Here is a 56,169-nt window from a genome sequence, read left to right on the forward strand (position 1 = left end):
TGCTCGCCGCCACCGTCATCTTCTGGTTATGATCGGGAATGAGTCCTGACCCTAGGGAGAAGAACACGTGAAACGCATTCTCATGACATCGGCGGCAATGATAGCGCTGACAGGAATGGCCGCGCAGGCCGATATGAAGTTTGCGCCGGGCGAGGACGACACCTTCAACTGGGCCAGCCTGGACGAGTTCAAGGCCGCCCATGGCGACCTCTCCGGGCAGGAGCTGAACATCCTCGGGCCCTGGCTCGGCGGTGACAAGGATCTGTTCGAATCGGTCATTCCCTATTTCGAGGAAGCGACCGGGGTCGATGTGAAATACAGCGGTTCCGACAGTTTCGAACAGCAGATCGTGATCGACGCCGAGGCCGGCTCTCCCCCCGATGTCGCGGTCTTCCCGCAGCCGGGTCTGGCCGCCGGGCTTGCCGCCAAGGGCAAGCTGATGCCGCTGTCCGACGATGTCGGTGCCTGGATCTCTGAAAACTACGCCGCCGGCGACAGCTGGGCCAAGCTGGTCACCTATCCCGGCCCGGATGGGGCCAATCACGTCTATGCCTTCCCCTACAAGGCGGATGTGAAATCGCTGGTCTGGTATGTGCCGGAAAACCTGGAAGATGCCGGCTATGAGGTGCCGACGACGCTCGAAGACCTCAAGGCCCTGACCGAACAGATCGTCGCCGATGGCGAAACCCCCTGGTGCATCGGGCTGGGTTCGGGCGGTGCGACCGGCTGGCCGGCGACCGACTGGGTCGAGGATCTGATGCTGCGCACCAACGCGCCCGAGGATTACGACGCCTGGGTCACCAACGAGTTGAAGTTCAACGATCCCAAGGTGGTCAAGGCCATCGACGATTTCGGCTGGTTCGCGAAGAATGACGATTTCGTCGCCGGCGGCACCGGCTCGGTCGCGGCGACCGATTTCCGCGACAGCCCCAAGGGCCTCTTTGAAAGCCCGCCGGCCTGCTATTTCCACCGTCAGGCCAGCTTCATCACCACCTTCTTCCCGGAAGGCACCGTGGTGGGCGAGGATGCCGATTTCTTCTATTTCCCGGCCCCGGCGGATGGCTCTCTCGGCCAGCCGGTTCTGGGCGGCGGCACGCTCTTCTCGGTGCTGACCGACAATCCGGCCGGCCCGGCCTTCATCGAGTTCCTGCAGACGCCCATCGCCCATGAGATCTGGATGGCGCAGCAGGGCTTCCTGACCCCGCACAAGGGCGTCAACCCCGAGGCATATGCGGATCCGGTCGTGGGTCGTATGGGCGAGGTGCTGCTGAATGCGACCACCTTCCGCTTCGACGGCTCGGACATGATGCCCGGCGCCATCGGTGCCGGCGCCTTCTGGACCGGCATGGTCGATTTCGTCGGCGGCAAGTCGGCGCAGGAAGCGGCCGACCAGATCCAGTCGACCTGGGACACCTTGCAGTAATCGCGCAACCGGCCGGCCCCGGATCGCGGGGCCGGCCCAAGTCAAGAAGGGGGGACGGGGATGGAGCTGTTTCTGCTCGCCATAGGAACCATCGCGGTCGGCGTGCTCGGATGCGTGGCGTGGTTCTGGGGCTCGAACTATGTGCTGGACACGATCTTGCCGCCACGCGGACCGAATGCCGGCGCGAATATCAGCCGCGCCAGCCTGATCCGGCCCTGGCTTTTCCTTGGCCCGGCGATCCTGTTCCTCGGGGTCTATCTGGTCTATCCGGTGATCAACTCGGTCTGGCTGTCGCTGAAAGACGCCTCCAGCCAGAATTTCGTCGGCGCCAGCAATTACACCTGGCTGGTCGGCGATCCGAAATTCCGCGAATCGATGATCAACAACTTCTTCTGGCTGCTGGTGGTGCCGGCGCTGTCCACCGCCTTCGGGCTGCTGGCGGCGCAGCTGACCGACCGCATCCGCTGGGGCAATATCGGCAAGTCGCTGATCTTCATGCCGATGGCGATTTCCTTCGTCGGCGCCGGCGTGATCTGGAAGCTGATCTATGAATTCCGCGAGCCGGGGACCGAACAGATCGGCCTGCTCAATGCCATCGTGCAGGGTCTCGGCGGTTCCCCGCAGACCTGGCTGACGATCCAGCCCTGGAACAACTTTTTCCTGATGATCGTGCTGGTCTGGATCCAGACCGGCTTTGCCATGGTGATCCTCTCGGCGGCCCTGCGCGGCATCCCCGAGGAAACCATCGAGGCCGCCGTGCTGGACGGCGCCAGCCCATGGCAGATCTTCTTCAAGATCAAGGTGCCGCAGATCATGGGCACCATCGCCGTGGTCTGGACCACGATCACCATCACCGTGCTGAAGGTCTTCGACATCGTCTTCGTAATGACCAACGGCCAATGGGGCACGCAGGTGCTGGCGAACCTCATGTATGACTGGATGTTCCGGGGCACGCCCGATTACGGGCGCGGCTCGGCCATCGCCATCGTTCTGATGATCCTGGTCCTGCCGATCATGATCTGGAACATCCGTAACGTCCGTAAGGAGATGCGCTGATGGAAGGCATGGCTGGACAGAAATCCTCGCTGACCTGGCTGGTCAATCTGGCGGCGCTGCTGCTGGTGGTGATGTGGACGATCCCGACGGCGGGCCTGTTCGTGTCCTCGTTCCGGGACCGCGACCAGATCTCGGCCACCGGCTGGTGGAAATCGCTCTCGGCGACCGAACAGACCGGCTTCGTGCGCACCGGCACCGCCGCCGATCAGCGCGAGGAGGGCGGCGTCTTCGTCCTCGACGGCAATGTGCTGGGCGAGGGCCAGGAGCTGGTCGGCTGGGGCACCCGCTCGCGAGAGCCGGCGGCCTATCAGCCCGGCGATACCGCCGATGTGGATGGTGCCAAGCTGACCGTGAATGCCGATGGCAGCTATCGCATGGAATCGCCCACCGCCTTCGAGATGACCCGGGGCGAGCGGATCTTCCTGACCACCAAGAGCCCGGGCAAGTTCACGCTGCAGAACTATTCGCGGGTGCTGAACGCCGAAGGCATCGGGCGCGCCTTCATGAACACGCTGACGGTGACCATCCCGGCGACGATCATCCCGATCCTGATCGCGGCCTTCGCCGCCTATGCGCTGGCCTGGATGGATTTCCCCGGACGCGCGCTGCTGACCGCGACCGTGGTCGGGCTGCTGGTCGTGCCGTTGCAGGTCTCGCTGATCCCGCTTCTGCGCCTGCATAACGAGATCGGCATCGGCAAGGGCTATCTCGGCATCTGGCTTGCCCATACCGGCTTCGGCCTGCCATTGGCGGTCTATCTGCTGCGAAACTACATGGTCGGACTGCCGCGAGAGGTGATCGAATCGGCCCGCGTCGATGGCGCGACCGAGTTCCAGATCTTCCTCAAGATCATCCTGCCTTTGTCCTTCCCGGCGCTGGCCAGCTTCGCCATCTTCCAGTTCCTCTGGGTCTGGAACGACCTGCTGGTGGCAACGGTCTTCCTGGGCAATACCCGCGAACAACTGGTCATGACCGGGGTGCTGCGCGAGTTGATGGGCTCCAAGGGCGGCGAATGGGAAATCCTCGCCACCTCGGCCTTCATCTCGATCGCGGTGCCGCTCTTGGTCTTCTTCTCGATGCAAAGATACCTGGTCCGCGGTCTGCTGGCCGGATCCGTAAAAGGTGGATGATGCTACAATTGCCGAAGGCAAAGAACTGGTGGAAGGGCGCGGTGATCTATCAGGTCTACCCGCGCAGCTTCCAGGACACGACGGGCGACGGAACCGGCGACCTGCGGGGGATCACGCAGCGGCTCGACTATATCGCCCGGCTGGGGGCCGATGCGGTCTGGATCTCGCCCTTCTTCCGCTCGCCGATGAAGGATTTCGGCTATGATGTCAGCGACTATCTCGACATCGACCCGACCTTCGGCACCCTGGCCGATTTCGATGCCCTGATCGCCCGCGCGCATGAGCTGGGCCTGAAGATCATGATCGACCTGGTGCTGTCGCATACCTCGGACCAGCATCCCTGGTTCGTGGAAAGCCGCGCCAGCCGCGACAATCCGCGCGCCGACTGGTATGTCTGGGCCGATCCGAAACCCGACGGCACCGCGCCGAACAACTGGCTGTCGATCTTCGGCGGCAGCGGCTGGCATTGGGATGCCCGGCGCGAGCAGTATTACCTGCACAACTTCCTGACCTCACAGCCGGACCTGAACTTCCACAATCCCGAGGTTCAGCAGGCGCTGCTGGACGTGGCGCATTTCTGGCTGGAACGCGGCGTGGACGGCTTCCGGCTGGATACGATCAACTTCTATACCCATGATGCCGCGCTGCGCGACAATCCGCCCCTGCCGCCGGAAGAACGCAACGACCAGACCGCGCCCAAGGTGAACCCCTATAACCACCAGCGCCACGTCTATGACAAGTCGCGCCCGGAAAACCTGGTCTTCCTGGAAAAGCTGCGCGCGGTGATGGAACCTTACGGCGCCGCCGCCGTGGGCGAGATCGGCGACAGCCAGCGCGGGCTGGAGCTTCTGGGGGAATATACCTCGGGCGACAAGCTCATGCACATGTCCTATGCGTTCGAGTTCCTCTCGGGCAGCGATCTGAGCGCGGCGCGCGTCGCCGATGTCTTCGAACAGCTGGCCGAAAAGGCCCCGAACGGCTGGCCCTGCTGGGCGTTTTCCAATCACGACGTGGTGCGCCACGCCACCCGCTGGGGCCTCAGCGAGCCGGCGGTGAACGCCTATGTCACAGTGATGATGTGCCTGCGCGGCTCGGTCTGCATCTATCAGGGCGAGGAGCTTGGCCTGCACGAGGCCGATGTCCCCTATGAGGCCCTGCAGGACCCCTACGGCATCGAGTTCTGGCCCGAGTTCAAAGGCCGCGACGGCTGCCGCACGCCGATGGTCTGGGAAGCCCACAGCAATACCAATGCCGGTTTCACCACCGGGGTGCCGTGGCTGCCGATCTCGCATGAGCACCTGCACTGTGCCGTGTCCGAACAGGACAAGCAGATCGGCTCGGTCCTGAACCATTACCGCTGGGCGATTGCACTGCGTCACAAACATCCGGCCCTGCAGACGGGCAGCCAGCAATTGCAGGTGGATGGCGATGTGCTGACCATCACCCGCCAGCAAGACGACGACCGCGTGACCCTGCGCATCAACCTCTCGAACGAAGAGGCTGGGGGCCTGGGTCCGTGGCATTTCGAACTGAATGAAGCATAGCCGGAACTGAACCGGGGGGAGACGAATATGGCCGATCTCAATCTCAAGAATGTCGCCAAGTCCTACGGCGATGTGAACGTGCTCAGGGATATCAACCTCGATATCACCTCGGGCGAGTTCATCGTCTTTGTCGGCCCCTCGGGCTGCGGCAAGTCGACCCTGCTGCGCATGATCGCCGGGCTGGAACAGATCACCGGCGGCGACTTCTATATCGACGGGGCGCGGATGAACGACATCCCGCCCAGCCAGCGCGGCATCGCCATGGTGTTCCAGTCCTACGCGCTCTATCCGCATATGACGGTGCGCGACAACATGGCCTTCGCGCTGAAGATCGCCGGCAAATCCCCGGCCGAGATCAAGGAAGCCACCGACCGCGCCGGCAAGATGCTGCAACTGACGCCCTATCTGGATCGCCTGCCCAAGGCGCTTTCGGGCGGTCAGCGCCAGCGTGTCGCCATCGGCCGGGCCATCGTGCGCGACCCGAAGGTCTATCTGTTCGACGAGCCGCTCTCGAACCTCGATGCCGCCCTGCGCGTCGCCACCCGGATCGAGATCGCGCAGTTGAAGGAATCGATGCCCGACCGGACCATGATCTATGTCACCCACGACCAGACCGAGGCCATGACCCTGGCCGACCGCATCGTCGTTCTGGCCGGCGGCGGCATCGCCCAGGTCGGCGCACCGTTGGAGCTTTACGAACGTCCGGTCAACGAATTCGTGGCCCAGTTCATCGGCAGCCCGGCCATGAACCTTCTGCCCGGCAAGGTCACCGCCACCGGAGAGGTGACGCAGGTCCAGCTTGACGGCGGCGGCACCTGCTCGGTCGCCATCCCGACCCGTGCGGGCGACGAAGGCATGTCCGTCAATCTGGGCGTCCGCCCCGAGGATCTGCGCATGACCGACGGCCCGGCCCTCTTTGAAGGCACCGTCGACCTGACCGAGGCGCTTGGAGAGGTGACGCTTCTCTATTTCGGCACCACCGGCGATCAGGATCCCTTCATCGCCAAGCTGCCCGGCATCCATACCGGGCTGAACCGTCAGAGCGTGCGCCTGACCGCCGACCCCGAGACCATGCACCTGTTCCATGACGGGCAATCGCTGCTCTATCGCGACGGCCCGCCGACCACGCCGATGCGCTGGACCCGGCAGAACCCTGCCCCGGCGCTGAAGGACATCGTGGCCGCGCCCCCCGTGGGCTGAGGCCCGGCCTTCATTGACCCCCGCGCCCGCTGCGCCTAAACCTTCGGCAAGGATGAGGGGCATGGCATGAAGATCATCATCTGCGGCGCGGGGCAGGTCGGCTGGCAAATCGCCCGGCATCTCTCGGGCGAAAGCAACGACGTGACCGTCATCGACAATAATGGCGAGCTGGTCCGCCGCGCCACCGAGGCGCTGGATGTGCAGGGCGTGGAAGGCTTCGCCAGCCATCCCGACATTCTCGACCGCGCCGGCGCCCGCGATGCCGACCTGATCATCGCCGCGACCCAGTCGGACGAGGTGAACATGGTCACCTGCCAGGTTGCCCATTCCGTCTTCCGCGTGCCGCGCAAGATCGCCCGCCTGCGCTCCTCCTCCTATCTCGACGCGATCTATTCCGATCTCTACCGCACCGATCACCTGCCCATCGACGTGGTGATCTCGCCCGAGCGAGAAGTCGCCAAGGCCGCCCTCGCCCGGCTGCGCGCCCCCTCGACCTTCGATGTCGAGGATTTCCTCGACAACCGCGCCCGGCTTCTGGGCATCGTCCTGGACGAGGACAGCCCGGCCCTGAACACGCCCCTGCGGCAACTGAACGACCTCTTCTCCAGCCTGCTCGCCATCGTCGTCGGCGTCCGCCGCGAGGGTCGGCTGTTCGTGCCCGACCCCAATGACCAGCTTTTCGCCGGCGATCAGATCTATGTCTTCTCGGCCCGCGACGATTCCGGGCGCACGCTGGAAATCTTCGGCAAGGTCACCACCCAGCCCGAACGCGTCATCATCATCGGCGGCGGCAATGTCGGCCTCGCCGTCGCCCGCGCACTGGAAGCCTCGCCCCGCCGCGTCCGCACCAAGATCATCGAGCGCAACCGCAACAGCGCCGAACGCGCCGCCGACGCACTGGAACGCACCATCGTGCTGAACGGTGACGGCCTGTCGGCGGAACTGCTGGAAGAAGCCGCCGTCAGCAAGGCCGATGCGGTGCTGACCCTGACCGATGACGACAAGGTCAATATCCTCGCCGCCGTGCGCGCCAAGCAGGCCGGCGCCAAGATGGTGGTCAGCCTGGTCAACGACCCGACGCTGGTCTCGCTGATGGGACCGCTGGAGATCGACGCCTATATCAACCCGCGCTCGACCACCGTCTCCACCATCCTGCGCCATGTCCGCCACGGCCGGGTGCGCGACATCTATTCCGTCGGCGATGCCGAGGCCGAGGTGATCGAGGCCCAGATCCTGCCCACCTCCTCGATGTCGGGCCGCACCATCCGAGAGATCGGCCTGCCCGAAGGCGCGCTGATCGGCATGGTCCTGAAGGGCGAGAAGATCGTCAAGCCGATGCCCGACACCCGCATCAACGAAGGCGATATCGTCTGCATCTTCGCGCTCAGCAAGGACGTGCCCGAGGTCGAGCGGCTGTTGCAGGTCGCCATAGATTTCTTCTGATGCAACGCCTCGGTCGCCTGCCCTTGCTGGTGCTGCTGATCGGAATCGCCGGGGCGGCGATGCTGGTGCCCGCCGGTTACGCGGCGGCGACCGGCTGGAAGGCGATTTCCGGCTATTTCTTCTTCAGCGCCCTGCTGATGCTGGTGCTGACCCTGCTTCTGGGCATCGCCACCTCGGGCCGGGTGCGCCCGCCGCCGGGCGGCAACGGGCTGCCGGCGCTTTCGACCATGCTCGCGGTCTTCGGCATCCTGCCCATGGCGCTCGGCGTGCCGCTGGCCATGGCGCTGCCCGATACCGGACTGTTCAACGCCTGGTGGGAAATGGTCAGCTGCCTGACCACCACCGGGGCCACGCTCTATGCCGCCGACATGCTGGCCCCGCCCTTGCATCTCTGGCGCTCGCTGGTCGGCTGGCTGGGCGGGCTCTTCATCCTGGTCACGGCGGTCGCCATCCTCGCCCCGCTCAAGGTCGGCGGGTTCGAGATCATGTCCTCGCCCTATGGCCGGAACGAGCGTTTCCAACCCCTGCCCGACAGCGCCGATGGCCGCGCCTCGCAGGCCCGGCAATTGTTCTATACCTCGGGCAGCGACCGCATGACCCCGAGCCTCAGGGCGCTGCGGGTGCTGCGCGACATTGCCCCGGTCTATGCCGGGCTGACCATGACGCTCTGGGTGGCGCTGCTTCTGGCCGGCGATCCGGGGCTGATCGCGCTGATCCGGGCCATGGGCACGCTTTCCACCTCGGGGATCTCGCCGGTCACCGGCGCCATCGGCGTGCATTCCGGCATTCTGGGCGAGATGCTGATCTTCTGCTTCCTGATCCTGGCATTGTCCCGCCGCCTCTGGCCCGGCGCCGGAGAACTGCGCGCCAGCGAATCGCTCGGTCACGACCCCGAACTGCGCATCGGGCTGATCGTCGTGACCCTTGTGGCGCTGATCCTTTTCGCGCGCCATTTCGTCTTCAGCATCGAACAGGTCAGCAAGGCCGGCAGCGTGCCCGAAGGCCTCGCCATCAGCGCCCGCAACGCCGCCATCGCCACCTGGGGCGGGCTGTTCAACGCCATGTCCTTCCTGACCACGACCGGCTGGAACTCGGTCGACTGGCAGGGCGCGCGCAGCTGGTCGGGGCTGCAATCGCCGGGCCTGCTGCTGGCGGGCCTTGCCATCATGGGCGGCGGCATCGCCACCACCGCCGGCGGGGTGAAACTTCTGCGCGTCTATGCGCTCGCCCGCCAAAGCCAGCGTGAACTGGAACGTATCGTCCACCCGGCATCCGTCGCCGGGGGCGGGCGCATGGTCCGGCGGCTGCGCGGCGAAGGCGCCTATCTCGCCTTCATCTTCTTCATGCTCTTTGCGCTTTCCATCGCCGCCACGGTGATTCTCGTCTCGATCCACCAGATCGAGTTTGAAACCGCCGTCATGCTCTCGGTTTCGGCGCTGACCAATACCGGGCCGCTGGCCGGCACCATTCCCCTGACGCCCAGTTTCGAATCCAGCGCCGGCTTCGCCTCGAACCCGTGGGAAGGCTGGTCCGGCCTTGCCCTGCTGCCAAAAACCGTGCTGGCCGGGGCGATGATCCTCGGCCGGCTGGAGACTCTGGCGATCCTCGCGCTGCTGACCCCGGACTTCTGGCGTCGCTGATTCGCCACAACTTGTGGCAGCTTTGCAAGCGCCGCTTGTCAGGTCATTAATCCTTTCCTAAATATTGGAAAACAAACAGAACAGGGGTCGAACCATGGCTGCCGACAAACAGAATCTTCAGGATGCCTTCCTGAACCATGTCCGCAAGGCCAAGGTTCCGGTCACCATCTTCCTGATCAATGGCGTCAAGCTGCAGGGCGTGATCACCTGGTTCGACAATTTCTGCGTGCTCCTGCGCCGCGACGGTCAATCGCAGCTTGTCTACAAACATGCGATTTCGACCATCATGCCGGGCGCACCGATCAATCTCTACGAAGGCGAAGACTGATTGGCTGAAGCCCATGTCACGGAACGCGCACCGACCCGCGCCTATGTGATCCATCCCGATATCGACGGCGCCGGCGGCCAACGCCGGACGCCCGAAAATGCGCTGGAGGAGGCCGTGGCCCTCGCCCATGCCCTGCCCGGCGTCGACATCGTCGGCGCCCAGGTCGCGCGGCTGCGCAAGCCCTCGCCGGGGCAGTTGTTCACCAAGGGCAAGCTCGAAGAACTGGGTCACGCGCTGGAAGCGATCGAGGCCGAACTGGTGCTGATCGACGGCCCCGTGACCCCGGTCCAGCAGCGCAATCTGGAAAAGGCCTGGGATGTGAAGATCCTCGACCGGACCGGGCTGATCCTCGAAATCTTCGCCGACCGGGCCCGGACCCGCGAAGGCGTGTTGCAGGTCGAACTGGCGGCCCTGTCCTATCAGCGCACCCGGCTGGTCCGGGCCTGGACCCACCTCGAACGCCAGCGCGGCGGGCTTGGCTTCGTCGGCGGCCCCGGCGAAACCCAGATCGAGGCCGACCGCCGCGCCATCGACGAACAGATGACCCGGCTGCGCCGCCAGTTGGAACGGGTGGTAAAGACCCGGACCCTGCACCGCGCCTCGCGCGCCAAGGTGCCCTATCCCATCGTGGCGCTGGTCGGCTATACCAATGCCGGAAAATCGACCCTGTTCAATCGCCTGACCGGGGCCGAGGTGCTGGCCAAGGACATGCTCTTTGCCACGCTCGACCCGACCATGCGGTCGATCCGGCTGCCCGGCGGGCGCGACATCATCCTGTCGGATACGGTGGGCTTCATCTCGGACCTCCCGCACGAGCTTGTCGCCGCCTTCCGCGCCACGCTGGAGGAGGTTCTGGAAGCCGACCTGATCCTGCATGTCCGCGACATTTCCCACCCCGAGACCGAGGAACAGGCCGAAGACGTGGCCGAGATTCTCGATTCGCTCGGCGTGGATGAGGACGTGGCCCTGATCGAGGTCTGGAACAAGATCGACGCCCTCTCGCCCGCCACCCGCGAGGCGCTGCGCCGCACCGATCGGCGCACCGAGGGGGTGCAGGCGATCTCGGCCCTGACTGGCGAGGGTCTGGACGACCTCTCCGCCGCCATTGACGCGGCCCTCGATGGCGTGCTGGCCGAGTTGCGAGAGCCGGCGGAATTGCGTCTCGATTTCAGCGACGGTCGCCGCCGCGCCTGGCTGCATCAGGCCGGCGTGGTCGAAGACGAGCGCCAGACCGAGGACGGCTTCACCCTCGATGTGGTCTGGACCGAACGCCAGCGCGCCGCCTATCAGGCCCTCTGACCCTCACCCGACACGCGCCCTTGGCACGCCGCGCCGGCGCCCGCAGGCGTATGCACGCGATATGGACAGGATATGGACGCAATATCGACCCGATGAGGACGCGGTTTTTTCAGCCCCTACAGGCTGTTATGGCTGTTCAGCAGATCCGCCGCCCTGACCGTCCGCCCGCTCGGCAACTTGCACAGATCGGCCCGCCTTCCGCCCGAAGTCCGGGCAATCACCTCGCCACCGCTGCGCTGACAATAGACCGCCGCCGGCGTCGGCGGCGGTGCCGCACCGGTCCCGCTCTGCCGGTTATTGCCACCGGAACCGCCACAGGCAGTCAGCGCGAAAAGGGCGGACAGGACTATGAAACGTCGCAACTTGGCCTCCATCTGGTCACATGCTGCCCGAATAGTCAGCCGATCCGCCGCCGGACGCAAGCCCACCCCTAATGCACTGAAATATCGTAGGAATTTGGTGCCGGCAGCAGGAATCGAACCCGCGACCTTCTGATTACAAATCAGCTGCTCTACCAGCTGAGCTATGCCGGCCCAGACATATGCGTCCCGGATCGGATAGCGCCCCTGCGCCGCCGGCGCAAGGCTGGCGCGAAAATTGGTTTGCCTGCGACGACAGAGCCGCTACTGTTCGCCACGATTCAACGGTTTAGAAGTCTTATGGAAATTGCATATCACGTCGGCGCTTATGGAAGCGGAATGGACCGACTCATCCGGACCCTGCTGCGCAATCGTGATGAGCTTTGGCGGGCAGGCGTCGAAGTCCCCTCCCCCCGCCGCTATCGCGGCGTCTACGGAGAGGCCATGGTCGCGCTCAAGGGCGGCCCCGCCTCGGCAGAAATGCAGGAAATGCTGCTCGATGCGGTCATGGTCAGCGATGATGCGGCGCGGGTCGTGCTCAGCCAGGCGGCCTTTATCGGCCAGCCAAAACGGGCCGTCACGCCAACCGGGGTCTACCCGACAGCGCATCACCGGATGACCGGCCTGTCCAACCTGTTTCCCCAGTCCCCGGTGGAGTTCTTCGTCAGCATCCTGCATCCCGCGCGCCATGTGCAGGATCTGGTGTCGCAGATGAAAGGGGATTACGCGGCGGTCATGGAAGACATCGACCCGCGCCAGCTTCGCTGGGCGCCGATGTTCCAACGCATGCTGGGCGCGGTGCCCGACCGCAGGATCGTCGCCTGGGCCGAGGAGGATCTGCCCTTCACCTGGCCCGAGGTGCTGCGCGCCGTCGCCGGCGTCACCGCCGCCATGCCCTTGCAGGACGAGGATGCGATCCTGTCGGACCTGCTGTCGCCCGAAGCCCTGGAACAGTTGAACGCCGAGATCGCCGAACAGCCCGAGCTGAGCGTGAACGGGCGCCGGGATCTGGTCGAACAGGCGCTGGCACAGGCAGAGCCGGCAAAGCTGGAAGCCGATATCGACCTGCCCGGCTGGTCGCAGGATCTGATCGACGAATTGTCCGAGATCTACGCCGCCGATCTGGCCGAGATCGCCGCGCTGAGCGGCGTGGAATTCATCTCGGCCTGATCGGCAGGCTGCGCTCAGGCCATGCCGAGCGCGGCCTTGTACATGTCCAGAATCGCCTCTTCCTCGGCGATGTCGTCACGGTCGCGCTTGCGCAGCGCGATCACTTTCTTCATCACCTTGGTGTCGTAGCCACGGGCCTTGGCCTCGGCCATCACCTCTTTCTGGCGCTCGGTCACGTCCTTCTTCTCGGCCTCCAGCTGCTCGTATTGCTCGATGAACTGGCGCAGCTCGTCGGCCGCGACGTTATAGGCGTGATCGTCCTGCATGATGTCCCCCGTTATTGGCGCGGCAGACATAGGCCGTCTTGCCGGGTTCTGCAATCGGGGCTAAGCCGGCGGCGGAAAGAGGATGGCATGAACATATTCGACATCGTGATCTGGGCCGGCGCATTCCTGACCCTTCTGGGCCTGATCGGCATCGCCTGGTGCATCTGGACGGTCTGGCGCGCCAGGCGCAGCGGGCTGGACGAGGCCGCCTTCCGCACCCGGATGCAAAGCGTCGTCGCCGTCAACATAGCGGCACTGGCCGCTTCGGTCATCGGTCTGATGGCGGTGGTGATCGGGATCATGCTGGGCAGCTAGGCCCGGCCAAGCCGCGCCAACGCATCCTCGACCCGGCCCGCTGCGGCATCGAGATCGTTCAGATCCGCCAGCGGAACCACCGTCGCCTCGCGCTCGGCATAGCGGGCGCGGTGCTTGGCATAGCGCGGATCGTAGTGATGCCGCATCAGGCTTTCGGCCAGTGCCGGCCAGTCGCGCCGATCGGCAAGGTGCTGCCAGTCCTCGATCTGTTCAGCCGAATGCAACCGGGCCAGCTTCTGCAGGATCTGCCCGACCTCTCCCGGCTCCTGCGCGATATCGGCATAGTCGCGCGCCGAATAGGCCGCCCGCGCCTCGACCGGGACCTCCAGCGTCACCCGCAGCGCCTGCGCCACCCCGTGCCAGACGGCGCGCGGCAAGGTGCGCTCCCCGATGCGAGAGCTTTCGCCTTCGACCAGCACCGGGCGGGCGGGGTCCAATGCTTCCAACGCCGAGGCAAGGCGCCCTTCAAAGGCCTTCTGGCTGGGCTGATCGCCCATGGCACCGAACAGGCTGCCACGATGATTGGCCAGCCCTTCCAGATCGACGACCTGATGGCCGCGCGCCGCCAGCCGGGACAGGATCGCGGTCTTGGCGCTGCCGGTATTGCCGTCGAGAACGACGACCGGCGCCGGAAAGCCCAGTTCCTGCACACGCCTGACCACCAGGGCGCGCCAGCTTTTATAGCCGCCCTCGACACGCGCCACCCGCCAGCCGACCTGTGCCAGGATCGTTGCCATCGCGCCAGAGCGCTGCCCGCCGCGCCAGCAATAGACCAGGGGTTGCCAGCCCCCCGACCGGTCCTTCAACGGCCCGGCGATATGGCGCGCAATGTTCGTGGCGACAAGCGCCGCCCCGACCTTGCGGGCGTCGAAGGGCGAGACCTGCTTGTAGATGGTGCCGACCTGGGCGCGTTCCGCATCGTTCAGCACCGGCAGGCTGATGGCACCGGGCAGATGGTCCTCGGCATATTCCGAGGGCGCGCGCACGTCGATGATATCGTCGAAACGGCCCGAGGCGGCATTGACCGCATCGAGCCGAAGCGGGGTCGGGTCATTCACTCCGGCGCTCGCCGGATCAGAAGACGTAGACCGGGGTGCCGATCGGCACCTGCTCGAACAGCGCCATCACCGCCTCGTTGCGCATCCGGATACAGCCGTTCGAGACCGCGCGCCCGATGGAGCCCGGCTCTGTCGTGCCATGGATGCGAATGGCGGTGTCGTTGCCATTGGCGTCATAGAGATACAGCGCCCGCGCCCCAAGCGGGTTGCGCGGACCGCCAGGCATCCCGTCCTTGTACTTGCCGTATTGCTGCGGCTTGCGGGCGATCATGTCGGGCGTGGGCGTCCAACTGGGCCATTCCGCCTTGCGCCCGACCCGGGCCTTGCCCTTCCAGACCAGTTCGGCCTGACCGACGGCGACGCCGTAACGGATGGCCCGGTCCGGCGCGGTCACATGGTAAAGGAAGAACTTGTCCGAAACGACGATGATCGAGCCGACCTCGAACCCCTCTCGGATCGGCACCTCGGTCGGCTGATAGGGATCGGCCTGCGCCAGCACCAGCGAGGGCGCGGCGATCAGGGGCAATGCAAGCCCGAAAACCTGACGACGGTTCATGGAGTCTCATCCTGTAACTGCTCGTTTGGGCCAATCTACAGGCTCGGGCATCCCAACTCAATCCCGCGCCTTCGGGCGGGCCTTGACAGCACAAAGGCGGGTTCACATCTTCGTCAGATGGAACCGAGCTGCTGCCATCGCCGCGAAAGCGCGCCACGCAAGGCCGCCCCCCGACCCGCGCATCTGTGCCGGGGCCGGGGCGGTCGCGGTTGTCGCTGTCACGCCGGCACAGGCCGCGCCCGGCTTCGCGCCAATCCGGCCCTGACTGCCGGCCCGGGCCTGCCGCCGCTTCGCCTGCATCCCGGCTGGCCGGCCTCGGACGCTCCGGTTCTGGTGCCGCTTTCGCCGCAGGCCCCGCCTGTCCTGATCTCTGAAACCCTTTCCCATGGATTCAGAACAGGACAAGCCCATGTCTGCCGCCACTGACACAACCCTTCCCACCGCAGCGCCCCTGCCCGTTCAGGGCCGCGATATCGAACTGACGCTGAGCGGGCTCAGCTGCGCCTCCTGCGTCGGCCGGGCCGAGCGCGCGCTTGCCGCCGTGCCGGGCATCGAGGCACCGCAGGTGAACCTCGCCACCGGTCGCGCCCGGATGCGGCTTCTGGACCCCGGCGCCCTGCCCCGCGCCACCGAGGCACTGGAACGCGCCGGCTATCCGGCGCTGGAGGAACACACCACCCTGAATGTCGAGGGGATGAGCTGCGCCTCTTGCGTTGGTCGGGTCGAGCGGGCGCTGACCGAGACCCCCGGCGTCTCGAAGGCCGAGGTCAATTTGGTCACCGGCACCGCCGAAATCACCCATAGCGCCGGTATCGACGCGCAGTCGCTGGCCGATCTGGTCACGGCGAAGGGCTATCCCGCCCGGCCCAAGGCTGCCGAGGCGCAGGCCGCGCATCTCGATCACGATGCCGACGCCAACCGGCTGCGCCGCGCCTTCCTGACCGCGCTTGGCCTGACCCTGCCGGTCTTCATCGTCGAGATGGGCGGCCATGTCTTCCCTGGCTTCCATCACTGGCTGGCGGCGACGATCCCGACGCAGGCGCTGTGGATCGCGGAGTTCCTGCTGACCGCTGCCGTTCTGGCCGGGCCGGGGCGCATCTTCTATCGCCACGGCGTGCCGGCGCTGCTGCGCGGCGCGCCCGAGATGAACAGCCTCGTGGTGCTGGGGGCGACGGCCGCCTTTCTATATTCCGTCATCGCCACCTTCGCGCCGGGCCTGCTGCCCGAGGGTGCGCGCCATGTCTATTACGAAAGTGCCGCCGTCATCGTCACGCTGATCCTGTTGGGCCGTTGGCTGGAGGCGCGCGCCAAGGGCGAGGCCGGGCAGGCGATCCGGCGGCTGATGGACCTCGCCCCGGATTCGGCCCAGGTCGAACGCGACGGCGGGCTGCGCGATCTGCCCATCGGGCAGATCCGGCCCGGCGACATCGTCCGCCTGCGCCCGGGAGAGCGGGTCGCGGTCGATGGCGAATTGCTGGACGGTCAGGGCAGCGTCGACGAATCCATGCTGACCGGCGAACCGGTCCCGGCCGAGAAATCGCCGGGCGACGCGCTGATCGGCGGCACCGTCAACGGCAATGTCCCGCTGCGCTATCGCGTGACCGCGACCGGCGCCGATACCAGGCTGGCCGGGATCGTCCGGCTGGTCGAACAGGCGCAGGCCGGCAAGCTGCCGGTGCAGGCCCTTGTCGACCGGGTGACGCGGATCTTCGTGCCCGTCGTCATGGCGCTTTCCGCGCTGACCTTCCTGCTCTGGCTGCTGCTCGGCCCGGCGCCGGCGCTGGCACCGGCGGTCGTGGCCGCGATCTCGGTCCTGATCATCGCCTGCCCCTGCGCCATGGGGCTGGCGGTGCCGGTCTCGATCCTGGTCGGCACCGGGCGGGGGGCGCAGCTTGGCATCCTGTTCCGGCGCGGCGACGCGCTTCAGCGCCTGTCGGAGGCCCGCATTTCCGCCTTCGACAAGACCGGCACTCTGACCGAGGGCCGCCCGGTCCTGACCGGGATCGAGACCGCCGGCATCGCCCGCGACGAGGCCCTGCGCTTTGCCGCGGGGATCGAGGCAGGCTCGGAACACCCGCTGGCCCGCGCCGTGCTGGAGGCAGCCGCAAAGGACGGCATCGCCCCGCCCGAGGCCCACGAGATCGCCGCCCAACCCGGCCACGGCATTGGCGGCACCGTCGAGGGCCGCCCTGTGCTGATCGGCAACCCCGGCGCACTTGCGGCGGCAGGGATCACAGCCGATCCGGATCTGCTCGCCCATGCCGAGGCCGCCGCGTCCGAAGGGCGCACGCCGATGCATCTGGCGGTGGATGGCACCCATGTCGCGGCGCTGTTCGTGGCCGACCCGCCGCGCCCGCAATCGGCCGGCGCCATTGCGGCGCTGCACAGGCTGGGACTGAAAACAGCGATGCTGTCGGGCGATGTGCCGGCGGCGGCGGAATATACCGGACGCAAGCTCGGCATCGGTCAGGTGCAGGGCAGCGTCACGCCCGAGGCGAAGCTCGACGCGCTTCGCCAGATGGGCGAGGGCACGGTCTTCGTCGGCGACGGCATCAATGACGCGCCGGTGCTGGCCGGGGCCGATACCGGCATCGCCATGGGGTCCGGCACCGATATCGCCATCGAGGCCGCCGAGGTCGTGCTGATGCGCCCCGATCCCGGCGCGGTGCCGACCGCCATCCGGCTGAGCCGCGCGGTCATGCGCAATATCCGGCAGAACCTGTTCTGGGCCTTCGCCTATAACGTGCTGCTGATCCCGGTCGCCATGGGCGTGCTGGTGCCCTTCGGCGGCCCGCAACTGTCGCCCATGCTGGCGGCGGCGGCGATGGCCATGTCCTCGGTCTTCGTGGTCTCGAACGCCTTGCGGCTGCGCCGCTTCGCCTGAACCGGTCGCGCCGCGTTTCGTGACCGCCACAGAACGCGGCGCGTCTGCCTGCTGGCTGGTCATGGCGGCGGGCTGCGTATATAGCTGCCCCAGCCCGCAAGAACGGGCATGAAGGGCTGAGGCAGGAAGACAACATGGCCGAGACCACGACGAACACGCCCCATCGCGCGACGGCCGCGCGCCGAAATCGTCCCATGAAGGGGCAAAGGCTGACGCGGACGCTGATCTTCGGGTCCTTCCTGTTGATCGTGGTCCTGCCAACCATGATCTGGGCCTGGTATCTTTGGGAGCGGGCGCAGGATCAGTATGTCGCGACCGTCGGCTTTTCGGTCCGCAAGGAAGAAGCCGACCCGACGCTGGACCTACTGGGAGGGCTGACGCAATTGACCGGCTCGACCAGTGCCTCGGACCCGGACATCCTTTATGATTTCCTCCGCAGTCAGGACATCGTGGCCACGATAAACGACCAGCTCGATCTCGGGCGCAGGTTCTCGGGCGTTTACGACATCGATCCGGTTTTCGGCTATCACCCCGATGGTTCGCTTGAGGATCTGACCAAATACTGGCGCAAGCAGGTCCGGGTGGACTACGATTCCGCCAGCAAGCTGATCACGCTGAAGGTGATGGCATTCACGTCCCAGGACGCGCTGGAGATCGCACAAGCGGCCTTCGACGAATCGAGCCGGACCATCAACCGGCTGTCCGACATCGCCCGCGATGATGCGACCCGGTTCTCGCGGGATGAGCTGGCCAAGGCGCAGGAAAGCCTGACCGTCGCCCGCCAGGCCATGACCGCGTTCCGGATGCGCACCCAGATCGTCGACCCCGAGGCCGACCTGGAAGGCCAGATGACGGTTCTGAACACCCTGCAGACCCAGCTGGTCGAGGCGATGGTGGCGCAGGACACTTTGCGAGAGACCGCGCGCGACGATGACCCGCGTCTCAATCAGGGTCAGCGCAAGATCGACGCGCTCAAAGCGCAGATCGACGCCGAACGGGCAAAATTCGGCGAGACCGGCGAGGGGCCAAATGGCGAAAGCTATGCCGAAATGATGGCCGAATTTGAAGAACTCGCGGCCGACATGGAGTTTGCAGAGACCACTTACCGGGCGGCGCAATCTTCCTATGAGGCGGCACTTGCCGAGGGTCAGCGGCAGTCACGCTATCTCGCGGCCCATATCGAGCCGCGCCTGCCCGAGACCCCGCAGCTTCCCAATCGTCCGGGCCTGCTGCTGCGCATCTTCGCCATCCTGCTTCTGGGCTGGGCGGTGCTGCTGCTGTTCTATTACAGCGTGCGTGACCGTCGCTGATCGGCAAGGGGCGGTTTCGGCGGTCGGGTCGTCCGACCGCCGAAACCGCGAACGCCCTCAGTCGTCGTTGATGTCGGCGGCCTGAATATTGCGGTGATGGGCGCGGATCGCCTCTTCGAGGTCCTCGTAATAGGTGATCCGGCCGTTTTCCAGAACCGCACCCGCCGTACACATGCGCCGGACCAGACCCATCGAATGGCTGATGAAGACCGCGCCCGATTCCTTCATCCGCTCCTTGAACAGGGACTCGCTTTTCTCCCGGAATGCGGCATCGCCCACGGCCGACACTTCATCGACCAGATAGGTGTCGAATTTCAGCCCCATATTGATGCCGAACATCAGCCGAGAGCGCATCCCCGAGGAATAGGTCCGGATCGGCAGATAGAATTTTTCGTCCAGCTCGGCGAAATCCTCGACGAACTTTTTCAGCGAGTCGGTATCGGCACCGTAGATGCGGGCGATGAACTTGGTGTTCTGCGCCCCGCTCATGAACGGGTGCAGCGACGAGGCAAGACCGATCGGGAAGGAGATATTTCCATCCGACAGCACCCGGCCCGAATTCGGGATCAGCGAGCCGGCCATGATCTGCAGAAGCGTGGACTTCCCGGCCCCGTTGCGCCCCAGCAGCGCCACCGAGGTCTGGCTGGGAAAGACCGCGTTCAGGTCCTTGAACACCGTGTTCTTCACATGGCGGGAATAGAAGATCTTGGTGACGTTATCGAGGACGATCATTTGCGGTCCCTGATGGCATAGAAGGTCAGCAGCACCATGCACCACACGATGAAACAGCCGATCATGACCACGATCAGCGTCGGGCCGAATTGCGGGAAAACCCGTATCGTGGCCGAGTTGCCGCCGGTTACGCTGGTCAGAAAGACCTTGTTGGATTCCAACTCGCGATTGTAGTGGATGATCGACAGCTCTGCCATGCGCAGGGCAATGCCCGACAGTTCCACCTCGGTGATGAGGGGGTGATACTTGGCGATGAGGTCGCTGATCTCTCGGGGGGTGGCGACCATGCCCTCGCTCGATTCGGGGTCAGCGATATAAGAACTTATCGCAGCGATGCGGTCTTCGGCGCGGCGCGTCAAACCCTCGCTGTCACCGACCGAATCCCCGACCGTGGCAATGGTGATTTCCTCTCGTGCCAGCATGCTGCGGATAGAGGTCTTGAATTCGGCATTGAGGTCGGCCAGCAATTGCGGATCTATGGTCCGGTTCGCGATGCGGAATTCCTTCAACGCCTGCCGGTCCGCATCGTTCTTGACGATCAATTCGTCGAGCCGCTTCTGGGCCTCGTTCAAGGCAGCGGTCAGGGTCGCGGTGCGGGCAAGGTTCAGACGCCGTTCTGCCTCGTTCCGGATGGCGAGCAACAGCTTTTCCGCCGATTCCTGATCGAAGGCCGTGACCGTCACGCGAATGATCTGGTCGCGCGATCCGAGATTGACCGAGACCATGTTTTTCCAGAAAGCGTGACCACGCTCGACCGCCCCGTCGACCGGATAGCGGGTCGGCAGGAAGGGCACCAGCCGATCAGGCGGCCAGATTTCCGCAAGATCGAGCTGATCGCGGATTTCGCGATAGAAATCCTCGCTGCGGACAAGTTGGCGGACGATGGCGGTTTCCTCGGCCCCGCTGCCGGTGACGGCGCTGCGCAGGGTATCGCTGCGCGAGGTTTCGCCCAGCACACCCAGCGATTGCTCCTGCACGGTCACCGATGCCGTGACCTGCCGCAACGACCCTGAGAAATTGACCGCCAGCCAGCCGGCAAAGACAGTCGGCGCGACAACGATGATCAGGAAGGTCGCCAGCAGGAAAAGGTGGCGCGGGCGAATGCCGGCGGGAACCACTTCATCGAAGCTATAATGTGGCTCGGCCTCAATCGGCGGTGTATTGCTGAGCGGTGCGTTCATGTGTCGAGAAGCTCGCGCGCAAACAGTTTGATGCCGGCCATGCCGATGAACGCGCTGACAAGCGCGATTTCCAGCGGAAAGCGCAGATCCGTGTAGCTGCCGACATAGTCGACGTAAAACGCCTCGCGCATACGGCCCGTGATGTGGACAAGCGGGTTCCACAGCAACCATTCGCTATAAGGGCGCGGCAGGCTCTCGACCAGGATGATCACGCCTGACACCAGCAGCAAGGGCTTGCTGACGAAGTTCCACAGCATCTCCCAAAGCGGCAGCTTGGTCTTGACCGCGCAGTTCATGACCCCAAAGCCAAAGCCCATCAGCGCCGCGACGATAAAGGACTGCAGGATCTGGACGATGTGAAATGTGGTGTCGGGTTGGTAAAAATACAGGATGAAGGCCAGCACAAGCGCCGAAATTGCCGCCTGCGTGATCGTCGCCATGATGAATTTCGAGATCAGGACATCGAATACCGTGACCCGAGGATAATTCAGCAGCTGGCGCGAAGCACGGATCGAGAATTCGACCCGGCCGCACACGCTGCGGAACATGGTGAAGGGCAAAAGGCCGGTGGCATAGAAGATGGCAAAATTCTCGCCCAGTGGTGGCGTGCGGAACCCGGCCGAGAAGATATAGCTCAGCCCGATGATGCCGATGACCGGCGAAACCACGGACCACATATAGCCGCCGGCGGTGTCGCCGTTCGAGGTCGTGACCTCGCGCAGGCACAGCGCCACGATGGTCCGCATCGTCGAAAACCGGGGCAGCACGCGACCGCTGACGGTCGTCTGCACCGGGCGCAGCTCGTTGGTCGCGCCTTTCATCGCGGCAGGACCTTCCGAGCGGCCATCTGATGGCGGGTCACCGTCATGCAGCCCGGTGGAGCGATACCTCGCCTGATCTTCACGTCGTTCATCTGTCTGCCCCGTGCGTCCCCTGTTGCCAAACCGGCCCGGAGAACTCTGTTGGGTCTGCCTTCCATCAAGCCGCGATCCCGTCGCCGCCGGTCGCGGGAACTTAGTCCGCCGAAGCCCCCGCGTCGAGGGGCTGGTATCGCAGTGCATCAAAATCGTCGTGATCGCCAACATGCACGAAATCACGCGATAAGAGATTAATATTTTGCATTGCCCGCTATGGTTGTGCATCTTAGAAGATGATCCGACACTGAACCAGCGAGCCACAATGAGCCAACAATGCCCTCAGATCGGTGCCTCGCCCGCAAAGGCAGAGGTCGGGCAGACGCCAGTGCGCTTCATGATCGTGGCGCAGGCCCGCTCCGGCTCGACCCTGTTGCGAGAGGCATTGAACGACGAATCCGACATCACCTGTCATGGCGAAGTTTTCAGCCGGGTCTGGATCGACCGGCTGGTGCCACGCCCCAACACACGGCGTCCCACCCCCGATCAGATCCGGGCACAACTGCCCGTGCGAGATGCGGATCCCCTGCATTTCATGGCCGAATATGTCATGCCATTCACCGGCGCAGCCGTCGGCTTCAAGATCATTTATGACGATTTCGTCGACAACCGTTTCCTGCACCCGCTCTGCAGCTACGCCAGACTGAAACGGATGCGGATCGTTCACCTGCGCCGGTTGAACCCTGTCGCGGCCCTTGCTTCTCGCACACGGATGTCGCGCTTTGGTATCGCACATAGCGACATGGCGCAGCGCCCGGGCACAAGACCGCCACCCGAGAAAATCCTTATCAAACCCAATGAGTTGGCGCGCTACATTGAACGCCAGAAGATGCTGGCCCAACGGATCGACGCGATCTTTCCCGATGCGTTGCAGGCCCGCTACGAAACCCTGCGCGACGATTACCCGCGCATTCTCGCCCATCTGGGCCTGCCTGACGGCCGTCCCTTTCATGCGCCGCTACGAAAAATGGCACCTCGGCACATGCGCGACATCATCCAGAACTATGACGAGATCGGCCAGTACGATCAGCCGGAACAGCCGAACTGGCAATGAGGTAGACGACATGACCCTCCATGACACATTCCCCCCGCAGCAACCCATCCCGGTCTTGCGCAGACAGGTTACACTGCGCGACCGCATTCTCGTCGTGCTCGGCATGCATCGCAGCGGAACCTCCTTCCTGACCGACTGCACCGAGGTGCTGGGCTTCACCCTGCCCGGCGACCGGAACGGGCCTGCCCCTGACAACCCAAAAGGCCATTTCGAACCCCGCGCCATCGTCGACCTGAACGAATCGGCTCTGGCCCGGGCGGGGGCAAGCTGGGCCAGGATCGCGCCTCTCGACGCGGGTCCCAACCCCGACGAAATGGAGGCAGCCCTTCAGGCCAGCTTCGGAAAAGCCGCGAGGATCGTCATCAAGGACCCCCGAATGAGCCTGCTCATGCCCGCCTGGCGGCCTTTCCTTGAAACGCTGGGTCAGGTTTCGGCGGTGATCTCGCTGCGCAATCCGGCGGAGGTTGCCGCCTCGGTGGCGCGGCGCGATGCGATCTCTGCCGATCACAGCTATCTCACTTGGATCTCGCATATATTGACGGCGCTAGAGAGCACCGAGGGCCTGCCGCGGATGCTGGTCCTGTTTCCGGACTGGATCGGACGGCCCGCAGAGACGCTCAATCGCATGGCGCAGATCGCATCTGTCGACCTGCCGGATGACGCTGCCGGGGCAATCCTGGCCCGGTTCCAGCGCAGCGCCGTGCATGGCGGCCGTCAGACCGTCGCAACCGTTCCGGCAATTGACCGGCTGGCCAATGATCTCTTTGATCTGCTTGCCGATCATGCCCGCGCCGGCACGGTGCCCGCATCCCGTGAACTGGCCCCTTATCGCCGCCAGTTCGACATCGTTTCCAGCAGCGCACGCGCGACGGAAGCCCATCTGGGCGCTGAAATCTTCGGCTTGCAGGCCGACGTGGCACAGCTTCGCACCGACAACGGATCGCTGCAAACCCAGGTCGCCGAGGCGGTTGCCGAACGCCACCACGTCGTCGCGTCGCTGGAAGCGCAACGGGATCAGGCCGACGAAGACCTGAAGCAGCAAGCGCTGGAACTCGACAAGCTGCAGGCGCAGTTGAACGGTGCCAACCAGCAATTGGCCAGAGCCACGGAACAGCTCAACCATCTGACCCAACTTCTGCAGATCGAGCGTAACACCGTTCTCAAGCCGATCTATCGCCGCCTGCATCGCCGGGGCGGCAGGGTCCTTCGCAACTGCCTGCCGCAGTCAGCCTTCGACTGGCTGAAACACGCCATGCCCCATCCCGGCCAGATTCCCGGCTATCTCGCCTATGCCTCGCCCAAACAGCCATCCGGCGAGGCGCGCAACCTCATCGACGTGCCCCCCGCCGACCCCGATAAGCCCGACATCTTCATCATGTCGATCATCAACTGGGATTTTCGCACCCAAAGGCCGCAACATCTGGCAAGCGAGCTTGCCCGCACCGGCCACCGTGTCTTCTATATCGAGATGGAGGGCGATTCAGGCGGCGGCTCGGCCAGAGAGGTTGGGCCGAACCTGCATGTCCTTCGGCTCTCGGCACGCGGGATGCGTGGCGCCCAGCCCTATTCCGGCACGGTCCCACCAGCCACGATCCGGGCATGGATCGATCATTTTCACGCGCTTGTCGACCAGATCGGCACCACCCGCCGCGCCCATGTCATCGTCGAGCATCCCTATTGGTGGAACTTCGTGCGCCACCTGTCGTCGCAATACCAGATCACCTTCGATTGCATGGACGAAATTGCCGGTTTCTCGAATACGGATCAGGCGGTGCTGGAACTTGAAGAACAGATGATTGACGCCGCCGACCGGGTGGTGGTCTCGTCGCAATATCTCCATGACAAATACGCAGCCCGACGCCCGGTCAAACTGATCCGCAACGGCACCGATACCGGCCACTTCATCTGCGATGACGCGGACGAACCCAGCCTGCCCGGTTTCCTGTCCGGCAAGCTGCGCGACGGGGCGATCCGGGTCGGTTATGTCGGTGCCATAGCCGAATGGTTCGACGCCGATCTGGTCGAGACCATGGCTGCGGCCAACCCCGATTTCGACATCCATCTGTGCGGGGCGGTGACCGCCGAGGCCCCGGCGCGACTGGCCGACCTGCCAAATGTCACCATGCATGGCGAGATCGCTTATGCCGATGTGCCGGGCTTTCTGGCGGCCATGGATGTCATGACCATCCCCTTCCGGCTGCTTCCGATCATCCGCGCCTGCGATCCGGTCAAGTTCTACGAATATTCGGCCATGAAGCGCCCCACCGTTGCCACCGCCCTGCCGGAGCTTGAGCGCGCCGGCAAGCTGGTGACGCTCGCGGCCGGCGCAACCGAGTTTGCCGAAGGGATACGCGCCGCAGCCGAGGCCGGCAAAGACCCGGCGACACGGGCGGCGTTACAGGCCTATGCACTGGAAAACACCTGGTCCGATCGCGCCGCACATCTTCTGGCCGAGATGGAACGGGCACCAAAGGTCTCGGTCGTCGTACTGGCCTTTGGGCAGGCAGATCTGACGCTGGACTGTCTCGATTCGCTGTTGGGACAGGGCGAGGTCTATCCCGCACTCGATGTGCTGGTCGTCGACAATGGCTCTGCCCCCGAGGCGTTGGCGCGGCTGCGCGACCGCGCCGGCACCGATCCGCGCATCCGGCTGATCGAGAATGGCGACAATCTGGGATTCGCCGCCGGCAACAATATCGGCATCGGGGCCGCAGACGGCGATTATGTCCTGCTGCTGAACAACGACACCTATATGCCGCCGGGCGCGATTGCGGCGATGGTGCGCCATCTCGAACGCAATCCGCAGATCGGCATTGTCGGGCCGCTGACCAACAATATCGGCAATGAAGCCCGGATCGAGGTCAGCTATTCCGACATGGCCGGAATGGAGACGGTCGCCCGCGATCTGGTCACCGGCTATCGCGGCATCTGGACAGAAATTCCCGTCGCCGCCTATTTCTGCGCCATGTTCCGCAAATCCGATCTCGACCGTATCGGCGATCTGCCCATCGTCTATGGCCGCGGCATGTTCGAGGATGACGACCATTGCGCCAGCTTCCGCGCCGCCGGGCTGATCAGCGTTCTGGCCGAGGATGCCTTCGTCCATCACCGCCTTTCGGCCAGCTTCGACGCGCTGCCCTCGGACGAGCGGCAGGACCTCTTCGCCCGCAACCGCAAGATTTTCGAAGACCGCTGGGGCGCTTGGGTGCCGCATCGCTATCGCCAGACCCGACCCGCGCCCAGCCTGCCGAACGCGTCATGAGAACGGTCCTGCTGCACTATCATATCTACAAGAATTCCGGCACCTCCTTCGAGCGGGTGCTGGATGCCAGCTTCGGCCCCGCGCATGAGCGTTTCGACGGCCCCTATCCCTTCTTCACCATAGATCAGGACCAGATCGACCAGATCATCCGGCGGCGGGCCGGGGCGGTGGCCTTTTCCTCGCATCAGGTGCTGTTGCCGCAGCCCTCCGCGCTGGATTACCGGGTGATCGCGGCGACATTCCTGCGCCACCCGATCCTGCGGCTGGGGTCGATCTGGCGCTACAAGCGCAGCGCGGCGGACGGGACTGTCACAGCGGAACTCGCTGCCGCCCACGATTTCGCCGGCTGGATCGCGGCCAGTTTCGGCATCCGCACCGAGCTGACGCATATGTCGAACCCCCAGACCCGCTATTTCGCCGGGGTCTACGGGCGGCAGGCGAAGGTGCGCGAAGACCGCCACCAGTTAACCTATGACCTGACGACTGCAGAACGTAACCTCGCCAATGTCGAATTGCTGGGCCGGACCGAAGATTTCGACACCGATATCCAGCGCTTCAGGAAGATCGCGGCGGGCTATGGGCTGGACTTGACCATCCCCGAACACACGCATCTGAACGCAACCGAGACCTCCGCCGCCACGACCGAGGAGCGCGTCTTGGCGCTCATGGCGCAATTGCCCCAAAGCCTCAACGACCGGCTTTGGGACGCGAACCAACAGGACCTCGCGCTTTACGCCGAAGCCGAACGGCTTATCAAAGCAGGATGTGCGGCGGATCGGGCATGATCAGCCCGGGGAAGATCGTGCTTTCCACCTTCGAGACCGGAACCCCGAACAGCCCCGACAGCGCCACGCCCGCATAGGCACGCACATCCGCCGTCGGCATCAGGTCGCGCCCGGCATAAAGATCGCCCTCGTCCAGACCCGGCCAGTCGCCATAGACGCGGCCACCCTTGACCGCACCGCCGGCCATGACCATCAGCCCGCCGGTGCCGTGATCGGTGCCCTGAGTGCCGTTCTCGCGCGCGGTCCGACCGAATTCGGTCATCGCCATGACCACGGTATTGTCCCAGTTCCGGCCCAGATCGCGTTTCAGCACGATCAGCGCATCGGAAAGCTGCACCAAAGCGCGCTGGATGCCGCCGATCTGGTTGTGATGCGTATCCCAGCCGTTCAGGGAAAAGGCGGCGATCCGGGTCTCGGCATTCAGCCGCGCGGCGGTGAACGAGGCCAGAGCCGTGGCGATCTGCTTCTGCTCCGACACCTTCATCGCCCCTTCGCCCAGATTGGCGGTGCTGAGCGCGATGGCGGTCTCGGCCGCGCTTTCGAAGGGTGGGTCATTGTCGTAAAGCTGGCGCAGCAGGTCCTGAGCCTGGGGCGTGACATCGAAACGCGCCTCGGGTGCCCAGCTGGCATGATCGGCATCGCCGTTCAGGATCGCCATGTTCTCGATCCCGACGGCAAAGGCGGTCTGCATGGTCGCGCCGGGCAGCATCGGCAGCAGCCGGTTCAGCCAACCACTGGCGACACCGTAGGGCATCGACTGATCGCCGGTCCCGGCTTCGAGAATTTCCTGCCCGTCGAAATGGCTGCGCTTGTCGCGATAGGGGGTCGAAACCGCCTGCGCAAAGCCCAGTTCCCCCGCCGCCCACATCGGCATCAGGGGGGCCAGCGCCGGGTGAAGCGCGAAGAACCCGTCCAGATCGAGCGCCCCCTTCTGCGGCCCGACCGAGATCGTCCGGCGCAGCCCGGCCAGAAACGGATCGCCGTAGGGCTGGACCGCATCCAGCCCGTCCATCGCGCCGCGCAGCACGATGGCGACGAAGCGCCTTTCGCCGGGGGCCGAGGCGAAGCTCATCGGCGTGATCGCCGGCATGGCGGCAGCGGAACAGGCACCGCCAAGCGCAATATTCAGGAATCTGCGGCGATCCATCACCGTCACCTCCGGTTGAATTGGGGCGAGGCGATGACCAGCCCGATGGCCTCGGGCAGGGATTCGGCGCGCCGGACGATGGGCTCGACCTCGGCCGCGCGATCTTCGCCCAGGGCGGTGCGCGCGAAAGCGGTGACCGGCGGCAGGTCCTTCGCCTTCATGCTTGGCACATCCAGCGCCCAGTCGATGCGCGCAGCCAGTTGCTGCGGCGTCAGCCAGGCCTCTTCCTCCTCGGGCCAACCCTCTGGCTGCGGCGCGCCGATGATCGGCTGCCCCATCGCCGCAAGCGGTTTCATCACCATGCGCCGCAAACTGCTCAGCTTCATGTCGACCAGCGTCCGACCCTCGACATCGAGGCTGCGGAACCCGGCAACGATCAGATCCCAGGGCTGGCGGACCTTCTGCCCGAAGCTTTCGCGGGCCAGCCTGTGCCCGACCATGACTTCGTAGACAGCCGTCAGATCCCCGCCGGTATCGCGAAACCGGGTCGCCATCGCCTCGACCAGTTCCGGCGGGGGCGTATCGGCGCAGAAATGCCGGGCAAGTTTCCGGGAAATGAAATGGGCCGTCGCCGGATGAACGGCGACATCGTCGAAGAATGCGCTGATTTCATCCAGGCGCGGCGGCTCGGCACCGCCATATTCCTTGCCCAGAACCGTCTCGGCCCCCGGTTCGGTCCGCTGAGGCGCATATTTGAACGCCCCGTCCTGATCGACCATCAGCCCGGTCATCAATTCGGCCAGCTGCCGGATATCGGCCTGGCTATAGGCATCGCCGATGCCGAGCGTATGCAGTTCCAGAAGCTCGCGGGCATGGTTTTCGTTCAGGCCCAGTTTCTTGCCACGCCGGCTGGCGAAGGGCGAGCCCGGCCCGATGGAAGAGCTCTGGTCGAGATAATCCAGCATCGCCGGATGCAGCGTCGCCGCGCGCAGCAGATCGGCGAAGCGCCCAAGCTGGTGAGCACGGATCACGTCTTCCTGGAAAGCTTCGCGCAGGATGATCTTATGCGCGCCAAAGCCGCGGATGCTGAAATGGCTGGACCAGAATTGCGCCAGCCGATCGGCAAAACCGACCGGCGCCATGACCGCGCGCGCCAGCCGGGAACGGCGCAGCAGCCAGCTTGCCTGAATCATCCGCTCTCGTTGCTTCTGGTATTCGGCCTCCAATGCGGGATCGTTTTTTCGTCCCCGGCGGCCTCGCATATAGGCGGCATAAAGCGCGGTCACCTCGTCCGTCGACATGACCGGAAATTGCTGCGACCCGTCGCCCTGCCCAAGCGAATCGATCAGGGCCTCGGGCGTGGCCGGGCCATCATGACTTGGGGAAAGCCCCGACCCGAAGCGGATCAGGGCGAAATCGGCATAGTTCATCGTCTCGCGAGTCCAGCTGTGACCGGGGCCAACGTCCGGCGCGCCCCATGGTTCGCATGTTACGGCTGGCCCGTGGGATCACAATGCCGTTGGCGACCCGGCCAGCGGATGCCAGCCGGGGGCAAGGCCGTCAATGGGCGCTGTGATCCATCGCGCCATGATCCATCTTCATCTCGCCCGCGACCGTGCCGGTCCGTTCGTTGTCGAGCGGGACCACCAACTCCACTACGCCGCATTCACCGAAGTCCAGCGCCATTGGCACCTCGTCACCCTGCTGCAACGGGGTCGGGATATTCATGAGCATGATGTGGTCGCCCCCGCGCGCCAAAGCATGGCTACCGCCGGCCGCGATGGTGATGCCGCCCTCGATCGGGAGCATTTCCATCATGCCATCGGCGTTTTCGCGCGTGGTATGCAGCTCGACCTTGGGGGCGGCAGGGCTGGACGCCGCGATCAGCGTGCACTCCTGCTGGCCGTCATTCTGAATGGTCATAAAAGCCGCGCCCGATTTCGGGTTCGAGCTGCGCGCGAACTCGTCGCTGATCTTGATGCTGACATCCTGCGCAAGGGCGGCGGCAGGCAGGGAAAGGGCGGCCACGGCCGCGAGAATCACATGTTTCATCGTTTGGTTCCTGTAAGGCGATTGGGTTGGATGGGTTCAGGCAGCGCGCGACCGGGGCGGATCGCGGGCCTGCGCCATCGGCGCATCGCGCCCGGCAGGGGCGCTTTCATGCGCCTCGGCGGACAGGAACAGAAGGGATTCGGTCAGCACAGGCTGGGGCGTGACAACGGCAATCGCCGACATCAGGTTCAGCGCCATGTCCGGGCAGACCATGACATGTTCGACCGGCTCGCCCCGGTCATCGACCAGCAGGGTGACCAATTCGCCGCCGGCGCAGAACACCATTTCACCGGCGACCCGCGATTGCCCGCGCGCCGCCGCCAGACCCTGAGAGGTCAGCAGCAGAACGACAATCAGGAATGCGCGCAGCAGGGCTGTCATATCTCAAGCCCTAGCGGCTTGCCGGGCCAAGTGCCAGTGACAAAAAGGCACAGGCCCCGCCGGACCGACCGGCGGGGCCTTCAAAACTTCCAGAACAGAAGGAATCAGGCGCTCAGCGCTGCGGCACTGTCGCCGGCGGCTGCGATTTCCTTCTTGATCTTCAGCGCACGGGCCGACAGCTCGACATCCTTGGCTTTGGCCAGGAACGCATCCAGACCGCCACGGTGATCGACCGAGCGAAGCGCCGCCGCCGAGATGCGCAGCGAATAGGCGCGGCCGGTCTTTTCCGAGGTCAGCGTGACATCGTTCAGGTTCGGCAGAAAGCGGCGACGGGTCTTGTTGTTGGCGTGGCTGACATTGTTCCCGCTCATCGGGCCCTTGCCGGTAAGTTCGCAGACGCGCGACATAGCGTTATCCTCAGTTTGACGTTCGCGGGACCTGCTGTCCCAATGTGAAAAGGCGCCGCGAGGCAGCGCCCGGAAAATCTGGTTGGCGGTGGATATACCTGCACAGCCTGCGCGTCAAGTCGATTCGGCGCCCCGATAGGCAGCTTCCGCCGCGATCAGTTTCTCCTTGCGCCAGAGCCCGCCAGCATAGCCGGTCAGGGTGCCATCGGCACCGATGACGCGGTGACAGGGGATGACGATGGCAATGCCATTGGTGGCATTGGCGCGGGCCACGGCACGGGTGGCGGTGGGCTGGCCGATGGCGCGGGCCAGTTCGGTATAGCTGCGGGTCTGCCCGGCCGGAATCCGGCACAGCGCATCCCAGACCCGGCGCTGGAAATCGGTGCCGTGTGGCGCAAGCGGCAGGTTGAACCGGGCGCGGTTGCCGGCGAAGAACTCGCTCAATTGCCGCGCCGTCTCGCCGCTGACGCCGGTCCGACCCAGCCCGACACGGCCCTTCGCCGCTTTCGAGACCTTGGCCAGTTGCGGCACCAGGGCCTTGCGGTCGGTGAATTCCAGCAGATACAGCGCCTGATCGTCGGCCACCGCGATCATCCCGCCAAGCGGCGTGTCGATCCAGTCCGCGACCAGCCCACCTGCGCCGCGCATCTTCGCCGGCGGATGACCGAAAAGCCGAGCGAAAGCCTGCCGGAAGCCGCTGGCCGAATCGAAGCCCGCATCCAGTTGCGCCTCGATCACCGCATCGCCGCCGGCGACGCGACGCGCCCCCTCTCGCAGGCGGATATTGCGGGCCATCTGCAGGAAGGTCATGCCGAAATGGCGCCGGAAGGCACGGCGGATGGTCGAGGGGTCATAGCCCATTTCCTCGATATCGGTCTCGGTCCAGCGGCGGCCCGGATCGGCCTCCATGGCGGCGCGAAGGGCGGTGGCGGCGGCATCGCCCTCGGCCGTCGCGCCGATGGGGTGGCAGCGCTTGCAGGGACGGAAGCCTGCAGCCTCGGCCTCCTCGGGGCGGGCGAACCAGCGGCAATTCTCGGGCCGGGGCTTGCGGGCCGGGCAGGTCAGGCGACAGAAGATGCCGGTCGAGGTCACGCCGACATAGGCGCGCCCCTCAAAGGCCGGATCGCGGGCGTTCAGCGCGGCGTAAAGCACCGCATCATCGGGCAGATCGAACATGGTCGGTTCCTTTGTCATCTGCCCTTTCCTGCCCGAATCCCGCCCGCAATGCGGCGCGAAATCGGGCGTCTCATTCGCAAAACCCACCCTCATCACAATCGGGATAGGCGCGGCGAATTCAACCCCTGCGCCACCGCCCGGCGCTTGCCCGCCGCCTCGGGCGGCTTATGCTGGGGGAATGCGACACCTCCTCGCCCTGCTTTTGACCCTTGCGACCGGCCCGGTCTTTGCCGGATCGCTGCAATTGCTGGTCGCGCATGACGCGACATGCGGCGATTTCGCCCGCTGGCAGCGCGAGATCGGGCCGTCCTACGCCCAAACGACCGAGGGCCGCGCGGCACCGCTTCTGGACGTGGCCATGGACGGCCCCTGGCCAGACGGGCTGGCGCTTGCCAGCCGGCCACGGGCCACGCCGACCTTCATCCTGATCGACAATGGCCGCGAGATCGGCCGGATCGAGGGCTATGGCGACGCCGCCGGCTTCCGCGCCCGGCTGTCCGGCCTGTTGCGGCAGGGCGCCAGCGGCGCCCGTTGAGCCGCCGGCATATTTCATTCCCGCGCCGCATCCGCTAACAGTCCCGGGCGACAGCAAAGACAGGTCCAGCCATGCACGATATCCGCGCCATCCGCGAGAACCCGCAAGCCTTTGACGCTGCTCTTGAACGGCGTGGCGCCGCGCCCGCCTCGGCCGCGATCCTGTCGCTGGACGAAACCCGCCGCGCCCGCATCAAGGCCGCCGAGGATGCACAGGCGGAACAGAACAAGGCCTCGAAACTGGTCGGCGCCGCCAAGGCCAAGGGCGACGAGGCCGAATTCGAGCGCCTGCGCGCGCTTGTCGCCGAAACCAAGGCCGAGGTTGCCGCCATGCAGGCCGAGGCCAGCGAGCTTGACCGGCAATTGCGCGATGCCCTGCTGGCCATTCCGAACCAGCTTCTTGACCGCGTTCCGGCAGGTGCCGACGAGAACGACAATGTCGAGGTCAAGCGTTGGGGCACCCCGCGCAGCTTCGACTTCGCCCCGGTCGTGCATTACGACATCGCGGGGGTGAAGCCCGGCATGGATTTCGCTACCGCCGCCAAGCTTTCTGGCGCGCGTTTCGTGGTGCTGCAGGGCGGGGTCGCCCGCATCCACCGGGCGCTCGCGCAATACATGATCGACCTCCATGTCGACCGCCACGGGCTGACCGAGACGATCGCCCCGGTCCTTGTCCTGTCCGAGATGATGGAAGGCACCGGGCAATTGCCGAAATTCGGCGAGGACAGCTATCAGACCCGCGAAGGCTGGTGGCTGATCCCGACATCGGAAGTGACGCTGACCAATACCGTCAATGGAGAGTTGGTGGACGCAGCCAGCCTGCCGCGCCGCATGGTCGCGCATTCGCAATGCTTCCGGTCCGAGGCCGGCAGCGCCGGGCGCGACACCGCCGGAATGCTGCGCCAGCACCAGTTCGAAAAGGTCGAGATGGTCTCGATCACCGATGCCGAGGGCGGCGAGGCCGAACATGCCCGCATGACCGCACAGGCCGAGGCGGTGCTTGAAGGGCTGGGTCTGCCCTATCGGACCATGCTTCTGTGCAGCGGCGATACCGGCTTTTCGGCCCGGATCACCCATGATCTGGAAGTCTGGCTGCCCGGCCAGAACACCTATCGAGAGATCAGCAGCGTCAGCTATTGCGGCGATTTCCAGGCCCGGCGGATGAATGCCCGCTTCCGGCCCGAAGGCGGCGGCAAGCCGGAATTCGTCCACACGCTGAACGGATCGGGTCTGGCCGTCGGGCGCTGCCTGATCGCGGTTCTGGAAAACGGCCAGCAGGCCGACGGCTCGGTCGCGCTGCCCGAGGCGCTGCACCCCTATCTGGGCGGCAGGACGGTGCTCAACGCCGACGGCACGTTGAGCTGAACCGCGCGAAATGGTGATAGACTGCGGCGCAACCCACGGCCATCTGGGACGTTGGCCCGGATGAGACGCGCCGCAACCATCCTGATGTGCATGATGGCACTGGCTTTCGTGGCCAGCGGGCTGCTGTTTGCGATCACGCCCGCACCAGCCGAGGATCTGCCCTGGCAGATCGCGCAACTGGCCGAGCCCTCCGCCAGCACGGATGGGCTGGCCGCGATCTATCTGCGGCCGCAGCAGCCGGCCATGTGGCTGATGCTGGGCGGTCTCTGGATCGCGCTGATCATTTTCGCCGCGCGGCGCTTCTGGCCAAGCGAGACCCGGCCCGATCTGGAACTGGCGGATCTCGCCCTGCTGATCGGGGCGCTTGCCGCCGGCAGCCTCTGGCCCTGGGTGGCGGTCGGCGCGCCGCTGGTGGGGTTCCTGCTTTGCGTGCTGATGCTTCTCGCCCTGATCGCCGCCGCCCGGCGGATCAATTCAGATGGCCGGCTGGGCCGGCATCCGCTGATCGGCATATTCGCCGGCTGGGCCACCATCGTCACCTTCGCCGCCTTCGGGTCCTTCCTCAGCGACGTGACCCCGATCCCGGTGGAACTCGCAGCACTGGTCAGCGCGGTCCTGACCTGCGCGGCGGCCATGGCCACGCAGATGCGCATCCCGTCCAATCCGAGCTATACGATCACGGTGATGTTCGGCCTTCTGGCCACCGCCGCCACGACCATCGAATCGCACCCGCCCATTGCCGTCATCGCGGTCCTGTCGATGGCGGCGCTGACCTTCCTGCTGGTGCGGGTGACGACCTAGCTGCCCTTCGGCTTCTGCCGGTTCTTGTGCTTCGACAGCGCGCCCGACTGGCTGATCTTCGTCGCCTTGTGGCGATAGGGGTTCACGTTGCCCTGATCGCGGAAGAAGATGCGGATCGGCGTGCCGGGCATGTCGAAATCCATCCGTAGCCCGTTGATCAGGTAACGGTGATAGCTGTCCGGGATCTTGTCGGTATGCGTGGCCTTGACCACGAAGGCCGGCGGCCGGGTCTTCACCTGGGTCATGTAGCGCAGCCGGATCCGCCTTCCACCCGGGGCGGGCGGCGGATGCGCCTCGGTCATGGCTTCCAGCCAGCGGTTCAGCTTCGAGGTCGAAACCCGGCGGTTCCAGACCTCGTAAGCCTTCACGATCGCGTTATGCAGCCGGTCCAGCCCCTTGCCGGTCTTCGCCGAGACCGTCACCAGGGGTGCGCCCTTCAGCTGCGGCAGCAGGCGTTCGAAGCTATCGCGCAGTTCCTTCAGCTTCTCGGCCTTGTCATCTTCCATATCCCATTTGTTGGCCGCAACGACCACGGCGCGGCCCTCGGTCTCGGCCAGATCGGCGATGCGCAGGTCCTGCTGCTCGAAGGGGATGGCCACGTCCAGAAGCACAACCACCACCTCGGCAAAGCGCACGGCGCGCAAGCCATCGGCGACCGAGAGCTTTTCCAGCTTGTCGACGACCCGGCCGCGCTTGCGCATCCCCGCCGTGTCGAAGATCCGCATCGGCGTGCCCATGAACTCGGTCCGAACCGAGATCGCGTCGCGGGTGATCCCGGCCTCGGGGCCGGTCAGCAGCCGGTCCTCGCCCATGATCTTGTTGATCAGCGTCGATTTCCCGGCATTCGGCCGTCCGATCACCGCCAGTTGCAGCGGCTTCGCGTCAGAGGGCAGCCAGTCCGGCGCCGCATCCTCGTCGAATTCGGCATCCTCGGGCAGATCGACATCCACCGCCGGCTCGTAAACCGCGTTCTGCGCCGTCAATTCGGCCGCCAGCGGTTTCAGCGCGGCATAGATATCCTCCATCCCCTCGCCATGCTCGGCCGAGATGCGCAAAGGCTCGCCAAGGCCCAGCCCGTAGGCCTCCATCGCCCCGGCCTCGCCCGCGCGGCCCTCGGCCTTGTTGGCGGCAAGGATCACATGCTTGGCCCGCTTGCGCAGGATATCGGCGAAATACTCGTCCGCCGCCGTCACCCCTGCACGGGCGTCGATGACGAACAGCGCCACATCGGCCTCGTCCACGGCGCGCTCGGTCAGGCGGCGCATCCGGCCCTGCAGGCTGTCATCCTCGGCCAGTTCCAGCCCGGCCGAGTCGATCACGATGAAGCGCAGATCGCCCAAGCGCCCCTGCCCCTCGCGCAGGTCGCGGGTGACGCCGGGCTGGTCGTCGACAAGCGCCAGCTTGCGCCCGACCAGCCGGTTGAACAGCGTCGATTTGCCGACATTGGGCCGGCCCACGATGGCGAGGGTGAAGCTCATCGGTAGGCGTAAAGCTTGCCGTCGCGCCCGGCCACATAAAGCGTGCCATTGGCCACGACCGGCGCGGTCGCCGCACCGCCCGGGATCTCGACCTGACCCACGACCCCGCCCGAGGCCGGATCGAAGAGCCGGATCACCCCATCGCTCGATGCCACGATCAGCCGGCCACCGGCCAGGATCGGCCCGTATTGCGCATAGATCCGGTCCTGCTTCTTGACCTTGCTGTCCTGATACCAGGGCAGGTTGCGCGCCCAGACCAGCCCGCCAGTTGCCGCATCGAGCCGCACCAGCTGGTTCTGGTCATTCACCGCAAAGACGGCATTGCCAGCCGCGATCACCGGCGAAACCGCGCCTTCGCGCGCCGACCAGATCTGCATACCGGTCGCCCGCTCGAAAGCCGCGATCCGGCCCGAGGAGGTGCCGCCATAAACCCGGTCGCCGGCAATCACCGGATCGCCCGACATGTCGCGGATCGAGGAAACGGCCCGGCCCGGGCGCGTGCCCGCCACCTGACCCGACCAGCGTTCGATGCCGGTTTCACGGTCGACCGCCAGCAATTGACCCGAGGCGAAGGGGAAGACCACCAGATCGCCCTCGACCGCCGGGGCGGCAACGCCGGTGATACCGGTCGGCTGCGGAATGCCCTCGACCTGCCACAGAAGCTTGCCATCCGAGGCGCGCACGGCAAAGCCGGTGGCGGCACGGTTGGTCACATAGACGATGCCGTTCTGCACCGTGGGCGCGCCGCCGACGGCAACGCCAAGGCGCTGACGCCAGACCACATTGCCCGAGGCCGCATCCAGCCCCAGTAATTCGCCATAGCCGGTGGCGACGAAAACCCGCCCGCCCTCATAGGCGATGCCGCCACCCGATCCGCTGTTCGGGTTCTCGCCTGCCGGCACCAGATCCCGCGACCAGGTCCGGCCGCCCGACAGCGCGGTGGCGGTCACCATGGCATGGCTGTCCAGCGTGAAGATGCGACCGCCGGCCACGATCGGATCGGCGGAAATCCGGTGCCGCTTGTCGCTCGGCTGGCCGATGGGTGCGGCGAACAGCAGTTGCAGCCCGCCGCTCAGCGCGACATGGCCGCTGTTATGCGAGGCCGAGGCCGCGCGATGCGTCCATTCCGCATTCGCGCGCGCGCCCGGCAGCGACAGCGCCGTGCCGGTGGCGACAGGATCGGCCATGGCAGGCCCATCGGGGGAACCGACGGCGCGCGCATCCAGCCGGGTGCCGGGCAGCCTCACCTCGCGCTCGACACAGCCGGCCAAGATCAGGGCCGCCATCAGCGTCACGCAGGCTGGCGTAAGAACGGTTTTCAGCGACATGGCAAACCTCGCGTCATTCGGCAACTGGGGCGACATCCTCGGCCGCCGCATCATCGGCCGGATCGGCACCGTCGGGCAAGGCGGGATTTGCACCCGGCAATTCGCCAAGCGCGACGGTCATTTCGGCCAGACGGTTGCCCAGCCCCTGGCTGACCCCGTCCTGGGCCTGGATCTCGTGGATCAGCGTCAGGGCGTCCTCGGCGCGACCGGCGGCGATCAGGGCCACCGCCTTCTGTTCCAGCGCCAGCAGCCGGAAGGGCGCGCCGGGCGTCGTCAGTTCCGACAGCGTCGCATCGCGGGCCGCCGGGTCCATGTCGGCCCCCTGCGCCAGCACCGATTTCAGCCGGGCCAGATCGCGCATCACCGGGTCCTGCGCGGCCGTCACGGCGGCCTCCAGATGCGTCACCGCCTCGGCCTTGTCCCCGGCATCGAGCGCTGCACCCGCAGCCAGCATCAGGCCAAGCGCCTGCCGGTCGCCGGTCCCGCCCGCATCCAGTGCTGCCAGCGCCGCGACCGGATCCTCGGCGCGCTGCGCCGCCAGAGCCGCATCGCCCCAGCTTTCCGCCGCCGCGCGCGCCCGCGATTGCGAATATTCGCGCCAGGCCGTGCCGCCGACAAGGATCAGGATCAGCGCCAGTGCGATCCAGCCATAACGCCGGAACAGCGCGAACAGGCGGTCGCGCCGCACTTCCTCGGTGACTTCGTCGATGAAACTGTCGGTCTCGTGGCTCATGCGGTCCTGCCTTGTACTTGTCGCCCCTTATAGCCGAGCCATCGCAAGGGACAAGCGCCGCCGCTCATCGGACCCTTGACGCGCTCGCCGCGTCAGGCTTTGCAGGGGGCCTGCTGTTCCACGGAGCCCGCCATGACCCTTTCGCCCGACGAGATCGCCCGGCTGTTCACCCGCGACGGCCAATATCTCTGCGCCCGCTGGGGCCGACCGGTCGCGCCGGTGATCTTCGGGCTGGCCGACGACAGCCTCGCGATCTTCAGCGCCGCGATCCGTGCCGCCTATGCCCATGCCGGCCATCCCGTGACCGAGACCGATCACGAGATGGGCGCAAATCTGATGCTGGTCTTCTGCCGCGACTGGGCGGAACTTGCCGGCATCCCCGACCTCGACAGGCTGACCGGCCAGCCGGGTCTGATCGCCCGGCTGAAGGAAGGCCAGGCCAGCCATTACCAGATCTTCCGCTTCGATCCCGGTGGCGCGATCCGCGCCTGCCTGTCCTTCATCCGCATGGGCGGCCCGCTGGCCAAGGCCCATCCCGCCATGCTGGCCGAAACGCTCGCCACCCGCTCCATGCTGACCTTCGCCGGGGATGTGGCCGCGTCGGAAGACCTCGCCCGGCTGATCCGTGCCGCTTACGATCCGGTCATGCCCGATGTGGCAACGGATTCCAGCCACGCACTGCGGCTGGCGGCAAGGCTGGTCTAGCCGCCCTCCAGCCGCTCGCGCAGGGCGCGCAGGACCGGCAGCGCCGCGCGCACCCGCTCGGCCCCGATATCGCGGACGATATCCGACATGGCCGGCGAGATTGCCGCGATTGCCGCATCGCGCGCCGCACGACCGGAGGGGCTGATCGAGACGAACTTGCGCCGCGCATCGTCCCAATCGGGGCGGATATGGATATGCCCGGCCCATTCCAGCCGCGCCAGCGTATTGGACATGGCGCCACGGGTGACGTGAAAGGCTTCGGCCAGTTGCGCCGGCGTGCGCTCCTCGGCCAGATGGGCCAGCAGGTTCAGGACCGAGAAATGCGAGATCTGCATTCCCCCCGGCAGGCTGCGGCCGATCAGGGCGCGGGCCAGCTGTTCGACCATCAGCACCTCGGAAAACAGGCTGGCCGCGACAGAGGCGCGGGTCGGGTCGTCCTTGGTTTCGGTCACGTCGGTCACGTCGGTCACGGGGCTTCGAAAGGTTGCTGGCCGGAAAATGCGGGAATGCGAGACCGTGCCTTGCCGGTCTCGCTCAAGTCAAGCGTCACAATTGAGACACCGGGGGATTCGCCGGCATCCGAAATGACCTCGCCCCAGGGCGCGACGGCCAGGCTGTGACCGAAGCTGCGCCGGGTCCGGCCCTTGCGGGCGGGGTCGGTCGCATGCAGCCCGCATTGCGCCGGGGCCAGCACGAAACAGCCGGTCTCGATGGCGCGGGCGCGCAGCAGCACATGCCAATGCGCAGCCCCGGTGGTGTCGTTGAAGGCCGCCGGCACGGTCAGGATCTCGGCGCCCGCCTGCGCCAGTGCCCGGTAGAGATGCGGGAAACGCAGATCATAGCAGATGCTCATCCCCAGCCTTGCCGGGCCCTGGGCCAGCACCGCCTTGCCGCCGGGCCGATAAGCGGCGGATTCGCGGTAGGATTCGGTTTCGGAGATGGTCACGTCGAACATGTGAATCTTGTCGTAACGCGCGACGATCCCGCCATCCGGGCCGATCAGGAAACTGCGATTGACGAAGCGCGGCTCTGCCGGATCGTCGGATTTCAGCGCCAATGAGCCGATCAACAGCCAGATTCCCAGTTCCGCCGCCTGCGCCCGCAGCGCGGCCAGCGTCGGATCCTCGTTTTCGGGACGCAGCACCTGCGCCTGCCAGTCCCGGTCGGCCGAGATCAGGTTGCTGCATTCGGGCGTCAGCACGAACTCGGCCCCGCGCCCTGCCGCTTCCGCGATCATCGCCCGGGTCAGGGGCAGGTTCACGGCCGGATCGTCGCCGACCGAAAGCTGCACCAATCCCGCCGTCAGCGCCGCCGTCACCGCTCAGGCCGCCAGAAGCGGGTCGAGCCCGCCCGTGCGGTCAAGCTCGTGCAGGTCGTCCGAACCGCCGACATGGGTCGCGCCGATGAAGATCTGCGGCACCGTGCGCCGACCGTTTGCGCGCTGCATCATCGCCTCGCGCAGCGAGGGGTCGCGGCTGACATCGATCTCACGGAAGGCCACGCCCTTGCCATTCAGAAGCCGCTTGGCGGCGAGGCAATAGGGGCAGGTGGGGGTGGTGTAGATGTCGACATTGGCCATGGCGCGTCCTCGGTGATCCTTGCCGGATCTATCTAGTTGCGAGTGCCACGAATTTCCAGATTCGCTTTTCGCCCGGTGTCGAAAAATGGCGAATGACACAGGAAGCCTGCCCGTCGATGTGGTCTCAGGGACCGCCAGCGCAACCGTGGCTCAGCCCTTCACCGCCCGCGCCAGCACCGCCACGGAAACCGGGCCGGTACCGGCCTCGTGCAATGCGCGGACGGCCTCGGTCATGGTTGCGCCCGATGCCATCACGTCATCGACCAGCAACACCGCCCGCCCGGCCAGCCTGTCCCGCTGTCGCGGCGTGACCGCAAGCGCGCCGCGCAAATTCTCGTGCCGCGCGGCGCTGTCGCGATGATCCTGCGCCGGGGTGGCGCGGCAGCGTTGCAGAAGCGTCGGCAGATGGGACAGCCCATGCGCCCGCGCCACCTGCGCGGACAGCAGCGCCGCCTGATTGAACTTGCGCGACAGAAGCCGACGCGGATGCAGCGGGATCGGCACCACGATCATGCCCGGCCGCACCAATGGTGCCGCCGCCGCCGCCAGCCAGCCGCCAAGCGGCAAGGCCAGATCCGGCCGGTCGCCATGTTTCAGCGCCAGCACAAGATCGCGCCCGACATCGCGATAGACAAGCGCCGCCCGCGCCTGCCGCCATGGCCGCGCCATAGCCAGGCAATCGTCGCAGATCAGCGCCGCGTCCCCATCCGGCCCAGCCATCCCCGGCAGCGGCACGCCGCAGCGCTGGCAGGCACAGCCGGTGACGAATTCGCAATCCCGCCAGCAGTCTGGACAGAGCGCGCCATCCCGTTCGACCGGGGCACCGCAATCCAGGCATTGCGGCGGGTAAATCATTCGTAATGCGGCTTTCATCGCATCAGGAAGGGCACTAAAACTCAGGCCCATGAACTCTGCCCCCCAATCCCCGCCTTCCGGCCCCCGCCAGTTGGTCGATACGCACGCATTGCAGCTTCACCGTGATCGCGCCCGCCGCATCGGGCTGGCCGAGCCCCTGCATCGAATCGCCATCGACGAGGTGCAGGATAGGCTGGCCGAGATTAACAGGGCCTTTACGCAGATCGGAATCGTCACCCCTTGGCCGGAAATATGGTCGGACAGCTTCCCTTCCGCCCATGTTACCCGCGATTCCGACCTGCTGGACCTGCCCGGGAACCTCGATCTGGTCCTGCATGTCATGGGTCTGCACTGGGCCGAGGACCCGGTCGGCCAGATCGTGCAATCGGCGCGCGCCCTGCGCCCCGACGGGCTGTTCATCGCGGTGCTTCTGGGCGGCGAGACCCTGCACGAATTGCGCGATGTCCTGACCCGGGCCGAGATCGAAGTGACTGGCGGGCTCTCCCCGCGCCTGCTGCCGATGGGCGAGATCCGCGATCTGGGCGGGCTTCTGGGCCGGGCCGGGCTGGCCTTGCCGGTCACCGATCACCTGCCGCTCAGGCTCAGCTATCGCGACCTGTCGCATCTGGCCGCCGACCTGCGCGCCATGGGCGAAACCAATGCGCTGACCGACCGCCTGCGCCGCCCCAGCCGGCGCGAGATCTTCGCCCGCGCCGGTGCCGATTACGCCGCGCGCCACCCCGACCCGGCCAATCCGGGCCGCATCGTCGCCACATTCGACATGATCTTCATGACCGGCTGGGCCCCCGACCCGGACCAGCAGAAACCCCTTCGTCCCGGCTCGGCCAAGGTCTCGCTCGCGGACGCATTGAAGCCGAGGACCCCATGACCCCCAAGGACCACCCCCAGATCCCGCAGGCCAAGACCGGCATTCTCATCGCCAATCTGGGCACGCCCGACGGCCATGATTACTGGTCGATGCGGCGTTACCTGAACGAATTCCTTTCGGACAAGCGGGTGATCGACCTGCCGTCGTGGAAATGGCAGCCGATCCTGCAGGGCATCATCCTGACCAAACGGCCCTTCACCTCGGGCGCGAATTACAAGCTGATCTGGAACGAGGAAAAGAACGAAAGCCCGCTGATGACCATCACCCGCGACCAGACGCAGGCGTTGCGCGCCCGGGCCGAGGCCGAATGGGGCGAGCGGGTCATGGTCGAGTTCTGCATGCGCTATGGCAACCCCTCGACCGAGGAAGTGCTGGACCGCATGGTCAAGGCCGGTTGCCGGCGCATCGTCTTCCTGCCGCTTTATCCGCAATATGCCGGGGCGACCTCGGCCACCGCCAACGACCAGCTGTTCCGGGCGCTGATGGCGCAGAAATGGCAGCCCTCGGTCCGCACGGTCGATCCCTATTTCGACCGCCCCGACTATATCGCGGCCCTTGCCGGCAGCGTCACCCGCGCGCTGGAAGGCAAATCGCCCACCAAGCTCGTCGCCAGCTATCACGGCATGCCGCAACGCTATCTGCGCGAAGGCGACCCCTATCATTGCCAGTGCCAGAAGACGACGCGGCTGCTGCGCGAGGCGCTCGATTGGCCCGAGGATCGCATCGACACGAGCTTCCAGTCGGTCTTCGGGCGCGAGGAATGGCTGCGCCCCTATACGGTCGAGCATGTCGCCGAGCTTGCCCGGCAGGGCCATACCGATATCGCCGTGATCTCGCCCGCCTTCGCCGCCGATTGCATCGAGACGCTGGAGGAGATCCAGGGCGAGATCCGCGAGGCCTTCGAACATGCCGGCGGCAAGACATTCACCTATATCCCCTGCCTGAACGCGGAGCCGGCGCATATCGAGGTGATGATGGGCGTCATCCGCGACAATATCGGCGGCTGGGTCTAGACGCGACGCGCCCGCCGCTGTCATGCTGGGGCAAAGGGAGGGGGGCCATGAACCCGGACGATCTTGCCAGCCGCAACTGCACCGCCTGCGAAGGCGGGGTACCTCCGCTTGATGCGCAGACGGTGGCGCGGATGCTGGCGGAACTGGACGACTGGCAGTTGGAAGACGGCACCGCGATCCGGCGCCGTTTCGAGTTCAAGGGTTTCGCCAGGGCGGTCGAAATGGCCAATCTCGCCGCATGGCTGGGCAACCGGCAGGCGCATCACCCTGACGTCACCTTCGGCTGGGGCTATTGCGAGGTCCGCTTCACCACCCATGCCGCCGGCGGGTTGACAGAGAACGATTTCATCTGCGCGGCCCGGCTGAACGCGCTGCTGGCCTGATACAGCATCGGAAAGGGACCGCGCATGACCGACTATCCGCCCGCCGCCAATCTGCAACTGAAACGCGCCTATGCGCCGGCCGAGCCCTCGGACGGCACCCGCATCCTGGTCGACCGGCTGTGGCCGCGCGGGATCAGCAAGGCAAAGGCCGAGCTTGCCGAATGGATGAAGGACATCGCGCCCTCGACCGGGCTGCGCCAATGGTTCGGCCACGAGCCGGCCCGCTGGCCGGAATTCCAGCGCCGCTACCGGGCCGAACTGGCCGATCATCAACCGGCGCTCGACCAGATCCGCACGCTTGCGATGAAAGGCCGGGTGACGCTTGTCTATGGTGCCCGTGACGAGGTCCATAACGACGCCGTGGTCCTGCGACAGGTGCTGCTGGGGGAAGCCGCCGATGGCTGAGCGCTTCCGGATCGGCGATCATGTCGCCGCCGACCGGAGCAGCGCGCCGCGCCAATGCTAGATCAGCAGCACCTGGGTGCCGACATTGGCGAAGCCGAACAGTTCCTTGATATGCTCGTTGTAAAGACCGATGCAGCCGTTCGAGGACTTGCGACCGATCTTGCGCGTGTCATGGGTGCCGTGGATGCGGTAATATTGCCAGCTCAGATACAGCGCATGGGTGCCAAGCGGATTGTCCGGCCCCGGCGGCACGAATTCCGGCCATTCCGGGTTACGCTGGCGCATTTCCGGGGTGGGTGCCCAGCTCGGCCCCTCGACCTTGCGGATGACCTCGGTCCGGCCCTTGCGCGTCAATTCCTGTGAGACCGGGATCGAGGACGGATAAAGCCGATAGGTCGAACCGTCCTCGGACCAGTAATGCACGCAACGCGAGGTCAGATCGGCCAGGATCGCGCCATTGGTCAGATTGCTGAAATAGGGCTGCCAGTCCTGCGCACGGAAACTGGAAATATTGCGCCGCTGATCGGCCTCGGTATCGTATTGCACCAGCCCGGCATCGGGCGTCTGCGCCCATGCCGGCGCGGCCAGACCGGCCACGCCAAGTGCTGCGGCCGAGGTCACGAAACGGCGGCGGCCAAGGCCGCGACGATCTTCGTTCATAACTGTCTCCTGCTCCGACCGTCTTGCGCGGCCTGATTCCACCCGAACGAGATTATGAAGGCGCGGGTCGGTGAACAAATCAAACTGTTGTAATCGCACCAGATCACCGCGCAAATGTGGTGAAAATCACGCATTATTGCCTTTGCGCGCATCACGGCCCAGTCTAAAGAGACAAAAAACCATAAGCGCATCGAGGGCAGTATGAAGCGCATTTTCCTGATTCTCGTCACCGGGCTGAGCCTGGCCGCCTGTTCGCGCGCGCCGGATCAGCAGCTCGGATCGGATGGTCAGCCGATCCCCGTCGCCTATACGATCAACGCCGCAGAAGCCGAGGCGATTCCCAACCGGATGCTCGAACAGGTGAACATGCTGCGTGCGGGCTCTGGCGATGCGCCGCTCCGGCTGGATCCGGCGCTGAACAGTGCCGCGGCGATGCATTCGCGCGACATGGCGGCGCAGAACCGGGCCTGGCATTTCGGCTCGGACGGATCGTCGCCGCTGGACCGGGCGCGGCGCGCCGGCTATTCTGGTCATCTGATCGGCGAGAATATCAGCGAAAGCTATGAGAACGACATCGCCACGCTGCAGGCCTGGATGCAGACCCGCGACACCCGCGACGTGATCATGGACCCGACGGCCACCACGCTCGGCATCGCCTGGTATCAGGAGCCGTCGCGCAAGATCTGGTGGACGCTGATCACCGGGAAATGACCCCAGCTGGCCAGGATACAACCGCCTGACATGTCATCCTGAACCGGGTCGAGCCGATCAATAAAGCAGGTCGAACGGGCCGATTCTGCTGCCCAGAACGTCTATGTTCAGTTCGGCCACCCCATCGCCGTCGCTGTCGATCTGGATCCGGGTCTTGCTGCTGTATTGCACGATCCGGACCTCTGCCCGGCCGGAATCCGTAAACGCGTCCGTGCCCATCCAGACCAGCCCCCGTGTCACATGTGACAGGTCAATCACATCGAGGTCTCGCTGAAAATCGGTGATCGTGTCAGTTTCAACGGTTGCGGCACCTGGGGCACCGAAGATGAACACATCCTCTCCCTGAGAGCCTGTGAGCGTATCATTGCCCTGGTCGCCGTGCAGCGTGTCATTGCCCTGCCCGCCAGCCAGGTCGTCATGCCCTGCCCCGCCATAGAGAACGTCACTGTCGTCATTGCCCGCCACCAGATCATCGCCCGTGCCGCCATAAATCAGATCCCGCCCCGTCATGCCGAACAGCCGGTCATTGCCATCGCCGCCATGGACGCTGTCATTGCCCTCCTGCGCCAGGACGAAATCAGCGCCGTCATCGCCAGACAGGACATCCCCACCTGTGCCGCCGATCAGCAGGTCGTCGCCCGCACCGCCGTGAAGCGAGTCGCGGCCATCGCCACCGCGCAGAGAATCCTTGCCAGCCGCCCCGATAATGAGGTCGTTGCCTTCCACCCCCCAGAGCATGTCATTCCCGTTGCCGCCCCGGATTTCGTCATTGCCGATCATGCCGATCACATGATCGTCGCCATCGTCGCCATACATGGTGTCATTGCCAGCATGCCCGATCAGAAAGTCATCATCGCCGCGGCCCGCGATCAGGTCGTCGCCATTGTCGCCATAAAGATAGTCATGCCCGGCGCCGCCAAACACGGTGTCATTTCCCTGACCGCCAACCAGCACGCTGCTGAACCCCTTGCCCTGAATCAGGTCATTGCCATCCTGTCCGGCAATGCGGTTGTTGTTACCGCCCGCATACAGCCGGTCATGGCCAGGCCCGCCAATGATCGTATCGGCACCGCCAGCCCCCCGGATCAGGTCGCTGCCGCCGTCGCCGCGCATGATATTGCCGCCATTGCCCGAGGCGGTGATGACATCATTGCCCTCATGCCCGATCAGGATATTGCGACCGTCGCCGCCGTGGATACGGTCAGCGCCGTCGCCAGCGAAGATCTGATCGGCGTCATCGCCCCCCATCAGCCGATCATGTCCCGGCCCGCCGATGATAGTATCCTGTCCGGCGCCCCCCTCGATAAAGTCTGCCTGCTTGCCCCCCTGAATCCAGTCGCGCCCCGGCCCGCCAATGAGATTGCATCGCGCATTGGCGGCACCATAGATGCGATCATTACCCTCAAGCCCCCGCAACTGCGCGCTGCTGGCCCCGGCAAACATGCGGTCCGGGCCGCTGGTTCCCAGCACCTGGCTCGAAAAGACCAGCATGGGCGGCAAGGGAGCGGGGCCGGTGTAGCCGCCCGAACTGCCGGTCGGCGGCGCGGAGACCGAAGGATCGCCGGGGTCGGGCGTAACCGGCGTCACCAAGTCGGCATAGTCGATGTCATTGGCATAATGCGCGAGGCGAAACATCTCCTCCTTGAAGTCGGACGCCTTCATCGAGGTTCCGCCGACAGTCCTGATCTCGATCCGGACCTCGCCCCCGACCAACAGCGCGCCCTTGGCGCTCGGCAGAATCTGCAACTGCGCAATGCTGCGGATATAGGCCAGCTCTGACAGGTCAAGGCGGTCCCGGGCAGGGTCGAAATCGAGGATCGTGACCATCCTGGTATCAAAGCCGGGCACGAAGGTATCGCGCCCGGCATCGCCCTTCAGACTGACCGTTCCGCTGCGCGCAATCAGGATGTCATCGCCTTCACCACCCGCCAAAGCAGAGGATGCGCCATTGCCAACGAGAATGTCATCGAGCGCGCTGCCGTTCAGCGAACCGGTTCCCACCAGAGACTTGCCGATCGGTCCCGGATCGAAGCTCAACTGGCTGATACCGGCCTCGGTCGCACTCGCGACGAAAAGGGCGATCTTTCCGCCGACCTGCTTCGCCTCGATGGCCGAGACATTGGCCAATGCCATTGCATCGGTATCGGCAAGCACCGCCAGAAGATGCAAGCGCCCCTCTCCATCCAGCGTCAGGACCGAAATGCCGTCATCGGCCCCGCCCACGAAGATATAGGCGCGGCCCCCCATCTCGACCGTGGCCATGGCCGTCACAGCCTGAAACCGGGTTGTCGTGGAATCGACGACGTGGTCCCTCAGCCCCAGACCACCGGACGATGCGATACGGAACACTGTCAGCGAATCGCTTTCGCCACCGCTCACGACCAGAAAATGACCGTTGGCGGTCGCCATTGCCGCAACCTCTCGCGGGGCAGAGATGCCGATCTGGTTCGATCCGTCGATCACCGCTTTCGTCGCCAGCCCACCCGAAGCCACCTCATAGACGCCAAGCAGATTGCCGCGCGCGGACGTCGCGAAGGCAAAGGTCCGGCCACCGAGGCCATGCACCTCGATATCCGAATATTCGCTGTCTGTCGCGACACGCCTGCCCGGCGCCGCACTACCCAGACCCACCAGCGACAGGTCGGCGCCCATCCGGTAAAGTTGCAACGCCAGACTGCCATTGCGGCCCGCGAGCAGATAATCCTGATCACCGATCCCGAAGGCGTCGAGCGCGACAATGTCGCCAGCAATCTGTCCCTTCTGGAATAGCGTTCCATAGCCGTTGAAGCTTCCGTCACCGGCCATCAGAAGGCTGGAATACACGCTGTCCTGCCGCCCGGTTACGGCAATATGATAGCTATTGTCAGGCCCCTGAACGAGATCAAGCTGTGGCGTGCCGAAATAGGTGCCATAGGTTTTCGGCGCGCTTTGTTGAATAAATCGTGCCGCAGTGTCCGCATTGGTCAGCGCATAGTCGGTCAACACCATCCCGTTGTTCGACAGCGCGACCAGCACCGTGCCCTGCCCGGTTTCGACAAGGGTCATGTCGGTGATATTCTCGCTATACGAGGCCTTCGGGGCGACATGCGTCGCGATGAGTTTCAGATTTGGCATTGCCGCCGCCTGTCATCCGCATCGAACCTCGTCCAGACTGCCGCAAAATGCTTAAAGCTCATCTATGACGGGCCGGTCATACCCACCAAAATTACTTAGAATTTTCAGCGATTGCGCATTATCACCAACTTGCCCAAGGGTTGCGACGCTTGCCGGACCCGGGCAGGCGTGACAAGAGAGATGCCGATTGGCACCAGCAAGGTCGGTGGATGAAACTCGGCGATCATCTGACGAATGCGTTTCGGCAACTGGACCGGGCCGTGCGCGTGCGCGGGCTGGGCCATACCCTGTCCCTGGCCCTGCGTGTGCTGGCGACCGAGGGGCCCGCCGGGGTGCGCCGCCGGCTCGATGCGCTTGGTCCGGCGCTGCGCAGCCGGAAGCCGGCCGCGCCGGGCGCGGTGCTGATCCTGACCATGCCGCATGTGCTGCATTTCGCCCGCCGCCTGCAATCCGTGCTGGCCGAGGCCGGGATCGAGGCCGAGCTGTCCGACAATGACCGCGCCGCCCGCGATTTCGATACGATCTTCGCATTTGCGCCGCAGAACTTCCCGGCCACACCGCCGGATCGCACCATCGCCTTTCAGGTCGAACAATCGGTGCTACCGCATCGCTGGACGCCGGAATATCTGGCGCAGCTGTCGGAATGCCGCGCCGTGCTGGAATATTCGCTGACCAATATGGCAGCGCTTCAGGGCAAGGTGGCGACGCGCAAGCTGTTCCATGTGCCGCTGCGCCCGCCCGCGCTGACGCCGCCCGAACCCGGTCGCCGGCGGGTGCTGTTCTATGGCGATGCCACGCCGGCGCGGCGGGCAGCCCTGCTGGCCCGGATCCGCGAAACCGTGCCGGAACTGGAAATCGAGACGAATCTTTTCGGCCCACGCATGGCGGCGCTTCTGGACCAGACCGCAATCGTTCTGAACCTGCATTCCGAACCGGGCGGATTGCTGGAGGTCGCGCGGATCTCGGAAGCAATGGCGCATGGCTGCGTGGTCATCAGCGAGACCGCGCCCGATCAGGCCGAGACCGGCGACCTGCAATCGCGCCTCGTTCTTGCCCCCGAAGGCGATGCCGAGGCGCTGGCAGGCTCTATCCGCGCGCTGCTCGACAGTCCCGACCGGCTGCGCCGGCAGCAGGAAAACAGCTTCGCACCCGCGCCCGACCTGTTCCGGCTTGGGGTGCTGCGCGCGCTTCTTGGCCTCGACATGATCTCGCCCGCGCAGTTCGAGGCGCTGGCGGGCGATTACCCCTCGCCCATCCCGACCGGCCCGGGCCTGCCGCGCACCTGCCTGACGCTGCCGGAAACGCCGCTGCGCAGCCGGGCCTTCCTGGCCCATAATCCGCCGGATTACCTGATGTGGCCCGGCCTCAAGGCCAGCCCGGGCTGGCGCGGCGCGGCGCTCAGCTATCGCCATATCATGCGCCGGCTGCGCGATGCCGGGATCACCGAGGCGCTCGTGGTCGAGGATGACGTGATCCTGCCGCCCGGTTTCCACGGCAAGCTGCAGACCATCCGCAACTATATGGACGCATGCGATGCCGACCTGTTTTCCGGCCTGATCGTCGATCTGCACAAGGAGGCGAAGGTGCTGGGGGTCGAACGTCGCGACGGGCTGGTTCTGGTCCAGCTCGACCGGGCGGTGATGATGATCTGCAACCTCTACCGGCAGCGGATGATCGAGCATCTCGCCGCCTGGGACGACCAGGACGACAATGCCTTCACCAATACCATCGACCGCTATATGGAGGCCGCCACCCATCTGCGCGTGGTGACCACCCTGCCCTTCATGGTCGATTACGGTGCCAGCCTGCAATCGACCCTGCGCGATGCCGATAACCACAAGTTCGACGCCCTCCGCAGCCGGTCCGAGGCGTTGCTGGCCGAGAAGGTCTCCGCCTTCGAGGCCGACAACCCCGCCGGCTGAGCCACATCTTGCCAGCCGGCGCGGGCTGTGGCAGTCCGTCAAAGGCCCAGAAAGACGCAGGATTACGCGATGAAAATCGAAACGACCCCTCTGCCCGGTGTTCTGCTGCTGACGCCGCGCCGTCATGGCGATCAGCGCGGCTATTTCAGCGAAAGCTGGAACCGCAAGACACTGGAGGAAGCGGGGGTTCACCTGCCGGAATTCGTTCAGGACAACCATTCCATGTCGCGCGTCAAGGGCACCCTGCGCGGGCTGCACTATCAGGCCCCGCCGATGGCGCAGGGCAAGCTGGTGCGCTGCGCGCGCGGCGCGCTTTACGACGTGGCCGTGGATATTCGGCGCGGCAGCCCGACCTATGGGCAATGGTTCGGCGCGACGCTGAGCGAGGAGAACGGCAGCCAGCTCTGGATTCCGGCGGGCTTCCTGCATGGCTTCGTCACACTCATGGCCGATACCGAGGTCGCCTATAAATGCACCGCGCATTACTCGCCCGAACATGATGGCGCGGTGCGTTGGGATTCGGTCGGCATCGACTGGAATGTCGATGCCCCGCTGCTGTCGGAGAAGGATATGAAAGCCCCCGCCTTCGTCGAATGGGACAGCCCCTTCACCATGGAGAACACGGCATGAAGATCCTGATTACCGGGGGCGCCGGTTTCATCGGCTCGGCCGTGGTCCGTCAGGCGATCCGCGACGGGCACGAGGTCGTCAATCTCGACGCGCTGACCTATGCCGCGAACCTTGCCAATGTCAAAAGCGTCTCGAACGCGCCGGGCTATGCTTTCGAGCAGGTCGATATCCGCGACCGCGCGGCGCTCCACCGGGTTTTCGCGGAACATCGCCCCGATGCGGTCATGCATCTTGCCGCCGAAAGCCATGTCGATCGGTCCATCGACGGGCCGGGCGAGTTCATCGAGACCAATATCAACGGCACCTATAACCTGCTGGAAGCCGCCCGCACCTATTGGACCCGCGAAGGCAAGCCGGAAGGTTTCCGCTTTCACCATATCTCGACCGATGAGGTGTTCGGGTCCCTGGGCGAGGATGGTCAGTTCACCGAAACCACCCCCTACGACCCGCGCAGCCCCTATTCGGCCTCCAAGGCCGCGTCCGACCATCTGGTCCGCGCCTGGCACGAGACCTATGGCCTGCCGGTCGTCATGACCAATTGTTCCAACAATTACGGGCCCTTCCACTTCCCGGAAAAGCTGGTCCCGGTGGTCATCCTGAAGGCGCTTTCGGGCCAGCCGATCCCGGTCTACGGCGATGGCGGCAATATCCGCGACTGGCTTTACGTCGAGGATCATGCCGACGCGCTGCTGACCGTTCTGGAAAAAGGCGAGCTTGGCCGCAGCTACAATATCGGCGGCGAGAACGAGGCGAGGAATATCGACCTCGTGCGCACCATCTGCGCCCATATGGACGACCTGCACCCGGCAGGCGCGCCCCATGCCGATCTGATCACCTTCGTCACCGACCGCCCCGGCCATGACCGCCGCTATGCCATCGACCCGACCCGGATCCGCAATGAGCTCGGCTGGCGCCCCTCGGTCACGGTCGAGGAAGGGCTGCGCCGCACCGTCGAATGGTATCTTGCCAATGAAGACTGGTGGCGCCCGCTGCTCAGCCGCGACGGGGTCGGCAAGCGGTTGGGGACGGGCTGATGCAGGGCTTGCTGGTCTTCGGAAAAACCGGGCAGGTCGCGCTGGAACTGGCGCGGATCGCGCCCGATGCGCATTTCGCCGGCCGGGACGAGGCCGATCTGACCGACCCCGCCGCCTGCGCCGCATTGATCCGCAGCGCAAGGCCCCGCGCGGTCATCAACGCCGCCGCCTATACGGCGGTGGACAAGGCCGAAAGCGACACTGAGACCGCCCGGCTGGTCAATGCCGAGGCCCCCGGCGCGATGGCGCGCGCCTGCGCGGATCTGGGCATTCCCTTCGTCCATATCTCGACCGATTACGTCTTCGACGGCTCGGGCGATCAGCCCCGCGCCGAGGATGCTGGAACCGGCCCGCTCGGGGTCTACGGACAGACCAAGCTGGACGGCGAACAGGCCGTCATGGCGGCGGGCGGGCAATCGGCGATCATGCGGACAAGCTGGGTCTTCTCGGCCCATGGCAGTAATTTCGTGAAGACCATGCGTCGTCTAGGGGCCGAACGCGACCGGCTGACCATCGTCGCCGACCAGATCGGCGGCCCGACCGCCGCCGCCGACATTGCCCGCGCCGCGCTGAGCATGGCCGAAACCATGGCCGCCGATCCCGCGAAAGGCGGCCTCTATCACTTCGCCGGCGCCCCGGATGTCAGCTGGGCCGATTTCGCGCGCGAGATCTTCGCCCAGTCCGGCTTTTCGCCCGAGGTCGCCGATATCCCCACCAGCGACTACCCCACGCCTGCCCGCCGCCCGCTGAATTCGCGCCTGCATTGCGCCGCGATCAGCCATGATTTCGGCATCCCCCGCCCCGAATGGCGGCGATCGCTGGCGCAGGTCATCAAGGAACTCGACCAATGACTGAACGCAAGGGCATCATCCTCGCCGGCGGCTCCGGCACACGGCTTTATCCGATCACCATGGGCGTCTCGAAGCAGCTTCTGCCGATCTATGACAAGCCGATGATCTATTACCCGATCTCGGTCCTGATGCTGGCCGGCATCCGCGAGATCGCCATCATCACCACCCCAGACGATCAGGCCCAATTCCAGCGCCTTCTGGGCGACGGCAGCCAGTGGGGGCTGGATTTCACCTATATCGCGCAACCTTCGCCCGACGGGCTGGCGCAGGCCTATCTGCTGGCACGCGACTTCCTGAACGGCGCAGCTTCGGCGATGGTGCTGGGCGACAACATCTTCTTCGGCCAGGGCCTGCCCGAACTGCTGGCGAGCGCCGATGCCAAGCCCCAGGGCGGCACCGTCTTCGGCTATCGCGTCGCCGACCCGGAACGCTACGGCGTCGTCGATTTCGACGAATCCGGCCGGGTGCGCTCCATCATCGAGAAGCCGAAACAACCGCCCTCGCAATTCGCGGTGACCGGGCTTTACTTCCTGGACGGCAGCGCGCCCGACCGCGCCGCCGGCGTCACGCCCTCGGACCGGGGAGAGCTGGAAATCACCACGCTGCTGGAGACCTATCTTCATGACGGGCTGCTGACGGTGGAACGCATGGGCCGAGGCTATGCCTGGCTGGATACTGGCACCCATGGCAGCCTGCTGGATGCCGGGAACTTCGTGCGCACGCTGGAAAAGCGGCAGGGCTTGCAGACCGGTTGCCCGGATGAGATCGCCTATGAACAGGGTTGGATCGACGCCGCACAATTGCAGCGCCGGGCCGAGCTGTTCGCCAAGAACGATTACGGGCGCTATCTGGCCGGGTTGCTGAAGTAACTCAGCCGAGCGCGCGGATCAGCCCCGGCAGTTCGGCAAAATCGGAAAACAGCGCCCGGTGCGGCAATTCCTCGGCGGGTGTCGTCCGGTAGCCTTCGGTGAACAGTAAGAAGGGCAGACCGGCAAGTTTCGCGGTTTCGGCATCGACCTCGCTGTCGCCGATATAAGCCGTCTCGCCGCCGCCCAGATCCTGCCGCAACTTCAGAAGCGTGGCCGGGTCGGGTTTGCGCGGCAGGCCGCTATCGCCGCCGATCACCCCGGCAAAGAAGCGGTCCAACCCGAGATGGCGCAGCACCGCATGGGCAGGTGCAGCAGGCTTGTTGGTGCAGACCCCCAGCACATCGCCACGCTGGCGCAGCGCGTCCAGCGCCGCCTCGACGCCCGGATAGGGCTGCGTCAGACCGACCGCGTCCTCGTATCGCGCGACCAGATTCTCGGCCATGCGCGCCGCCCGCGCGGGATCTTCAAGACCGCGCGCCGCCAGCATCTGCCCGATCAGCGCCGGCACGCCGCGCCCGACAAAGCCACGGATGGTGGCCAGATCGAAGCCTTCCAGCCCCTCATCGGCCAGCACCGCATTGGCGGTGGCGTGAATATCGGGCGCACTGTCGATCAGCGTCCCGTCGAGATCGAAAATGACGATCACCGTGCCAATGCGCCTTCGGCAGCCTCGCGGATCGCCCGGATATTCGCGCCGTAAACCTGCGGATTTTCGACCGAGCCGCCCTTGAACACGGCAGAGCCCGCGACCAGCACATCCGCGCCTGCCTTCGCGACCAATGGCGCGGTCTTCACATCGACGCCGCCATCGACCTGAATATGGATCGGCCGGTCACCGATCATGCCGCGCAGCCGGGCGATCTTGTCGACCTGGCTATGGATGAATTTCTGCCCGCCAAAGCCCGGATTGACCGACATGATCAGCACCAGATCGCAGAGATCCAGCACATATTCGATGGATTCGAGCGGTGTGCCCGGATTGAGCGAGACGCCTGCCTGTTTCCCGGTCGCCCGGATCGCCTGAAGCGTGCGGTGGATATGGGGGCCGGCCTCGATATGGGCGGTGATCAGGTCGGCCCCGGCCTCGGCATAGGCCTCGATATAGGGATCGACCGGCGCGATCATCAGATGCACGTCCATGTAGGTCTTCACATGCGGCCGGAACGCCTTCACGGCGGGCGGGCCGAAGGTCAGGTTCGGCACGAAATGACCGTCCATGACATCGACATGGACCCAGTCGGCGCCCTCCGCCTCGATGGCGCGAATCTCGCGGCCGAAATCGGCGAAATCGGCGGACAGGATCGAGGGGGCGATCTTGATGCTGCGGTCGAAGCTCATCACAGGTTTTCCGGCTCTTGCGTTCGGGGATGGCAGACGCATAGGGCCGAACCGCCGCCGCCGTCAACCGCAGCCATGTTACTTAGCCACGCCGGAACGCCCCGGACATCGCGGCGAGATAGAATGCCACCGTTCCGGGCAATGTCTGCCGCCGCAGCCTGAGCCGCGCCAGTGCCGTAGCTGATCGATGCCGCGTCAACGCCTCGGCGAAACGGCGCAGCAAGGCGCGATTTTCTTCGGTCAGTTCCTCTTCAACGGCTGACAGAGCGGCGACATTCTCGTGCAGCCAGGCACCGTAATCCCCCGTGAAAAGCTGCCACAACCGCGCCCGCATGGCCGGCAAGGTGTCATTGCGCCCCTTCAGGTTGTCCCCATGCTGGCGATAAAGAAGCACCTCGGCATCGTCGCGGTAAATGGGAAACCCGGCCCCGGTGACCAGCTGGTAAAGCCACCAGTCATGCGATTCGATCCCGGCGGCTGCGGCGGCAGGCGCCGCGCGCTGCGCCAAGGCAACCGTAGCGGGCGGCAGCAGCAGGGTATTGCCGGGCGTCACCGCCTGAATCAGCGCATTGCGGAACCCGAAAGGTCCGGGAAACCGCCGAGAGGCCGTCAGCGGTCGCAGATCGGCATCGCAGATCGTCGTCCGCGCGCAGTAGAGGCCAAGGCCATGATCCCCGTTCAGGATCCCGATTGCCCGCGCCAGCTTGTCGTCATGCCAGACATCGTCCTGATCGGCGAATGCCATGAACTCATCCGGCTGGGCTTGGGCAATCAACGACAGGAAATTTCGCGTGGCGCCCGCTTTCGGCCCTTCGATCAACTGCACCTGCCCTGCCGGTCGCGAGGCCGCGAAGGCCCGCACGATCTCGGGGCCCGCATCACAAGAGCCATCGTCGGATACCACAAGTCGCCAATCGGAATGCGTCTGGCGCGCAATGCTGTCGAGCTGGGCCGCGACAT

55 protein-coding genes and 1 tRNA gene (1 of these 56 only partly in view) are annotated in these 56,169 nt (G+C 65.4%); 30 read left to right on the forward strand and 26 right to left on the reverse strand.

The window, feature by feature from the left end:
• The first annotated feature begins 82 nt into the window (after positions 1-82).
• From Q0330_RS02510 to hflX, 9 genes are all read left to right on the forward strand, one after another.
• Positions 83-1,423, forward strand: a complete 1,341-nt coding sequence (locus Q0330_RS02510; protein WP_299474137.1) for an ABC transporter substrate-binding protein — start codon at positions 83-85, stop codon at positions 1,421-1,423.
• 60 nt (positions 1,424-1,483) lie between these two features.
• Entirely contained in the window at positions 1,484-2,479 is a 996-nt protein-coding gene (locus Q0330_RS02515; protein ID WP_299473951.1) for a sugar ABC transporter permease, read from the forward strand.
• Complete coding sequence (locus Q0330_RS02520; RefSeq protein ID WP_299473954.1) at positions 2,479-3,609, forward strand: carbohydrate ABC transporter permease; 1,131 nt, start codon at positions 2,479-2,481, stop codon at positions 3,607-3,609. Before Q0330_RS02515 ends, Q0330_RS02520 begins: the two co-directional genes overlap by 1 nt.
• Complete coding sequence (locus Q0330_RS02525) at positions 3,609-5,153, forward strand: alpha-amylase family glycosyl hydrolase (RefSeq protein WP_299473957.1); 1,545 nt, start codon at positions 3,609-3,611, stop codon at positions 5,151-5,153. Before Q0330_RS02520 ends, Q0330_RS02525 begins: the two co-directional genes overlap by 1 nt.
• 27 nt (positions 5,154-5,180) lie before the next feature.
• Positions 5,181-6,353, forward strand: a complete 1,173-nt coding sequence (ugpC, locus tag Q0330_RS02530) for a sn-glycerol-3-phosphate ABC transporter ATP-binding protein UgpC (RefSeq protein ID WP_299473960.1) — start codon at positions 5,181-5,183, stop codon at positions 6,351-6,353.
• 66 nt (positions 6,354-6,419) lie between these two features.
• Complete coding sequence (trkA, locus tag Q0330_RS02535) at positions 6,420-7,796, forward strand: Trk system potassium transporter TrkA (protein WP_299473963.1); 1,377 nt, start codon at positions 6,420-6,422, stop codon at positions 7,794-7,796.
• Complete coding sequence (locus Q0330_RS02540) at positions 7,796-9,436, forward strand: potassium transporter TrkG (protein WP_299473966.1); 1,641 nt, start codon at positions 7,796-7,798, stop codon at positions 9,434-9,436. The genes trkA and Q0330_RS02540 overlap by 1 nt, the downstream gene beginning before the upstream one ends.
• 94 nt (positions 9,437-9,530) lie before the next feature.
• Positions 9,531-9,764, forward strand: coding sequence for an RNA chaperone Hfq (gene hfq / locus Q0330_RS02545; protein ID WP_054303569.1), 234 nt, complete (start codon positions 9,531-9,533; stop codon positions 9,762-9,764).
• On the forward strand, positions 9,765-11,063 hold the full coding sequence (hflX, locus tag Q0330_RS02550) for a GTPase HflX (RefSeq protein WP_299473983.1): 1,299 nt from the start codon (positions 9,765-9,767) through the stop codon (positions 11,061-11,063).
• 116 nt (positions 11,064-11,179) lie between these two features.
• On the opposite strand, the gene Q0330_RS02555 is transcribed toward hflX, so the two are convergent.
• Entirely contained in the window at positions 11,180-11,425 is a 246-nt protein-coding gene (locus tag Q0330_RS02555) for a DUF333 domain-containing protein (protein ID WP_299473986.1), read from the reverse strand.
• 95 nt (positions 11,426-11,520) lie between these two features.
• Positions 11,521-11,596 (reverse strand) — tRNA-Thr (locus Q0330_RS02560).
• Positions 11,597-11,761: 165 nt separating this feature from the next.
• Between Q0330_RS02560 and Q0330_RS02565 the strand changes: the two genes are divergently transcribed.
• A complete protein-coding gene (locus Q0330_RS02565; protein WP_299473989.1) occupies positions 11,762-12,592 on the forward strand; it encodes a hypothetical protein in 831 nt (276 codons plus the stop codon).
• A gap of 14 nt (positions 12,593-12,606) precedes the next feature.
• On the opposite strand, the gene Q0330_RS02570 is transcribed toward Q0330_RS02565, so the two are convergent.
• Positions 12,607-12,858, reverse strand: coding sequence for a DUF2312 domain-containing protein (locus tag Q0330_RS02570; protein ID WP_299473992.1), 252 nt, complete (start codon positions 12,856-12,858; stop codon positions 12,607-12,609).
• An 87-nt stretch (positions 12,859-12,945) separates the two neighbouring features.
• On the opposite strand from Q0330_RS02570, the gene Q0330_RS02575 reads away from it, so the two are divergent.
• Positions 12,946-13,173 (forward strand): hypothetical protein, encoded by a 228-nt coding sequence (locus tag Q0330_RS02575; protein WP_299473995.1) that lies wholly within the window; start codon positions 12,946-12,948, stop codon positions 13,171-13,173.
• On the opposite strand, the gene mnmH is transcribed toward Q0330_RS02575, so the two are convergent.
• Complete coding sequence (gene mnmH / locus Q0330_RS02580; protein ID WP_299473998.1) at positions 13,170-14,231, reverse strand: tRNA 2-selenouridine(34) synthase MnmH; 1,062 nt, start codon at positions 14,229-14,231, stop codon at positions 13,170-13,172. The genes Q0330_RS02575 and mnmH overlap by 4 nt on opposite strands.
• A gap of 16 nt (positions 14,232-14,247) precedes the next feature.
• Entirely contained in the window at positions 14,248-14,787 is a 540-nt protein-coding gene (locus Q0330_RS02585; RefSeq protein WP_299474001.1) for a L,D-transpeptidase, read from the reverse strand.
• 409 nt (positions 14,788-15,196) lie between these two features.
• Between Q0330_RS02585 and Q0330_RS02590 the strand changes: the two genes are divergently transcribed.
• Positions 15,197-17,671, forward strand: coding sequence for a heavy metal translocating P-type ATPase (locus Q0330_RS02590; protein ID WP_299474004.1), 2,475 nt, complete (start codon positions 15,197-15,199; stop codon positions 17,669-17,671).
• 134 nt (positions 17,672-17,805) lie between these two features.
• Positions 17,806-18,981 carry a capsule biosynthesis protein gene (locus Q0330_RS02595; RefSeq protein WP_299474007.1) on the forward strand — a complete coding sequence of 392 codons (1,176 nt, stop codon included), beginning with the start codon at positions 17,806-17,808 and terminating at the stop codon, positions 18,979-18,981.
• A gap of 57 nt (positions 18,982-19,038) precedes the next feature.
• Here Q0330_RS02595 and Q0330_RS02600 read toward each other — a convergent pair whose 3' ends face one another.
• The 3 genes from Q0330_RS02600 to Q0330_RS02610 are packed head-to-tail and all read right to left on the reverse strand — an operon-like array spanning position 19,039 to position 21,976.
• Positions 19,039-19,713, reverse strand: coding sequence for an ABC transporter ATP-binding protein (locus Q0330_RS02600; RefSeq protein WP_299474010.1), 675 nt, complete (start codon positions 19,711-19,713; stop codon positions 19,039-19,041).
• Positions 19,710-20,894 carry a hypothetical protein gene (locus Q0330_RS02605; protein ID WP_299474013.1) on the reverse strand — a complete coding sequence of 395 codons (1,185 nt, stop codon included), beginning with the start codon at positions 20,892-20,894 and terminating at the stop codon, positions 19,710-19,712. The genes Q0330_RS02600 and Q0330_RS02605 overlap by 4 nt, the downstream gene beginning before the upstream one ends.
• A complete protein-coding gene (locus Q0330_RS02610) occupies positions 20,891-21,976 on the reverse strand; it encodes an ABC transporter permease (protein ID WP_299474016.1) in 1,086 nt (361 codons plus the stop codon). Before Q0330_RS02610 ends, Q0330_RS02605 begins: the two co-directional genes overlap by 4 nt.
• 97 nt (positions 21,977-22,073) lie before the next feature.
• On the opposite strand from Q0330_RS02610, the gene Q0330_RS02615 reads away from it, so the two are divergent.
• Genes Q0330_RS02615 through Q0330_RS02625 form a run of 3 tightly spaced genes read left to right on the forward strand, consistent with a single transcriptional unit; the run spans position 22,074 to position 26,909 of the window.
• On the forward strand, positions 22,074-22,862 hold the full coding sequence (locus Q0330_RS02615; RefSeq protein WP_299474019.1) for a hypothetical protein: 789 nt from the start codon (positions 22,074-22,076) through the stop codon (positions 22,860-22,862).
• A gap of 10 nt (positions 22,863-22,872) precedes the next feature.
• The gene (locus Q0330_RS02620; protein ID WP_299474022.1) at positions 22,873-26,124 is read left to right on the forward strand and encodes a glycosyltransferase; all 3,252 of its coding nucleotides are present in this window, start codon (positions 22,873-22,875) and stop codon (positions 26,122-26,124) included.
• A complete protein-coding gene (locus Q0330_RS02625) occupies positions 26,121-26,909 on the forward strand; it encodes a sulfotransferase family 2 domain-containing protein (protein WP_299474025.1) in 789 nt (262 codons plus the stop codon). Before Q0330_RS02620 ends, Q0330_RS02625 begins: the two co-directional genes overlap by 4 nt.
• Here the strand turns inward: Q0330_RS02625 and Q0330_RS02630 are convergent.
• The 6 genes from Q0330_RS02630 to Q0330_RS02655 form a co-directional block, all read right to left on the reverse strand.
• Positions 26,878-28,056, reverse strand: a complete 1,179-nt coding sequence (locus Q0330_RS02630) for a DUF1501 domain-containing protein (protein ID WP_299474028.1) — start codon at positions 28,054-28,056, stop codon at positions 26,878-26,880. The two genes, Q0330_RS02625 and Q0330_RS02630, sit on opposite strands and share 32 nt — an antisense overlap.
• A gap of 5 nt (positions 28,057-28,061) precedes the next feature.
• The gene (locus tag Q0330_RS02635) at positions 28,062-29,426 is read right to left on the reverse strand and encodes a DUF1800 domain-containing protein (RefSeq protein ID WP_299474031.1); all 1,365 of its coding nucleotides are present in this window, start codon (positions 29,424-29,426) and stop codon (positions 28,062-28,064) included.
• A 130-nt stretch (positions 29,427-29,556) separates the two neighbouring features.
• On the reverse strand, positions 29,557-30,048 hold the full coding sequence (locus tag Q0330_RS02640; protein WP_299474034.1) for a copper chaperone PCu(A)C: 492 nt from the start codon (positions 30,046-30,048) through the stop codon (positions 29,557-29,559).
• Between the two features lie 36 nt (positions 30,049-30,084).
• Positions 30,085-30,429 (reverse strand): hypothetical protein, encoded by a 345-nt coding sequence (locus Q0330_RS02645; protein WP_299474037.1) that lies wholly within the window; start codon positions 30,427-30,429, stop codon positions 30,085-30,087.
• A 104-nt stretch (positions 30,430-30,533) separates the two neighbouring features.
• Complete coding sequence (gene rpmB, locus Q0330_RS02650; RefSeq protein WP_299474040.1) at positions 30,534-30,836, reverse strand: 50S ribosomal protein L28; 303 nt, start codon at positions 30,834-30,836, stop codon at positions 30,534-30,536.
• A 114-nt stretch (positions 30,837-30,950) separates the two neighbouring features.
• Positions 30,951-32,030 (reverse strand): trifunctional transcriptional activator/DNA repair protein Ada/methylated-DNA--[protein]-cysteine S-methyltransferase, encoded by a 1,080-nt coding sequence (locus Q0330_RS02655; RefSeq protein ID WP_299474043.1) that lies wholly within the window; start codon positions 32,028-32,030, stop codon positions 30,951-30,953.
• A 160-nt stretch (positions 32,031-32,190) separates the two neighbouring features.
• Between Q0330_RS02655 and Q0330_RS02660 the strand changes: the two genes are divergently transcribed.
• From Q0330_RS02660 to Q0330_RS02670, 3 genes are all read left to right on the forward strand, one after another.
• Positions 32,191-32,547 (forward strand): thioredoxin family protein, encoded by a 357-nt coding sequence (locus tag Q0330_RS02660; RefSeq protein ID WP_299474046.1) that lies wholly within the window; start codon positions 32,191-32,193, stop codon positions 32,545-32,547.
• A 71-nt stretch (positions 32,548-32,618) separates the two neighbouring features.
• On the forward strand, positions 32,619-33,911 hold the full coding sequence (gene serS, locus Q0330_RS02665; protein WP_299474049.1) for a serine--tRNA ligase: 1,293 nt from the start codon (positions 32,619-32,621) through the stop codon (positions 33,909-33,911).
• Positions 33,912-33,971: 60 nt separating this feature from the next.
• Positions 33,972-34,712, forward strand: coding sequence for a hypothetical protein (locus Q0330_RS02670; RefSeq protein ID WP_299474052.1), 741 nt, complete (start codon positions 33,972-33,974; stop codon positions 34,710-34,712).
• Here Q0330_RS02670 and der read toward each other — a convergent pair.
• From der to Q0330_RS02685, 3 genes are read right to left on the reverse strand one after another with little or no spacing between them, the layout of a single operon-like run.
• The gene (der, locus tag Q0330_RS02675) at positions 34,709-36,190 is read right to left on the reverse strand and encodes a ribosome biogenesis GTPase Der (RefSeq protein WP_299474056.1); all 1,482 of its coding nucleotides are present in this window, start codon (positions 36,188-36,190) and stop codon (positions 34,709-34,711) included. The two genes, Q0330_RS02670 and der, sit on opposite strands and share 4 nt — an antisense overlap.
• Positions 36,187-37,518, reverse strand: coding sequence for a PQQ-binding-like beta-propeller repeat protein (locus tag Q0330_RS02680; protein WP_299474059.1), 1,332 nt, complete (start codon positions 37,516-37,518; stop codon positions 36,187-36,189). The genes der and Q0330_RS02680 overlap by 4 nt, the downstream gene beginning before the upstream one ends.
• Before the next feature lie 13 nt (positions 37,519-37,531).
• Positions 37,532-38,251, reverse strand: coding sequence for a tetratricopeptide repeat protein (locus tag Q0330_RS02685; protein WP_299474062.1), 720 nt, complete (start codon positions 38,249-38,251; stop codon positions 37,532-37,534).
• A gap of 132 nt (positions 38,252-38,383) precedes the next feature.
• On the opposite strand from Q0330_RS02685, the gene Q0330_RS02690 reads away from it, so the two are divergent.
• Entirely contained in the window at positions 38,384-38,956 is a 573-nt protein-coding gene (locus Q0330_RS02690; protein ID WP_299474065.1) for a hypothetical protein, read from the forward strand.
• Here the strand turns inward: Q0330_RS02690 and Q0330_RS02695 are convergent.
• The 4 genes from Q0330_RS02695 to Q0330_RS02710 form a co-directional block, all read right to left on the reverse strand.
• Positions 38,953-39,342, reverse strand: a complete 390-nt coding sequence (locus Q0330_RS02695) for a MarR family transcriptional regulator (protein ID WP_299474140.1) — start codon at positions 39,340-39,342, stop codon at positions 38,953-38,955. The genes Q0330_RS02690 and Q0330_RS02695 overlap by 4 nt on opposite strands.
• An 80-nt stretch (positions 39,343-39,422) precedes the next feature.
• Complete coding sequence (locus Q0330_RS02700; protein WP_299474143.1) at positions 39,423-40,262, reverse strand: carbon-nitrogen hydrolase family protein; 840 nt, start codon at positions 40,260-40,262, stop codon at positions 39,423-39,425.
• Between the two features lie 15 nt (positions 40,263-40,277).
• Entirely contained in the window at positions 40,278-40,535 is a 258-nt protein-coding gene (gene grxC / locus Q0330_RS02705; protein ID WP_299474068.1) for a glutaredoxin 3, read from the reverse strand.
• A 150-nt stretch (positions 40,536-40,685) separates the two neighbouring features.
• Entirely contained in the window at positions 40,686-41,390 is a 705-nt protein-coding gene (locus tag Q0330_RS02710; protein ID WP_299474072.1) for a ComF family protein, read from the reverse strand.
• 49 nt (positions 41,391-41,439) lie between these two features.
• Between Q0330_RS02710 and Q0330_RS02715 the strand changes: the two genes are divergently transcribed.
• The 4 genes from Q0330_RS02715 to Q0330_RS02730 are packed head-to-tail and all read left to right on the forward strand — an operon-like array spanning position 41,440 to position 44,080.
• A complete protein-coding gene (locus Q0330_RS02715; protein ID WP_299474075.1) occupies positions 41,440-42,279 on the forward strand; it encodes an SAM-dependent methyltransferase in 840 nt (279 codons plus the stop codon).
• Positions 42,276-43,292, forward strand: coding sequence for a ferrochelatase (gene hemH / locus Q0330_RS02720; protein WP_299474078.1), 1,017 nt, complete (start codon positions 42,276-42,278; stop codon positions 43,290-43,292). The genes Q0330_RS02715 and hemH overlap by 4 nt, the downstream gene beginning before the upstream one ends.
• A gap of 47 nt (positions 43,293-43,339) precedes the next feature.
• Positions 43,340-43,675 carry a 4a-hydroxytetrahydrobiopterin dehydratase gene (locus Q0330_RS02725; RefSeq protein WP_299474081.1) on the forward strand — a complete coding sequence of 112 codons (336 nt, stop codon included), beginning with the start codon at positions 43,340-43,342 and terminating at the stop codon, positions 43,673-43,675.
• Positions 43,676-43,699: 24 nt separating this feature from the next.
• The gene (locus Q0330_RS02730) at positions 43,700-44,080 is read left to right on the forward strand and encodes a DUF488 domain-containing protein (RefSeq protein WP_299474084.1); all 381 of its coding nucleotides are present in this window, start codon (positions 43,700-43,702) and stop codon (positions 44,078-44,080) included.
• Between the two features lie 57 nt (positions 44,081-44,137).
• Here the strand turns inward: Q0330_RS02730 and Q0330_RS02735 are convergent, their stop codons facing one another.
• Positions 44,138-44,740, reverse strand: a complete 603-nt coding sequence (locus Q0330_RS02735) for a L,D-transpeptidase family protein (RefSeq protein WP_299474087.1) — start codon at positions 44,738-44,740, stop codon at positions 44,138-44,140.
• A 201-nt stretch (positions 44,741-44,941) separates the two neighbouring features.
• Here Q0330_RS02735 and Q0330_RS02740 point away from each other — a divergent pair, with 201 nt between their 5' ends.
• The gene (locus Q0330_RS02740; RefSeq protein WP_299474090.1) at positions 44,942-45,451 is read left to right on the forward strand and encodes a CAP domain-containing protein; all 510 of its coding nucleotides are present in this window, start codon (positions 44,942-44,944) and stop codon (positions 45,449-45,451) included.
• 57 nt (positions 45,452-45,508) lie between these two features.
• Here Q0330_RS02740 and Q0330_RS02745 read toward each other — a convergent pair whose 3' ends face one another.
• On the reverse strand, positions 45,509-48,565 hold the full coding sequence (locus Q0330_RS02745) for a calcium-binding protein (RefSeq protein ID WP_299474093.1): 3,057 nt from the start codon (positions 48,563-48,565) through the stop codon (positions 45,509-45,511).
• A gap of 209 nt (positions 48,566-48,774) precedes the next feature.
• On the opposite strand from Q0330_RS02745, the gene Q0330_RS02750 reads away from it, so the two are divergent.
• From Q0330_RS02750 to rfbA, 5 genes are all read left to right on the forward strand, one after another.
• Positions 48,775-50,487 carry a hypothetical protein gene (locus Q0330_RS02750; RefSeq protein ID WP_299474096.1) on the forward strand — a complete coding sequence of 571 codons (1,713 nt, stop codon included), beginning with the start codon at positions 48,775-48,777 and terminating at the stop codon, positions 50,485-50,487.
• 69 nt (positions 50,488-50,556) lie between these two features.
• A complete protein-coding gene (gene rfbC, locus Q0330_RS02755) occupies positions 50,557-51,117 on the forward strand; it encodes a dTDP-4-dehydrorhamnose 3,5-epimerase (RefSeq protein ID WP_299474100.1) in 561 nt (186 codons plus the stop codon).
• Positions 51,114-52,151: a dTDP-glucose 4,6-dehydratase gene (rfbB, locus tag Q0330_RS02760; protein ID WP_299474103.1), complete on the forward strand. Its 1,038-nt coding sequence runs from the start codon at positions 51,114-51,116 to the stop codon at positions 52,149-52,151. The genes rfbC and rfbB overlap by 4 nt, the downstream gene beginning before the upstream one ends.
• Entirely contained in the window at positions 52,151-53,002 is an 852-nt protein-coding gene (rfbD, locus tag Q0330_RS02765; protein ID WP_299474106.1) for a dTDP-4-dehydrorhamnose reductase, read from the forward strand. Before rfbB ends, rfbD begins: the two co-directional genes overlap by 1 nt.
• Positions 52,999-53,871 (forward strand): glucose-1-phosphate thymidylyltransferase RfbA, encoded by an 873-nt coding sequence (gene rfbA / locus Q0330_RS02770; protein WP_299474109.1) that lies wholly within the window; start codon positions 52,999-53,001, stop codon positions 53,869-53,871. Before rfbD ends, rfbA begins: the two co-directional genes overlap by 4 nt.
• A 1-nt stretch (position 53,872) precedes the next feature.
• Here the strand turns inward: rfbA and gph are convergent, their stop codons facing one another.
• From gph to Q0330_RS02785, 3 genes are all read right to left on the reverse strand, one after another.
• A complete protein-coding gene (gene gph / locus Q0330_RS02775; protein WP_299474112.1) occupies positions 53,873-54,517 on the reverse strand; it encodes a phosphoglycolate phosphatase in 645 nt (214 codons plus the stop codon).
• Positions 54,514-55,209: a ribulose-phosphate 3-epimerase gene (gene rpe, locus Q0330_RS02780; protein WP_299474115.1), complete on the reverse strand. Its 696-nt coding sequence runs from the start codon at positions 55,207-55,209 to the stop codon at positions 54,514-54,516. Before rpe ends, gph begins: the two co-directional genes overlap by 4 nt.
• A gap of 82 nt (positions 55,210-55,291) precedes the next feature.
• Positions 55,292-56,169: the 3' portion of a glycosyltransferase gene (locus Q0330_RS02785; protein ID WP_299474118.1), read on the reverse strand. The gene runs 46 nt beyond the window's last position; the window shows 878 of its 924 coding nt (coding positions 47-924); its start codon lies off the right edge, out of view; its stop codon occupies positions 55,292-55,294.

This window comes from uncultured Paracoccus sp. (genome assembly GCF_937873615.1).
In the GTDB taxonomy this organism is placed as follows: Bacteria; Pseudomonadota; Alphaproteobacteria; order Rhodobacterales; family Rhodobacteraceae; genus Paracoccus.

Excerpts from the sequence above, each read along its gene's own strand:
- Q0330_RS02510 (WP_299474137.1), top strand. The coding sequence starts at position 83 with ATGACATCGGCGGCAATGATAGCGCTGACAGGAATGGCCGCGCAGGCC.
- Q0330_RS02515 (WP_299473951.1), top strand. The coding sequence starts at position 1,484 with ATGGAGCTGTTTCTGCTCGCCATAGGAACCATCGCGGTCGGCGTGCTC.
- Q0330_RS02520 (WP_299473954.1), top strand. The coding sequence starts at position 2,479 with ATGGAAGGCATGGCTGGACAGAAATCCTCGCTGACCTGGCTGGTCAAT.
- Q0330_RS02525 (WP_299473957.1), top strand. The coding sequence starts at position 3,609 with ATGCTACAATTGCCGAAGGCAAAGAACTGGTGGAAGGGCGCGGTGATC.
- ugpC (WP_299473960.1), top strand. The coding sequence starts at position 5,181 with ATGGCCGATCTCAATCTCAAGAATGTCGCCAAGTCCTACGGCGATGTG.
- trkA (WP_299473963.1), top strand. The coding sequence starts at position 6,420 with ATGAAGATCATCATCTGCGGCGCGGGGCAGGTCGGCTGGCAAATCGCC.
- Q0330_RS02540 (WP_299473966.1), top strand. The coding sequence starts at position 7,796 with ATGCAACGCCTCGGTCGCCTGCCCTTGCTGGTGCTGCTGATCGGAATC.
- hfq (WP_054303569.1), top strand. The coding sequence starts at position 9,531 with ATGGCTGCCGACAAACAGAATCTTCAGGATGCCTTCCTGAACCATGTC.
- Q0330_RS02565 (WP_299473989.1), top strand. The coding sequence starts at position 11,762 with ATGGACCGACTCATCCGGACCCTGCTGCGCAATCGTGATGAGCTTTGG.
- Q0330_RS02570 (WP_299473992.1), bottom strand. The coding sequence starts at position 12,858 with ATGCAGGACGATCACGCCTATAACGTCGCGGCCGACGAGCTGCGCCAG.
- Q0330_RS02575 (WP_299473995.1), top strand. The coding sequence starts at position 12,946 with ATGAACATATTCGACATCGTGATCTGGGCCGGCGCATTCCTGACCCTT.
- Q0330_RS02585 (WP_299474001.1), bottom strand. The coding sequence starts at position 14,787 with ATGAACCGTCGTCAGGTTTTCGGGCTTGCATTGCCCCTGATCGCCGCG.
- Q0330_RS02590 (WP_299474004.1), top strand. The coding sequence starts at position 15,197 with ATGTCTGCCGCCACTGACACAACCCTTCCCACCGCAGCGCCCCTGCCC.
- Q0330_RS02595 (WP_299474007.1), top strand. The coding sequence starts at position 17,806 with ATGGCCGAGACCACGACGAACACGCCCCATCGCGCGACGGCCGCGCGC.
- Q0330_RS02600 (WP_299474010.1), bottom strand. The coding sequence starts at position 19,713 with ATGATCGTCCTCGATAACGTCACCAAGATCTTCTATTCCCGCCATGTG.
- Q0330_RS02605 (WP_299474013.1), bottom strand. The coding sequence starts at position 20,894 with ATGAACGCACCGCTCAGCAATACACCGCCGATTGAGGCCGAGCCACAT.
- Q0330_RS02615 (WP_299474019.1), top strand. The coding sequence starts at position 22,074 with ATGAGCCAACAATGCCCTCAGATCGGTGCCTCGCCCGCAAAGGCAGAG.
- Q0330_RS02620 (WP_299474022.1), top strand. The coding sequence starts at position 22,873 with ATGACCCTCCATGACACATTCCCCCCGCAGCAACCCATCCCGGTCTTG.
- Q0330_RS02625 (WP_299474025.1), top strand. The coding sequence starts at position 26,121 with ATGAGAACGGTCCTGCTGCACTATCATATCTACAAGAATTCCGGCACC.
- Q0330_RS02630 (WP_299474028.1), bottom strand. The coding sequence starts at position 28,056 with ATGGATCGCCGCAGATTCCTGAATATTGCGCTTGGCGGTGCCTGTTCC.
- Q0330_RS02635 (WP_299474031.1), bottom strand. The coding sequence starts at position 29,426 with ATGAACTATGCCGATTTCGCCCTGATCCGCTTCGGGTCGGGGCTTTCC.
- Q0330_RS02640 (WP_299474034.1), bottom strand. The coding sequence starts at position 30,048 with ATGAAACATGTGATTCTCGCGGCCGTGGCCGCCCTTTCCCTGCCTGCC.
- Q0330_RS02645 (WP_299474037.1), bottom strand. The coding sequence starts at position 30,429 with ATGACAGCCCTGCTGCGCGCATTCCTGATTGTCGTTCTGCTGCTGACC.
- rpmB (WP_299474040.1), bottom strand. The coding sequence starts at position 30,836 with ATGTCGCGCGTCTGCGAACTTACCGGCAAGGGCCCGATGAGCGGGAAC.
- Q0330_RS02655 (WP_299474043.1), bottom strand. The coding sequence starts at position 32,030 with ATGACAAAGGAACCGACCATGTTCGATCTGCCCGATGATGCGGTGCTT.
- Q0330_RS02660 (WP_299474046.1), top strand. The coding sequence starts at position 32,191 with ATGCGACACCTCCTCGCCCTGCTTTTGACCCTTGCGACCGGCCCGGTC.
- serS (WP_299474049.1), top strand. The coding sequence starts at position 32,619 with ATGCACGATATCCGCGCCATCCGCGAGAACCCGCAAGCCTTTGACGCT.
- Q0330_RS02670 (WP_299474052.1), top strand. The coding sequence starts at position 33,972 with ATGAGACGCGCCGCAACCATCCTGATGTGCATGATGGCACTGGCTTTC.
- der (WP_299474056.1), bottom strand. The coding sequence starts at position 36,190 with ATGAGCTTCACCCTCGCCATCGTGGGCCGGCCCAATGTCGGCAAATCG.
- Q0330_RS02680 (WP_299474059.1), bottom strand. The coding sequence starts at position 37,518 with ATGTCGCTGAAAACCGTTCTTACGCCAGCCTGCGTGACGCTGATGGCG.
- Q0330_RS02685 (WP_299474062.1), bottom strand. The coding sequence starts at position 38,251 with ATGAGCCACGAGACCGACAGTTTCATCGACGAAGTCACCGAGGAAGTG.
- Q0330_RS02690 (WP_299474065.1), top strand. The coding sequence starts at position 38,384 with ATGACCCTTTCGCCCGACGAGATCGCCCGGCTGTTCACCCGCGACGGC.
- Q0330_RS02695 (WP_299474140.1), bottom strand. The coding sequence starts at position 39,342 with ATGGTCGAACAGCTGGCCCGCGCCCTGATCGGCCGCAGCCTGCCGGGG.
- grxC (WP_299474068.1), bottom strand. The coding sequence starts at position 40,535 with ATGGCCAATGTCGACATCTACACCACCCCCACCTGCCCCTATTGCCTC.
- Q0330_RS02710 (WP_299474072.1), bottom strand. The coding sequence starts at position 41,390 with ATGATTTACCCGCCGCAATGCCTGGATTGCGGTGCCCCGGTCGAACGG.
- Q0330_RS02715 (WP_299474075.1), top strand. The coding sequence starts at position 41,440 with ATGAACTCTGCCCCCCAATCCCCGCCTTCCGGCCCCCGCCAGTTGGTC.
- hemH (WP_299474078.1), top strand. The coding sequence starts at position 42,276 with ATGACCCCCAAGGACCACCCCCAGATCCCGCAGGCCAAGACCGGCATT.
- Q0330_RS02725 (WP_299474081.1), top strand. The coding sequence starts at position 43,340 with ATGAACCCGGACGATCTTGCCAGCCGCAACTGCACCGCCTGCGAAGGC.
- Q0330_RS02730 (WP_299474084.1), top strand. The coding sequence starts at position 43,700 with ATGACCGACTATCCGCCCGCCGCCAATCTGCAACTGAAACGCGCCTAT.
- Q0330_RS02735 (WP_299474087.1), bottom strand. The coding sequence starts at position 44,740 with ATGAACGAAGATCGTCGCGGCCTTGGCCGCCGCCGTTTCGTGACCTCG.
- Q0330_RS02740 (WP_299474090.1), top strand. The coding sequence starts at position 44,942 with ATGAAGCGCATTTTCCTGATTCTCGTCACCGGGCTGAGCCTGGCCGCC.
- Q0330_RS02745 (WP_299474093.1), bottom strand. The coding sequence starts at position 48,565 with ATGCCAAATCTGAAACTCATCGCGACGCATGTCGCCCCGAAGGCCTCG.
- Q0330_RS02750 (WP_299474096.1), top strand. The coding sequence starts at position 48,775 with ATGAAACTCGGCGATCATCTGACGAATGCGTTTCGGCAACTGGACCGG.
- rfbC (WP_299474100.1), top strand. The coding sequence starts at position 50,557 with ATGAAAATCGAAACGACCCCTCTGCCCGGTGTTCTGCTGCTGACGCCG.
- rfbB (WP_299474103.1), top strand. The coding sequence starts at position 51,114 with ATGAAGATCCTGATTACCGGGGGCGCCGGTTTCATCGGCTCGGCCGTG.
- rfbD (WP_299474106.1), top strand. The coding sequence starts at position 52,151 with ATGCAGGGCTTGCTGGTCTTCGGAAAAACCGGGCAGGTCGCGCTGGAA.
- rfbA (WP_299474109.1), top strand. The coding sequence starts at position 52,999 with ATGACTGAACGCAAGGGCATCATCCTCGCCGGCGGCTCCGGCACACGG.
- rpe (WP_299474115.1), bottom strand. The coding sequence starts at position 55,209 with ATGAGCTTCGACCGCAGCATCAAGATCGCCCCCTCGATCCTGTCCGCC.